General features: G+C 72.3%; 41 protein-coding genes and 1 rRNA gene (1 of these 42 running past the window's edge). 30 read left to right on the forward strand and 12 right to left on the reverse strand.

From position 1 onward, the window contains the following. Both rrf and ABD369_RS23645 read left to right on the forward strand, forming a co-directional pair. Nucleotides 1–95 (forward strand): 5S ribosomal RNA (gene rrf / locus ABD369_RS23640); the annotation flags it as partial. 71 nt (nucleotides 96–166) lie between these two features. Further along, nucleotides 167–1,039 (forward strand): phosphatase PAP2 family protein, encoded by an 873-nt coding sequence (locus ABD369_RS23645; protein WP_344638522.1) that lies wholly within the window; start codon nucleotides 167–169, stop codon nucleotides 1,037–1,039. A 129-nt stretch (nucleotides 1,040–1,168) separates the two neighbouring features. Here the strand turns inward: ABD369_RS23645 and ABD369_RS23650 are convergent, their stop codons facing one another. Beyond that, nucleotides 1,169–1,729, reverse strand: coding sequence for an acetate uptake transporter (locus tag ABD369_RS23650; RefSeq protein WP_344638523.1), 561 nt, complete (start codon nucleotides 1,727–1,729; stop codon nucleotides 1,169–1,171). Nucleotides 1,730–2,132: 403 nt separating this feature from the next. Continuing rightward, nucleotides 2,133–4,691, reverse strand: coding sequence for a SpoIIE family protein phosphatase (locus ABD369_RS23655; RefSeq protein WP_344638524.1), 2,559 nt, complete (start codon nucleotides 4,689–4,691; stop codon nucleotides 2,133–2,135). A gap of 603 nt (nucleotides 4,692–5,294) precedes the next feature. Between ABD369_RS23655 and ABD369_RS23660 the strand changes: the two genes are divergently transcribed. The 8 genes from ABD369_RS23660 to ABD369_RS23695 all read left to right on the forward strand — a co-directional run bounded on the left by ABD369_RS23660 (nucleotide 5,295) and on the right by ABD369_RS23695 (nucleotide 18,176). Beyond that, entirely contained in the window at nucleotides 5,295–9,788 is a 4,494-nt protein-coding gene (locus ABD369_RS23660) for a HAMP domain-containing protein (RefSeq protein WP_425557751.1), read from the forward strand. Between the two features lie 366 nt (nucleotides 9,789–10,154). Continuing rightward, complete coding sequence (locus ABD369_RS23665; RefSeq protein WP_344638613.1) at nucleotides 10,155–10,790, forward strand: response regulator; 636 nt, start codon at nucleotides 10,155–10,157, stop codon at nucleotides 10,788–10,790. 192 nt (nucleotides 10,791–10,982) lie between these two features. After that, the gene (locus tag ABD369_RS23670) at nucleotides 10,983–13,673 is read left to right on the forward strand and encodes a DNA translocase FtsK (protein ID WP_344638525.1); all 2,691 of its coding nucleotides are present in this window, start codon (nucleotides 10,983–10,985) and stop codon (nucleotides 13,671–13,673) included. 210 nt (nucleotides 13,674–13,883) lie between these two features. Then, nucleotides 13,884–14,804 carry a helix-turn-helix domain-containing protein gene (locus tag ABD369_RS23675; protein WP_344638526.1) on the forward strand — a complete coding sequence of 307 codons (921 nt, stop codon included), beginning with the start codon at nucleotides 13,884–13,886 and terminating at the stop codon, nucleotides 14,802–14,804. A 73-nt stretch (nucleotides 14,805–14,877) separates the two neighbouring features. Next, entirely contained in the window at nucleotides 14,878–16,362 is a 1,485-nt protein-coding gene (gene rimO, locus ABD369_RS23680; protein WP_344638527.1) for a 30S ribosomal protein S12 methylthiotransferase RimO, read from the forward strand. Then, nucleotides 16,359–16,997 (forward strand): CDP-diacylglycerol--glycerol-3-phosphate 3-phosphatidyltransferase, encoded by a 639-nt coding sequence (pgsA, locus tag ABD369_RS23685; RefSeq protein WP_344638528.1) that lies wholly within the window; start codon nucleotides 16,359–16,361, stop codon nucleotides 16,995–16,997. Before rimO ends, pgsA begins: the two co-directional genes overlap by 4 nt. Next, a complete protein-coding gene (locus ABD369_RS23690) occupies nucleotides 16,994–17,518 on the forward strand; it encodes a CinA family protein (protein ID WP_425557747.1) in 525 nt (174 codons plus the stop codon). Before pgsA ends, ABD369_RS23690 begins: the two co-directional genes overlap by 4 nt. A 286-nt stretch (nucleotides 17,519–17,804) precedes the next feature. Then, nucleotides 17,805–18,176 carry a helix-turn-helix domain-containing protein gene (locus ABD369_RS23695; protein WP_344638529.1) on the forward strand — a complete coding sequence of 124 codons (372 nt, stop codon included), beginning with the start codon at nucleotides 17,805–17,807 and terminating at the stop codon, nucleotides 18,174–18,176. Between the two features lie 375 nt (nucleotides 18,177–18,551). Here ABD369_RS23695 and ABD369_RS23700 read toward each other — a convergent pair whose 3' ends face one another. Next, nucleotides 18,552–23,279, reverse strand: a complete 4,728-nt coding sequence (locus tag ABD369_RS23700; RefSeq protein ID WP_344638530.1) for an ATP-dependent helicase — start codon at nucleotides 23,277–23,279, stop codon at nucleotides 18,552–18,554. Nucleotides 23,280–23,485: 206 nt separating this feature from the next. Here ABD369_RS23700 and ABD369_RS23705 point away from each other — a divergent pair, with 206 nt between their 5' ends. The 6 genes from ABD369_RS23705 (at nucleotide 23,486) to recX (ending at nucleotide 29,471) form a co-directional block, all read left to right on the forward strand. After that, nucleotides 23,486–25,123: a S8 family peptidase gene (locus ABD369_RS23705; RefSeq protein WP_344638531.1), complete on the forward strand. Its 1,638-nt coding sequence runs from the start codon at nucleotides 23,486–23,488 to the stop codon at nucleotides 25,121–25,123. Nucleotides 25,124–25,206: 83 nt separating this feature from the next. Further along, nucleotides 25,207–25,779 (forward strand): GNAT family N-acetyltransferase, encoded by a 573-nt coding sequence (locus ABD369_RS23710; protein WP_344638532.1) that lies wholly within the window; start codon nucleotides 25,207–25,209, stop codon nucleotides 25,777–25,779. A 19-nt stretch (nucleotides 25,780–25,798) separates the two neighbouring features. Continuing rightward, a complete protein-coding gene (locus tag ABD369_RS23715) occupies nucleotides 25,799–25,993 on the forward strand; it encodes a DUF3046 domain-containing protein (protein ID WP_344638533.1) in 195 nt (64 codons plus the stop codon). 180 nt (nucleotides 25,994–26,173) lie between these two features. Next, on the forward strand, nucleotides 26,174–27,349 hold the full coding sequence (locus ABD369_RS23720; RefSeq protein ID WP_425557748.1) for an AI-2E family transporter: 1,176 nt from the start codon (nucleotides 26,174–26,176) through the stop codon (nucleotides 27,347–27,349). 147 nt (nucleotides 27,350–27,496) lie between these two features. Continuing rightward, the gene (gene recA / locus ABD369_RS23725) at nucleotides 27,497–28,606 is read left to right on the forward strand and encodes a recombinase RecA (protein WP_344638535.1); all 1,110 of its coding nucleotides are present in this window, start codon (nucleotides 27,497–27,499) and stop codon (nucleotides 28,604–28,606) included. A gap of 16 nt (nucleotides 28,607–28,622) precedes the next feature. Beyond that, complete coding sequence (recX, locus tag ABD369_RS23730) at nucleotides 28,623–29,471, forward strand: recombination regulator RecX (protein ID WP_344638536.1); 849 nt, start codon at nucleotides 28,623–28,625, stop codon at nucleotides 29,469–29,471. Between the two features lie 348 nt (nucleotides 29,472–29,819). Here recX and ABD369_RS23735 read toward each other — a convergent pair whose 3' ends face one another. The 5 genes from ABD369_RS23735 to ABD369_RS23755 all read right to left on the reverse strand — a co-directional run bounded on the left by ABD369_RS23735 (nucleotide 29,820) and on the right by ABD369_RS23755 (nucleotide 35,025). Next, entirely contained in the window at nucleotides 29,820–31,496 is a 1,677-nt protein-coding gene (locus ABD369_RS23735) for an FAD-dependent monooxygenase (RefSeq protein ID WP_344638537.1), read from the reverse strand. Nucleotides 31,497–31,654: 158 nt separating this feature from the next. Then, the gene (locus ABD369_RS23740; RefSeq protein ID WP_344638538.1) at nucleotides 31,655–32,494 is read right to left on the reverse strand and encodes an amino acid ABC transporter permease; all 840 of its coding nucleotides are present in this window, start codon (nucleotides 32,492–32,494) and stop codon (nucleotides 31,655–31,657) included. Then, nucleotides 32,491–33,141 carry an amino acid ABC transporter permease gene (locus tag ABD369_RS23745; RefSeq protein ID WP_344638539.1) on the reverse strand — a complete coding sequence of 217 codons (651 nt, stop codon included), beginning with the start codon at nucleotides 33,139–33,141 and terminating at the stop codon, nucleotides 32,491–32,493. Before ABD369_RS23745 ends, ABD369_RS23740 begins: the two co-directional genes overlap by 4 nt. 70 nt (nucleotides 33,142–33,211) lie before the next feature. Next, nucleotides 33,212–34,138, reverse strand: a complete 927-nt coding sequence (locus tag ABD369_RS23750) for a glutamate ABC transporter substrate-binding protein (protein WP_344638540.1) — start codon at nucleotides 34,136–34,138, stop codon at nucleotides 33,212–33,214. 158 nt (nucleotides 34,139–34,296) lie between these two features. Beyond that, a complete protein-coding gene (locus ABD369_RS23755) occupies nucleotides 34,297–35,025 on the reverse strand; it encodes an amino acid ABC transporter ATP-binding protein (RefSeq protein ID WP_344638615.1) in 729 nt (242 codons plus the stop codon). Between the two features lie 413 nt (nucleotides 35,026–35,438). On the opposite strand from ABD369_RS23755, the gene ABD369_RS23760 reads away from it, so the two are divergent. Together ABD369_RS23760 and ABD369_RS23765 are read left to right on the forward strand one after the other, a co-directional pair. Continuing rightward, nucleotides 35,439–36,179 carry a response regulator transcription factor gene (locus ABD369_RS23760; protein ID WP_344638541.1) on the forward strand — a complete coding sequence of 247 codons (741 nt, stop codon included), beginning with the start codon at nucleotides 35,439–35,441 and terminating at the stop codon, nucleotides 36,177–36,179. Between the two features lie 6 nt (nucleotides 36,180–36,185). Continuing rightward, nucleotides 36,186–37,616, forward strand: a complete 1,431-nt coding sequence (locus tag ABD369_RS23765) for a HAMP domain-containing sensor histidine kinase (RefSeq protein WP_344638542.1) — start codon at nucleotides 36,186–36,188, stop codon at nucleotides 37,614–37,616. Nucleotides 37,617–37,687: 71 nt separating this feature from the next. On the opposite strand, the gene ABD369_RS23770 is transcribed toward ABD369_RS23765, so the two are convergent. Further along, nucleotides 37,688–38,698, reverse strand: a complete 1,011-nt coding sequence (locus ABD369_RS23770; protein WP_344638543.1) for a TAXI family TRAP transporter solute-binding subunit — start codon at nucleotides 38,696–38,698, stop codon at nucleotides 37,688–37,690. A 78-nt stretch (nucleotides 38,699–38,776) separates the two neighbouring features. Between ABD369_RS23770 and miaB the strand changes: the two genes are divergently transcribed. Beyond that, nucleotides 38,777–40,273, forward strand: coding sequence for a tRNA (N6-isopentenyl adenosine(37)-C2)-methylthiotransferase MiaB (gene miaB, locus ABD369_RS23775; protein ID WP_344638544.1), 1,497 nt, complete (start codon nucleotides 38,777–38,779; stop codon nucleotides 40,271–40,273). 83 nt (nucleotides 40,274–40,356) lie between these two features. Then, nucleotides 40,357–41,055 (forward strand): class III extradiol dioxygenase subunit B-like domain-containing protein, encoded by a 699-nt coding sequence (locus ABD369_RS23780; RefSeq protein WP_344638545.1) that lies wholly within the window; start codon nucleotides 40,357–40,359, stop codon nucleotides 41,053–41,055. A gap of 66 nt (nucleotides 41,056–41,121) precedes the next feature. Here the strand turns inward: ABD369_RS23780 and ABD369_RS23785 are convergent, their stop codons facing one another. Beyond that, the gene (locus ABD369_RS23785; protein WP_344638546.1) at nucleotides 41,122–41,421 is read right to left on the reverse strand and encodes an antitoxin; all 300 of its coding nucleotides are present in this window, start codon (nucleotides 41,419–41,421) and stop codon (nucleotides 41,122–41,124) included. An 83-nt stretch (nucleotides 41,422–41,504) separates the two neighbouring features. Between ABD369_RS23785 and miaA the strand changes: the two genes are divergently transcribed. From miaA to hflX, 5 genes are all read left to right on the forward strand, one after another. Continuing rightward, nucleotides 41,505–42,437, forward strand: coding sequence for a tRNA (adenosine(37)-N6)-dimethylallyltransferase MiaA (gene miaA / locus ABD369_RS23790; protein WP_344638547.1), 933 nt, complete (start codon nucleotides 41,505–41,507; stop codon nucleotides 42,435–42,437). Between the two features lie 257 nt (nucleotides 42,438–42,694). Further along, complete coding sequence (locus tag ABD369_RS23795; protein ID WP_344638548.1) at nucleotides 42,695–43,183, forward strand: hypothetical protein; 489 nt, start codon at nucleotides 42,695–42,697, stop codon at nucleotides 43,181–43,183. 58 nt (nucleotides 43,184–43,241) lie between these two features. Beyond that, nucleotides 43,242–44,153, forward strand: coding sequence for a diaminopimelate epimerase (dapF, locus tag ABD369_RS23800; protein WP_425557752.1), 912 nt, complete (start codon nucleotides 43,242–43,244; stop codon nucleotides 44,151–44,153). Nucleotides 44,154–44,467: 314 nt separating this feature from the next. Beyond that, nucleotides 44,468–46,741 (forward strand): RelA/SpoT family protein, encoded by a 2,274-nt coding sequence (locus tag ABD369_RS23805; RefSeq protein WP_344638550.1) that lies wholly within the window; start codon nucleotides 44,468–44,470, stop codon nucleotides 46,739–46,741. A gap of 239 nt (nucleotides 46,742–46,980) precedes the next feature. Beyond that, nucleotides 46,981–48,486 carry a GTPase HflX gene (gene hflX / locus ABD369_RS23810; RefSeq protein WP_344638551.1) on the forward strand — a complete coding sequence of 502 codons (1,506 nt, stop codon included), beginning with the start codon at nucleotides 46,981–46,983 and terminating at the stop codon, nucleotides 48,484–48,486. Nucleotides 48,487–48,556: 70 nt separating this feature from the next. Here the strand turns inward: hflX and ABD369_RS23815 are convergent, their stop codons facing one another. Both ABD369_RS23815 and ABD369_RS23820 read right to left on the reverse strand, forming a co-directional pair. Then, nucleotides 48,557–49,720 (reverse strand): trypsin-like serine peptidase, encoded by a 1,164-nt coding sequence (locus ABD369_RS23815; protein ID WP_344638552.1) that lies wholly within the window; start codon nucleotides 49,718–49,720, stop codon nucleotides 48,557–48,559. A 52-nt stretch (nucleotides 49,721–49,772) separates the two neighbouring features. After that, a complete protein-coding gene (locus ABD369_RS23820) occupies nucleotides 49,773–50,921 on the reverse strand; it encodes a trypsin-like serine peptidase (protein WP_344638553.1) in 1,149 nt (382 codons plus the stop codon). A gap of 361 nt (nucleotides 50,922–51,282) precedes the next feature. Between ABD369_RS23820 and ABD369_RS23825 the strand changes: the two genes are divergently transcribed. The 5 genes from ABD369_RS23825 to ABD369_RS23845 all read left to right on the forward strand — a co-directional run. After that, nucleotides 51,283–53,052, forward strand: coding sequence for an IucA/IucC family protein (locus ABD369_RS23825; RefSeq protein WP_344638554.1), 1,770 nt, complete (start codon nucleotides 51,283–51,285; stop codon nucleotides 53,050–53,052). Further along, nucleotides 52,944–53,624 (forward strand): GNAT family N-acetyltransferase, encoded by a 681-nt coding sequence (locus ABD369_RS23830; protein WP_344638616.1) that lies wholly within the window; start codon nucleotides 52,944–52,946, stop codon nucleotides 53,622–53,624. Before ABD369_RS23825 ends, ABD369_RS23830 begins: the two co-directional genes overlap by 109 nt. A gap of 16 nt (nucleotides 53,625–53,640) precedes the next feature. Beyond that, nucleotides 53,641–55,002 carry a lysine N(6)-hydroxylase/L-ornithine N(5)-oxygenase family protein gene (locus ABD369_RS23835; RefSeq protein WP_344638555.1) on the forward strand — a complete coding sequence of 454 codons (1,362 nt, stop codon included), beginning with the start codon at nucleotides 53,641–53,643 and terminating at the stop codon, nucleotides 55,000–55,002. A 235-nt stretch (nucleotides 55,003–55,237) separates the two neighbouring features. Then, nucleotides 55,238–56,950 carry an IucA/IucC family protein gene (locus ABD369_RS23840; RefSeq protein ID WP_344638617.1) on the forward strand — a complete coding sequence of 571 codons (1,713 nt, stop codon included), beginning with the start codon at nucleotides 55,238–55,240 and terminating at the stop codon, nucleotides 56,948–56,950. A 12-nt stretch (nucleotides 56,951–56,962) separates the two neighbouring features. Then, nucleotides 56,963–57,671, forward strand: the start of a protein-coding gene (locus ABD369_RS23845; RefSeq protein WP_344638556.1) for an ATP-dependent DNA helicase. The gene runs 1,391 nt beyond the window's last position; 709 of the gene's 2,100 nt are visible here — the first part of the coding sequence; its start codon is at nucleotides 56,963–56,965; its stop codon lies beyond the right edge, outside the window.

The following is a 57,671-nucleotide window of genomic DNA, read 5'->3' on the forward strand; positions in this document are numbered from 1 at the left end:
AAACGCCCGGTTACATTCCGAACCCGGAAGCTAAGCCTCACAGCGCCGATGGTACTGCAGGGGGGACCCTGTGGGAGAGTAGGACGCCGCCGAACAAATTTTGATGACAGAAAGCCCCTCCCGGAAACGGGAGGGGCTTTCTGCATTTCTGCGTTAATCTCTGCGAATGCAGAACCTGACCCTTACGTGGCAGACCGCCGGCGGTGCGTCGGTGGTCCTGCTCGGAGCGGCGTATGCGGTCAAGCGCGCCACTCGTTCCGGAGCGGCCACACGTGCCGGTGGTACGGCCGCGCTACTGCGGGAGGCCGGCATTCTGCTGGGGCTCTTCGCACTCTGGCAACTGGTCGGCCATCTCTCGGTGTTGAGCACGGATCATGCGCTGGACCGGGCGGAGTGGATCCACCGGACGGAGCTTGGGCTGGGGTTCCCGGACGAGGCGGCCTGGCAGCGTGCGGTCGAGCCGTATTCCTGGCTGGTCACAGGAGCCAACTACTACTACGCGACCATGCACTTCGGTGTGATGCTGGTGCTGCTGCTCTGGCTCTTTCTGCGGCACCGGGACCGCTACCACTGGGTGCGGACCACGGTGGTGCTGACCACGGCGGCCTGTCTGCTGATCCAGTTCATCCCGGTTGCCCCGCCCCGCATGCTGCCGGAGAGCGGGTTCGCGGACCTGGCGGCGCAGTACGGGCAGTCGGTGTACGGCGGCAGGGTGGGCGGGGTGGTGCCGGATCAGCTGTCCGCGATGCCCTCGGTCCATGTGGCGTGGTGCGTGATCGTGGCGGTGGCCGTCGTACGGGTCGCGCGTCGTCCGTGGCGGTGGCTGGTGGTGCTGCATCCGCTGGTCACGGTCTTCGTCGTGGTGGTGACGGCGAACCACTTCTGGGCGGACGGGCTGGTAGCGGTGGTGCTGCTGTTGGTGGTGTACCTGGTGCAGTACGCCGTCAGCGGCTGGCGGGCGGATTCCGAAGGGCCGACACCCGCCGCCGTGCAGCCGGAAGACCGGCCCGAGGAGCGGTCGTCCGTGAGCAGGTCCTGAGCACCAGCTCCAGAACGCCAGGCCCTGGGCTGCGGGAGTCGGAGCGCACGGCCGGGAGGGGTGGGCCGGTGCTCTCCGGAGAGCACCGGCCCACCCCTCCCGGCCGTCGGCGGCGCGGACGCCTGCCGGTTACTTCACCGGCAGGGCGGTGCGGCCCCAGAGGCTGTTGGTGAGGGTGGCGGTGGCCCAGTACCAGGCGACCACCCCGGCGAGGGCGGCGATCCAGCCGGCTGCCTTGGCGAGCCCGCTGCTGCCGCCGAGGGTGGCGATGGCGGTGAGTAGCAGGGCGACCGTCAGCAGGCCGTAGAGCAGGCGGCTGAAGCGCCCGGAGGCCCAGCCGGCGACCGTGAGGGTGAAGGCGAGCAGGGCCCACAGCAGCAGGAAGAGCCCGGCGGCGTGCTTGCCGGTCCCGGCGGCCACGGACCAGGTGGCCCAGAAGGCGCCGAGGCTGGTGAAGGCGGTGCCGGTGAAGGTCTCTGAGCTGCGGAGCTGCCAGAGTCCGGCGATGAAGAGCGTGACCCCACCGACCAGGTGGGCGAGGGCGACGGCGTCCTTGACCCCGGCGCCGCTGAGGACGCCGGTGGCGAGTAGGCCGTATCCGAGAAGGGTGAGTCCGAGGGCCAGGTATCCGAGGGGACCCGCGTCGGCGGCTGCGGGTCGGGCGTTCGCCCCGGTAGCTTCAGTGCTCACCGGAGGCTCCTTTCACTCTGTGCGCAAGGTGGCGGCATGAGGACGGACGGGGGTTGCTGGGCGCACACGTCAGGAGGGGGACGGCTGCGGATGCGGGGCGCGGGGCACCGGGACACGAGGTGTCGGGAACGTGGTACTGGGCGCGGACGCACCGGGCATACGGCTCGGGACGCGTGGAGAGGCGTGCGGCGGCTGCGGCTGAGTGGGGAACCGGCGCGTCCGGCCGGTGGAGCCGGAGGCGGTCTGGTGGTCGATGTCCGCTGCGGGGAATTCCCCGGCGTATCCGGTGTACCCGCCTCCGGACCGCTTGCACCCTTGTGAATGTTACGATTTGTGCACCGGTGCGCTTCGGACGGTAACGACTATCGGTCGCCCAGGGGGAGCGGGCGGATGCCGCGTCGGCTCAGTCGACCCGCGGGCCGGGCACCCGGAGGGTGAGGATCGCCATGTCGTCCGAGGGCGGCTCGGGCGCGAAGCGTTCCACCGCCCGCTGGACGCGTGCCGCGACGGCTCCGGCGGTGAGCCCGGTGCAGCCGCTGAGGACCTGGGCGAGCCCGTCGTCGCCCAACATCCGTGAGCCTTCGCGGCGTTCGGTGACACCGTCGGTGACGCAGAGCAGTACCTCGCCGGGATGAAGCACCAACTCCTCGGCCTCCAGCTCCAGTTCGTCCAGCACGCCGAGCAGTGGCTGCGGTGAGGCGGCCGGTTCGACCTGTCCGTCGGTGCGTAGGCGCAGCGGCAGCGGGTGGCCCGCGCAGACCAGGGACAGCGCGGTGCTGCCGTCCGGTCGGGGCGTCAACTCCCCGTACAGCAGGGTGAGGAAGCGGCTGCGGGTGCCTTCGTCGAGGATGGCCGCGTTGAGCCGGGCGAGGACCTGCGGTGCGTCCAGGCCTTCGCGGGCGAGGAGGCGCAGCGAGTGGCGGGCCAGGCCGGTGACCGAGGCGGCCTCGGGGCCGGTGCCGCAGACGTCGCCGATGGCGAAGCCGTAGGTGCCGGGGCGGATCTGGAAGATGTCGTAGAAGTCGCCGCCGACCTCGTTGCCCTCGCCGGCGGCCTGGTAGAAGACCTCCACCTCGACGCCTGGAACCTTGGGCAGGTCGGGCGGCAGCAGGGCGCGTTGGAAGGCCTGGCTGGTGGCGGTGCGCTCGGAGTAGAGGCGGGAGTTGTCGAGGGCGAGGGCGGCTCGGCGGGAGAGGTCCTCGGCGAGTTCGAGCATTTCCTGGCGGAACCGGACACCGGTGCCGACACCGAGGACCAGCAGGCCGATCACCCGGTTGCGGGCGGCGAGCGGCAGGACCACGGTCTCGCCGAGCAGTCCGGCCAGTTCGGGGCTGTCGGCCAGGCCGGCGGCGCGGGCGGTCTCCAACGGGCCCTTCCAGAACCGGGCGCCGGGTGCGGGCTCGGTCTCGGGGGCAGGGGTCTTGTCGAGCAGGGCGCGCAGCGGGTCGATCCGGTCCTCGTCCTCGTGCAGCACGAAGGCGAGGTCGGCGCCGCCGTTCTGGTCGGCGGTGGTGTAGACGGCGCACCAGGCGGCCAGGGTGGGGACGGACATCTGGGCCATCAGGGCGAGGGTCTGCTGGTGCTCAAGGGTGCCGGCGAGCAGGTCGGAGGCCTCGACCAGGAAGGAGAGCGAGCCCCTGCGCAGGCGTTCGAGCTCGGTGAGCCGGGCGCTCTCCAGCGCGAGGGCGATCCGGTCGGCGGCGAACTGGAGGCGCAGCGCGTCCTCGTTGTCGTAGCGCCCGGGGGTGGCGGCGGCCACGCCGAGCGAGCCGGTGAGGCGGCCCTCGACCTTGAGTGGGACGGTGATCAGCGAGCGCAGGCCGGTGCCGCTGAGCAGTGGTGCCGAGCCGGGCCGCACCGAGAGGTCCTCGTGCACGGCGGGCAGCCGGGCGGAGTCGAAGCCGCGGCCGGTGCCGGCCGCGACCGGGATCGGGCCGCTCTGGCGTCCCAGCGGGCTGAGCCCGGTGGCCGCGCGGACCTCGAACTCGGTCTCGTCGTCACTGGTGAGCATCAGGTACGCGGCGTCGGCGTCGAGCAGGTCGCGGGCGCGTTCGACGACGCGCTGGAGCAGGCCGCCGAGGTCGTGCTGGTCGATCGGGCCGACCAGCAGGTCCAGCGGTTCGATGGCCGACGGGGTCTCGACGGCGGTGCTGGGGGAGCGCAGCACACCGCGGTCGATCTCACGGACCAGCAGGCAGAGGGTGGACGGGGTGCCGTGGGTGTCGCGGACCCGGACCTGGAGGCCGTACACCTCGGTGACCCCGCCGTCCGCGTGGCGCAGCCCGAAGCCGCCCTCCCAGCGGGCCAGCCGGAGGGTCTCGGCGAGGCCGAGGCCGATCCCGGCGCTCTGCGGCCAGACGGCCAGCTCGCTCCAGGGGCGGCCGACGACCCGGTCCGCGGGGTGCTGGAAGAGCGCCTCGGCGTCCGGGTTCCAGGCGCGGACCAGGCCGTGGTCGTCCACCTGCACGACGGCGACCCGCACCGGGGCCTCGGCGTCGGGGAGTTCGCCGCCGGGGAGGCTGGGCAGGGCGTAGCGGGTGCCGGTGACGTGTTCGGGCAGCGGCAGCCGGAACCAGACGGTCTTCTGTCCGGCCGCGTACTCGACGCCCCAGCGGCTGGAGAGCGCGGAGCACATCAGCAGGCCGCGGCCGCCCTCGCCGTCCGGGTCGGCGTAGCGGTCGGAGGAGGTGGCGGGGACGTTGGCGAAGGACGGCAGGCCGCGTTCGGGGTGGCGGTCGGTCACCTCGATCCGTACCGAGTCCTCCTCGCGCAGGCAGGCGACCTCGGCGGCGGTACCGGCGTGCACCACGGCGTTGGTGACGAGTTCGCTGACCAGGACGACGGCGTCGTCGACGACCTCGGGGAGCCCCCAGCCGAGCAGGGCGTCGCGGACGAAGCCGCGCGCGGCGGCGGCCGAGCGGCCGACCGGTTCGAAGGTGGCGGATGCGCGCGCGGTGACCACGTGCCACTTCTCCCATCAGGTCGCTCGACGGCTCTGCTCCGGCCCGTTGGCACCGGCCGGGAGAGACTTCCCGTTGGTGCCGGCCGGGAACCCCCTCCCGGCCCGGCCGACCTGGCGGCGGGTGTCGGAGCGGCGGCGGGGAGCGCCCATGGCCAGGTGCAGCGCTCCACCCTACTTTCCGCTTGGTACCCCGTGGGCCCGGGGCACCGAAACAGCCACGAGAAGGTGATTCTGGCCACCAGTTTGTCCGGCACTGGTGGAGACCCTGTGCAACGGGCCGGACACGGAGCGCCGGTGCTGCCAGACTGGGGGGTCCGCCGCATGCGGCGACGCAGTACGGTCGGTGGGGTGTGCCGGCGGCTGTCCGCAGCGGCCGGGGCGATGTTCGGGGGCGGGCCGGTGCCCGTTCCCGATCGGACTTGAACAGTCACGACGTGGGAGGGCCCGTTGAGTTCGGCCACCAAGGACGTACCCGGTACGACTCCGGCGACCGCGCGCGGTGGCCGGGCCGCGCAGGCACGCGGCAGCCAGGGGCGGCGTCCGAGTCACAACCGGGGAGCCGAGCCCGCGGATCTGCGCAAGCTGCTGGCGGCGCTGACGGCGATGCGGGACGGCAACTTCCGCCGCCGGCTCACCGTTCCGGGGGACGGGCCGCTGGCCGAGATCGCGGCGGTGTTCAACGAGGTCGCCGAGCGCAACCAGCACCTGACCGGTGAACTGGCCCGGGTCCGCCGGGCGGTGGGCCGGGAGGGACGGCTGTCCGAGCGGCTGGAGAGCGGGGTCGGCGAGGGCGCCTGGATGGCGGCGGTCGACAACTGCAACGCGCTGATCGACGACCTGGCGCGGCCGATGGCCGAGGTGGGCCGGGTGCTCTCCTCGATCGCCGAGGGCGACCTGGACCAGCGGATGGAGTTGCGCTCGGTCCATATGAACGGGGTGAGCTACCCGCTGCGCGGGGAGTTCCTCAAGGTCGGCCGGACGGTCAACGGACTGGTGGACCAGCTCTCGGAGTTCACCGACGAGGTGACCAGGGTCGCCCTCGAGGTGGGTACCGAGGGCAAGCTCGGCGGCCAGGCCAGGGTGCGCGGTATGTCGGGCAGTTGGAAGGACCTGGCCGACTCGGTCAACACCATGGCCGGCCGGCTGACCGCGCAGGTGCGCAACATCGCCGAGGTGACCACGGCGGTGGCCAAGGGCGACCTCTCGCACAAGGTCACGGTGGACGTGGCCGGCGAGATGCTGGCGCTGAAGAACACCGTCAACACGATGGTGGACCAGCTCAACTCCTTCGCCGCTCAGGTCACCAGGGTGGCCAGGGACGTGGGCACCGAGGGCCGGCTCGGCGGGCAGGCGCAGGTGCCGGGCGTCGCCGGGGTGTGGCGTGATCTCACCGACTCGGTGAACTTCATGGCCAACAACCTGACCGCGCAGGTGCGCAACATCGCCGAGGTGACCACGGCGGTGGCCAAGGGCGACCTCTCGCGCAAGATCGAGGTCGATGCCCGGGGCGAGATCCTGGAGTTGAAGAACACCATCAACACCATGGTCGACCAGCTCTCCGGCTTCGCCGAGCAGGTGACCAGGGTGGCGCGCGCGGTGGGGACCGAGGGCATCCTCGGTGGCCAGGCGCAGGTGCCGGGCGTCGCGGGGGTCTGGAAGGACCTCACCGAGAACGTCAACTCGATGGCCAACAACCTGACCAACCAGGTGCGCAACATCGCGCAGGTGACCACGGCGGTGGCCAAGGGCGACCTGTCGCAGAAGATCCAGGTGGACGCCCGGGGTGAGATCCTGGAGTTGAAGAACACCATCAACACCATGGTCGACCAGCTCGGTGCGTTCGCCGACGAGGTGACCAGAGTCGCCAGGGACGTCGGCACCGAGGGCATCCTCGGCGGTCAGGCGAGTGTGCCGGGGGTGTCCGGTACCTGGAAGGACCTGACCAACAGCGTCAACTTCATGGCGTCCAACCTGACCAGTCAGGTGCGGAACATCGCAGAGGTGACCACAGCGGTGGCCCGCGGCGACGTCTCCAAGAAGATCACCGTCGACGCGCGCGGCGAGATCCGTGAGCTGGTGATGACCGTGAACACGATGGTGGACCAGCTGTCGGCGTTCGCGGACGAGGTCACCCGGGTGGCCCGCGAGGTCGGTACCGAGGGCATCCTCGGCGGTCAGGCCCGAGTGAGCGGGGTCTCCGGTATCTGGCGGGACCTGACCGACAACGTCAACTTCATGGCGTCCAACCTGACCAGTCAGGTCCGCAACATCGCCGAGGTCGCCTCGGCGGTCGCCCGGGGTGACCTCTCCAAGAAGATCACCATCGAGGCGCAGGGCGAAGTCGCGGCCCTGGCGGGCACCTTGAACACCATGGTGGACCAGCTGTCCTCGTTCGCGGTCGAGGTGACGCGGGTGGCGCGCGAGGTGGGCACCGACGGCATCCTGGGCGGCCAGGCCAGCGTCCCCGGCGTCGCCGGCATCTGGAAGGACCTGACCGACAACGTCAACCAGATGGCCAACAACCTGACCGGGCAGGTGCGGAACATCGCCCTGGTCATCACCGCGGTGGCCCGCGGCGACCTCTCGCAGAAGATCGACGTGGACGCCCGGGGCGAGATCCTGGGGCTCAAGACCAGCATCAACACGATGGTCGACCAGCTCGGCGCCTTCGCCGACGAGGTCACCCGGGTCGCCCGCGAGGTGGGTACCGACGGCCGGCTCGGCGGCCAGGCCCGGGTCCCCGGGGTGGACGGCACCTGGCAGGACCTCACCGAGTCGGTGAACGAGCTCGCCAACAACCTGACCCGCCAGGTGCGGGCGATCGCCCAGGTGGCCACCGCCGTGACCAGGGGCGACCTGAGCCTGAAGGTCGACGTCGACGCGTCCGGCGAGATCGAGGAGCTCAAGGACAACATCAACCAGATGATCGCCAACCTGCGCGACACCACCCGCACCAACCAGGAGCAGGACTGGCTCAAGACCAACCTCGCCCGGATCTCCGGCCTGCTGCAGGGCCGCCGGGACCTGGAGGCCGTGGCATCGCTGATCATGAACGAGTTGACCCCGGTGGTCTCCGCCCAGCACGGCGCCTTCTTCCTCGCCCAGCCGGCCGGGCGCACCGCCGAACTGATCACCGAGGACGACGACGAGAACGACACCGTGCTGCGCCTGATCGGCAGTTACGGCTACCAGCGCCGGGCGATGCCGACCACCTTCCGGCCCGGTGAGGGGCTGGTCGGCCAGGTGGCGGTGGAGAAGCGCTCGATCATCCTCAAGGAGACCCCGCCCGGCTACCTGAAGATCGCCTCCGGCCTCGGCGAGGCCAGCCCGGCCCATGTGGTGGTGCTCCCGGTGATGTTCGAGGGCCGGCTGCTCGGTGTGATCGAGCTGGCCACCTTCAGCTCCTTCACCACCGTCGCGCTGGACTTCCTCAACCAGATCGCCGACCTGATCGGCGTCACCGTCAACACCATCAGCGTCAACACCAAGACCGAGGGCCTGCTGCTGGAGTCCCAGCGGCTCACCGCCGAACTCTCGATGCGCTCCGCCGAGTTGGAAGCCCGCCAGGAGGAGCTGGAGCGCACCAACGAGGAGTTGCAGGAGAAGGCCGAGCAACTCGCCCAGCAGAACCGCGACATCGAGATCAAGAACGGCGAGATCGAGGAGGCCAGGCAGGTCCTGGAGGAGCGCGCCGAACAGCTCGCGCTCGCCTCGCGCTACAAGAGCGAGTTCCTCGCCAACATGTCGCACGAGCTGCGCACCCCGCTCAACTCGCTGCTGATCCTGGCCAAGCTGCTCTCCGACAACAACGAGGGCAACCTCTCCAGCAAGCAGGTCGAGTTCGCCGAGACCATCCACGGCGCGGGCTCCGACCTGCTCCAGCTGATCAATGACATCCTCGACCTCTCCAAGGTCGAGGCGGGCAAGATGGACGTCCGCCCGGCCAAGATCGCGCTGGTCCAGCTGGTCGACTACGTCGAGGCCGCCTTCCGCCCGCTCACCGTGGGCAAGAGCCTGGACTTCGCGGTGGTGGTCTCCCCGGACCTCCCGGTCACCCTGCACACCGACGAGCAGCGGCTCCAGCAGGTGCTGCGCAACCTGCTCTCCAACGCCTTCAAGTTCACCGAGTCCGGCGCGGTCGAACTGCGGATCCGCCGGGCGGGCGGCGCCCCGCAGCACATCCGGGAGCAGCTGCTGGAGAGCGGGTCGATCACCGACCCCGACGAGCCGCTGATCGCCTTCTCGGTCTCCGACACCGGTATCGGCATCCCGGACAACAAGCTGCGGGAGATCTTCGAGGCATTCAAGCAGGCCGACGGCGGCACCAGCCGCAAGTACGGCGGCACCGGCCTCGGACTCTCCATCAGCCGGGAGATCGCCAGGCTGCTCGGCGGTGAGATCCACGCCGAGAGCGAGCTGGGACAGGGCTCGACCTTCACCCTCTACATGCCGCTGCGCAGCGAGGCCCCCGGCTCGGCGGTCACACTGGAGCGCCTGCCGTCGCCGCAGGTCAGGGCCAGCATCGCGGTGACCCCGGCCGGGACTCCGGTGCCGGTGGGCGAGAACCCGGCGGAGCACTGGGCACAGGAGGTGCGCGAGCTGGCGCAGGAGCGCCGCCGGGGCGAGGCCGAGCGGCGGCGGGCGGCCGAGGAGCAGGCCGGCGGCCTCGGCGGAGAGCCGGTCGCGCGGCAGAACGGCGTAGAGCAGTTCCAGGGCCGCTTCGACGGCCAGCGGGTCCTGATCGTGGACGACGACGTCCGGAACGTCTTCGCGCTGACCAGCGTGCTGGAGCAGTACGGGCTGACGGTGCTGTACGCCGAGAACGGGCGGGCCGGCCTGGAGGTGCTGGAGCAGCACGAGGACGTGGCGCTGGTCCTGATGGACATCATGATGCCGGAGATGGACGGCTACGCGACCACCGAGGCGATCCGCCGGATGCCCCAGTTCTCCGGCCTGCCGATCATCGCGCTGACCGCCAAGGCGATGAAGGGGGACAAGGAGAAGAGCCTGGAGGCCGGGGCCAACGACCACGTCACCAAGCCGGTCGAGACCGATCACCTGTTGGCGGTCATGCGCCAGTGGCTGACCGGCAAGTAGTCGCCAACGGCGCTGGCAATCCGGAACGCGCGCCGGGCGCGTCTGACCATGCGTGTGAGGGAAGGGCGCGGCGCAGCGCTCCCGGAGGCGAGTGGAACCGAAAAATATGGGGAATCCGGGTTTCCGGCTGGGCTGGCGGGCCGAGCCGGGAACCGGGTAAGGTCACCCATCGTTGCGAACGGTGACCGGATGGTGACAAGGCGCGGTCTCGGGTCGGTCGCGGTTCGGAGTGTCTCCACGAAGTCTGCGGGCCGCATTTGCGCACAGCGATGTGGCGGGCGAGGGGGTGCGGCTAGCATGACCGGGGCAGTGGTGGGCGGCACGCGGGTGCCTTCCCTCGGAAAACAACCGGCAGGAGGGCGGGTCCTGGTGCAGAAGGCGAAGATCCTCCTGGTCGACGACCGGCCGGAGAACCTGCTCGCGCTGGAGGCGATCCTCTCCGCGCTGGACCAGACCCTGGTGCGCGCCGCGTCCGGCGAGGAGGCGCTGAAGGCGCTGCTCACCGACGACTTCGCGGTGATCCTGCTGGACGTGCAGATGCCCGGGATGGACGGCTTCGAGACGGCCGCCCACATCAAGCGCCGGGAGCGGACCAGGGACATCCCGATCATCTTCCTGACCGCGATCAACCACGGCCCGCACCACACCTTCCGGGGCTACGCGGCCGGTGCGGTGGACTACATCTCCAAGCCCTTCGACCCGTGGGTGCTGCGCGCCAAGGTCTCCGTCTTCGTGGATCTCTACACCAAGAACTGCCAGCTCAAGGAGCAGGCGGCGTTGCTGCGGCTGCAGTTGGAGGCGGAGGAGCAGCCGGCGATCGGCAGTGTGCTGCTCGGCGAGCTGTCCGCCCGGCTGGCCTCGGTGGAGGAGCAGGCGGAGGCGCTCACCAAGCAGCTGGCGGGGTCCAGCGAGGCGGGCGCGGCAGTCACGGCCGCGCATCTGGAGCGCAAGCTCTCCAGTCTGCGCCAGGCGCTCGAAGCCTTGCGACCGGGCGCGAACTGAGCTTCGCGCGCCCCGCGTGCGCCCCTCAAAGACGACAGTGGAGCGTGACCTCTCGGAGCCTGGCGAGTCGGCGCGCCGGCCGGGGCTGGTGCCCGGCCGGCTGTCACCGGATCCTCGCCTGACGGGGCGTCGGCGACACGTGGCGATCGGTCACATGTGCACCATGAGCGGCCCCCGGTAGGCTGCTGACTCATGGCCACACGTACGCCCGGCAGTGCCGCACGCAACTCGAAACCCGGGCCGGCCAAGCAGGCCTCCACCGCCAAGCCCGCCGCGAAGAAGGCTGTTGCGAAGAAGCCCACCGCCGCCAAGCCGGCGGCCAAGCGCGCCCCCGCGAAGCGGACCGCGGCCAAGCCCGCCGCCAGGGTCGCGGCATCGCCGCCGCCGCGGCCGATACTCTTCCGGGCCGTCCGGGCGGTCTGGCTGGGAATGGCGCACAGCATCGGCGCGGTCTTCCGGGGCTTCGGCGACGGCGCCAGGAACCTCCACCCCGACCACCGCAAGGACGGGATGGCGCTGCTACTGCTCGCGCTGTCCCTGGTCACGGCGGTGGGTACCTGGTTCAGCCCGCAGGGCTGGCTGGGCGAGGCGGCCACCGACGTGGTGTCGGGGCTGTTCGGCCGACTCGATGTACTGATGCCCCTGCTGCTCGCAGTCCTGGCGGTCCGTCTGATGCGCCACCCGGGGGTGCCGGAGGCCAACGGCCGGGTCGCGATCGGGCTGAGTGCGCTGATCGTGGGCGTCCTCGGCCTGGTGCACATCGGCTGCGGCGCACCCGGGATGTCCTCCGGTGCGACCCGGATACGGCTGGCCGGGGGCATCCTCGGCTGGGCGGTGTCGACGCCGATGATGGCCGCCGCCGGACCGCCGCTCGCGGTGCCGCTGCTGTTGCTGCTCGCCTTCTTCGGCCTGCTGGTGGTCACCGCCACCCCCGTCAACCGGATCCCCGAGCGGCTGCGCCTGTTCGGGGAGCGCCTGGGCATCGTCGAGTCGCCGTACGCCGAGTACGACCAGGAGTACGGGCACGAGTACTCCACCGAGCCGCCCGAGGACGCGGACCCGGACGCGCTGCCGTTCACCGTCGGGAACGAGGACGCCCCCGAGGACGAGGTGGCGGCCCGGCGGCGGCGCCGGCGCAAGAAGGCGGACGAGGCCGAACAGGCGGCCGCCGACGACGCGTTCACTCCGGACCCGTACGCGACCCGGGACATCGCTGCGGGGGTCGCCGCCGAGTTGGGCAGCGCCCTGGCGCACGGGGTGCCCGCCTCGCCCGCGGTGGCCGGAATCATGCACCAGGTCCAGGACCGCACCGCTCCGCCGGAGGAGCCCGCGGTCCCGGCCGCCCGCACCGCCGACCGGGTCGACCTGTCCAAGCACGGGGCGGACCCGGTCCGGATGGAACAGCTCCAACTGCCCGGCGGCGGCGCGTACCAGCTGCCACCGCCGGACCTGCTGGAGCACGGCGCGCCCGCCAAGGCCCGCAGCGCCCTCAACGACGAGGTGGTGGCCCAGCTCAGCGGCGTCTTCGCGGAGTTCAAGGTGGACGCCAGGGTGACCGGCTTCACCCGCGGCCCGACGGTGACCCGCTACGAGGTCGAGCTCGGCCCCGCCGTGAAGGTCGAGCGGATCACCGCGCTGGCCAAGAACATCGCCTACGCGGTGGCCAGTCCGGACGTGCGGATCATCAGCCCGATCCCCGGCAAGTCGGCGGTCGGGGTGGAGATCCCCAACCGGGACCGGGAGATGGTCAACCTCGGCGACCTGCTGCGCTCGCGCAGCGCCGTCGAGGACCCGCACCCGATGGTGGTCGGGATGGGCAAGGACGTCGAGGGTCAGACCGTGACGGCCAACCTCGCCAAGATGCCGCACATCCTGGTGGCCGGTGCGACCGGTGCGGGCAAGTCCTCCTGCATCAACTGCCTGATCACCTCCGTGCTGGTCCGCGCCACCCCGGACGAGGTCAAGATGGTGCTGGTCGACCCCAAGCGGGTCGAGCTGACGGCGTACGAGGGCATCCCGCACCTGATCACGCCGATCATCACCAACCCCAAGAAGGCCGCCGAGGCCCTCCAGTGGGTGGTGCGCGAGATGGACCAGCGCTACGACGATCTGGCGGCCTTCGGCTTCCGGCACGTGGACGACTTCAACGCGGCGATCCGGGCGGGCAAGGTCACCCCGCCGCTGGGCAGTGAGCGCGAGCTGAAGCCGTACCCGTACCTGCTGGTGATCGTGGACGAGCTGGCCGACCTGATGATGGTCGCCCCGCGCGACGTCGAGGACTCGGTGGTCCGGATCACCCAGCTGGCCCGGGCGGCCGGAATCCACCTGGTGCTGGCCACCCAGCGGCCCTCGGTGGACGTGGTCACCGGTCTGATCAAGGCCAACGTCCCGAGCCGGCTGGCCTTCGCCACCTCGGCGATGGCCGACTCCCGGGTCATCCTGGACCAGCCGGGCGCCGAGAAGCTGATCGGCAAGGGCGACGCGCTCTTCCTGCCGATGGGCGCCGGAAAGCCGGTCCGGATGCAGGGGGCCTTCGTCACCGAGGCCGAGATCGCCAAGGTGGTCCAGCACTGCAAGGACCAGCTGGCCGCGACCTACCGGGACGACGTCATGGTCGGCGGCGGGTCGAAGAAGGAGATCGACGAGGAGATCGGCGACGATCTGGAGCTGCTGATCCAGGCCGTCGAGCTGGTGGTCTCCACCCAGTTCGGCTCGACCTCGATGCTCCAGCGCAAGCTGCGGGTCGGCTTCGCCAAGGCCGGGCGGTTGATGGACCTCATGGAGTCGCGCGACATCGTCGGGCCGAGCGAGGGTTCCAAGGCCCGCGACGTGCTCGTCAAACCGGACGAACTGGACGCCGTCCTGCTCACCATCCGCGGCTGACGGCAGCGGGGCCTCACTCGTTCGGAGGAAGCGGGTGAGGCCCGGTAGACGTGGAACCACCGACTCGGCCCGGGACGTCCACCGGGAAGGGGAGCCGGTGTGCCCGCCCGGTTGACCGCGGGTCAGCGCCCACCAGCAACAGGGGGCGCGTCGGGGTCCGCTCCGCTTGAGAAAGGCTCCGCCCCCGCCCCTAAACTGTCTTCTCAGCAGATGGCCAACGTCGAAAGGCGCTCTCCAGTGACCATCGGCAAGTCCCTCCGCCGCGCCAGTCGCCGGTCCTCCGCCACCCCCTCGGGGGCCGTTCCGGAGCAGCTGCCGTCCGCCGGGCCCGCCGCCGAAGCGGGGAGCATCGGCCGGGTACTCGCTGCGGCCCGGCTGGCCGCCGGGATGACGGTCGATCAGGTGAGTTCCGGTACCCGGGTCCGGGTGCCGATCGTGCGCGCCATCGAGGACGACGACTTCAGCCGCTGCGGCGGAGACTTCTACGCCCGCGGCCACATCAGGTCGATCGCCCGGGCGGTCGGTGTCGACGCCGAGCCGCTGGTCGCCAGGTACGACGCCGCGCACGGCGGACCGCCGGGGCTGCAGCGCCCGCGCCAGCTGCTGGACACCGGGCCGATCAAGGTCGCCGACCACCGGCGCCCGAACTGGACGGCCGCGATGACGGTTGCGATCGTCGTGGTGGTCGCGCTGATCGGCTTCAACCTGTTCGCCGGCAAGCCGAGCCGTTCCACGGCCGGCTCGGCCGACACCCCGCGGTCCGCCGCCGCCTCGACCGCGCCACGGTCCGGCCGGCCGTCCGCCACCACGGGGAGCGCCGCGTCGAGCGCCGCGGCATCGAGCCCTGGCGCGATCGCTGCCGCCCCGGCCGACAAGGTCACCGTCAAACTGGTCGCGGAGAAGGACACCAGCTGGGTTTCGGCCACCGACAGCAACGGTAAGTCGCTCTTCCAGAACAACCTGGACCAGGGCACCGACCAGACCTTCACCGACCCCAAGCAGATCAAGCTGGTGATCGGCAACGCGGCCGCCGTACACGTGTACGTCAACGGCAAGGACCTCGGCCCGGCGGGCGCCGACGGCCAGGTGGTGCACCTCACGTACACCCCGGGAGACCCGCAGACGGGCTGAGCGGACCCGTACATTCCGGGCGCGCGGCCTCCGGGGCGAACGGCACCGGAAGTCGCGCGTTAATCTTGGCCCTATGCCTGAACGCCGTACAGTCGCCCTTGTCACGCTCGGATGCGCCCGCAACGAGGTGGACTCCGAGGAACTCGCCGGGCGACTGGAGGCCGACGGCTGGCAGCTCGTCGACGACGCCTCCGAAGCCGACGTCGCCGTCGTCAACACCTGCGGGTTCGTCGAGGCTGCCAAGAAGGACTCCGTGGACGCCCTGCTGGAGGCCAACGACCTCAAAAACCACGGTCGTACCCAGGCCGTCGTCGCGGTCGGCTGCATGGCCGAGCGATACGGCAAGGAGCTCGCCGACGCGCTGCCCGAGGCGGACGGCGTGCTGGGCTTCGACGACTACGCCGACATCTCCGACCGCCTGCAGACCATCCTCTCCGGCGGCCACCACGCCCCCCACATCCCGCGCGACCGCCGCAAGCTGCTCCCGCTGACCCCGGTCGAGCGCCAGGCGGCCGCCGCGGAGGTCGCGCTGCCGGGCCACGGCGCCCCCGAGGACCTCCCGGAGGGCGTCGCCCCCGCCTCCGGCCCGCGCACGCTGCGCAAGCGGCTGGACGACAGCCCGGTGGCCTCGATCAAGCTGGCCTCCGGCTGCGACCGCCGCTGCTCGTTCTGCGCCATCCCCGCCTTCCGCGGCTCCTTCATCTCCCGCCGCCCCTCCGACGTGCTGAACGAGGCCGCCTGGCTGGCCGGGCAGGGGGTGCGCGAGGTGGTACTGGTCAGCGAGAACAACACCTCGTACGGCAAGGACCTGGGCGACATCCGCCTGCTGGAGACGCTGCTGACCGAGATCGCCGCCATCGAGGGCATCGAGCGGGTCCGGGTCAGCTACCTGCAGCCCGCCGAGATGCGGCCCGGCCTGATCGACGCGATGACCTCGACCTCCGGCGTCGTCCCGTACTTCGACCTTTCCTTCCAGCACTCCGCCCCGGCGGTGCTGCGCCGGATGCGCCGCTTCGGGAACACCGACCAGTTCCTGGAGCTGCTGAAGACCATCAGGGACAAGGCCCCGCAGGCCGGCGCCCGCTCCAACTTCATCGTCGGCTTCCCCGGTGAGACCGAGGAGGACTTCGCCGAGCTGGAACGCTTCATCACGCACGCCGGGCTGGACGCGATCGGCGTCTTCGGCTACTCCGACGAGGACGGCACCGAGGCGGCGACCTACGACGGCAAGCTGCCCGAGGACGTGATCGCCGAGCGGCTGGCCAAGCTGTCCCGGCTCGCCGAGGAGATGACCGCGCAGCGCGCCGAGCAGCGGATCGGCACCGAGGTCACGGTGCTGGTCGAGTCGGTCGAGGACGGCGTGGTCGAGGGCCGGGCGGCCCACCAGGCTCCCGAGACGGACGGCCTGACCACCCTGCTGGGCGCCGAGCACGCCAAGGTCGGCGAGTTCCACCGCGCCGTCGTGGTTGGCACCGAGGGCGTCGACCTCGTCGCGGAGCTGATTCCGGCCAACACGGCCAGTGCGGACAGCGCGGACAACGCCGGGGCCGAGGCATGACCCAGGGGCCGGGCGCCCCAGCAGCGCCGCACCCGGGCCGCCCGGGGGCGGCGCTGCCGCCGCAGCCGGGCCTCTGGAACATCGCCAACGTCCTGACGATGGTCCGGCTGCTGCTGGTGCCGGTGTTCGTGGCGCTGCTCTTCGCGGCCGGCGGCCATGATCCCAAGTGGCGCTCGGTCGCCTGGGCCTCGTTCGCCATCGCGATGATCACCGACCTGTTCGACGGGGAACTGGCCCGCCGCAAGGGCCTGGTGACCGACTTCGGGAAGATCGCCGACCCGATCGCCGACAAGGCGATCATGGGCTCCGCGCTGGTCGGCCTCTCCGTCCTCGGCGACCTCGCCTGGTGGATCACCGTGGTCATCCTGGCCCGCGAGCTCGGCATCACCCTGCTGCGCTTCTGGGTGATCCGCTACGGCGTCATCCCGGCCAGCCGGGGCGGCAAGCTGAAGACCCTCACCCAGGGCATCGCGGTCGGCATGTACGTGCTGGTGCTCACCGGCTGGCTGGCCACCGGGCGGGCCGTGCTGATGGGCCTCGCCGTGGCGCTCACCGTCGGTACCGGGCTGGACTACATCGGACAGGCGATCCGGCTGCGCCGTGCCGGCATGGCCAAGGAGCGGGCCGAGCAGTGAACGACACCACCCCGGCGGACCGCGCGGCGGCACCGGACCACGGACTGGCCGAGCAGGTGCATGCCGCACTGCGCGGGCGCGGTGCCACACTGGCCGTCGCGGAGTCGCTGACCGGTGGCCTGCTGGCGGCGGCCCTGGTGGACGTCCCCGGCGCCTCCAGGACCTTCCGCGGCTCGGTCACCGCTTACGCCACCGACCTGAAGGCGTCCGTGCTCGGGGTGGACGAGGGCCTGCTGGCCGTCCACGGCCCGGTGCACCCCGTGGTGGCCCGGCAGATGGCCGACGGCGTCCGCAGACTGCTGGGCGCCACCTACGGACTGGCCACCACCGGAGTGGCCGGACCCGAGCCGCAGGACGGCCGGGAGGTCGGTACGGTACACGTGGCGCTGGCCGGGCCGGAGGGAACCTTCGTCGTCTCGCCCCGGCTGTCGGGAGCACGTGACAGAATCCGTGCCACTGCGGTGACCGCCGCGCTGGAGTTGCTCAGCGACCACATAGCGGCCGAATCCCCGTCGCGCTGAGATTGCCGGCAGTTTTCCTGAACCGGTACTGAACTGGCTGTCAGGGCTGGAGGATCGTGTTACACCAGATGGCCTGGTTGGGCAGAAACCAGGTAGCCGGGAAGTCGCGTGGCCTCGGCTGCGGGTCCAGAGCGGGCGCGTGGACGGTCCGGCCGGGGAACAAACAGGGGAGGGGACAGCCTTGCAGCCCACAGTGAACACGACCAGGGTCCCCGCACGCGATGCGGACAAGGCGGTACGGTGGGGGCGTGACATCTCGATCCGCAGTCCGAGGAGGGAGGCACCGATGATCCTGCTCCGTCGCCTACTGGGCGATGTGCTGCGTCGGCAGCGCCAGCGCCAGGGCCGCACACTCCGCGAGGTGTCGGCGGCCGCCAGGGTTTCGCTCGGGTACCTCTCCGAGGTCGAGCGGGGGCAGAAGGAGGCGTCCTCCGAACTGCTCTCCGCCATCTGCGACGCGCTTGATGTCCGGATGTCCGAGGTCATGCGCGAGGTCAGCGACGAGCTGTCGCTCGCCGAACTTGCGGCAATGGCCACCCTCTCGGATGGTGAACTGCTGAGGCCGGTACTCGAACCGGTTCCGCTGCCCGCTCCCGGCGTCGACCGGATGAGCGGTATCTCGCCCAAGGCTGCGGCCGTGGACGTGGTGGCGGCCTGACCGGACCTCGCCCTCCCCGCGTCAAGCGGGGGACGAGTGAAGGAGGCCGGCGATGCGGATGGTCCGGGCGGCCTGTGCCGCCGCACGACGATTCGTTCCCGCCCCTGGGCGAATAGAACTCGACCGGTGTTGGGGCCTGGCCGTGCCATCGACCGCGGCGGGCTTGGCAGTCCTGTCGGCCCACGGGCTGCCGAGCGGTGATGCGGTGCTCGGGGCACTGGCGCTGGGCGGGTGGGGCATCGGACTCGTACCGGTGCACAGCAACCGCCGTCCGCTGACCGGGTCACAACACCGTACGGGTGAACCGCCCGAGGCGGAACCGGCGCCGCCGTTCGACGGCTAGCGCGTCCGGTTCCCAGGGGAAGCCAGGACCGCTCAGGACCGCAGACGCAGGCCGCGCGGGGTGGGGTGGAAGCCGGTCTGCTCCAGGAGGCGGCCCAGGTCGGAGGTGAGCGCCGGCTCGCCGTTGGCACGCTCGATGGTGACGCTGCCGCCCAGGGCGCCCTGCCGGACCGCATCGGCCAGCGCCTCGACCGCCGCCGGCAGCGGCTGCCAGGCCAGCAGGGACTTCCCGCCGCGCTCGACGTACAGCACCAGCTCGCCGTCTATCAGCACCACCAGGGCACCCGCCTTGCGGCCGGGGCGGTGTGCGGCGGCGGTCGCCTTGCCACCCGACGGGGTCGGCGGCTCCGGCCAGGGCAGTGCGGCGCCGTAGGCGTTGGCCGGATCGGCCGCCGCCAGCACCAGGACCTGGGGCGGCTCGACTCCGGTGCCGCTGCCCGGCCACCCGGTGGCGGCGGCCCGCTCCAGCCGGCCGTTGACCGAGCGCAGCCGGTCGGCCGCGCCGTCCATGGCGAACTGGGCGCCGCCGAGGCCCTCCACGAAGTAGCCCCGCCGGGCCCGGCCGCGCTCCTCGAAGGCGGCGAGCACCCGGTACACCCCCGCGAAGCCGCCCGGAACGCGCTCGGCGGCGACCGTGCCCCGGGTGAGCACACCGTGCCGGTCGAGCAGGCTCTGGGCCTGTGCGGCGGCCCGGACCGTAGCGTCCTCGGTGAACACGGGCAGCAGCGACCAGCGCCCGGCCGCCGTCGGCGGGCCGGAGCGCAGTGCGCTCGTCGGGCGGCCGAAGCCGCGCCCGGCCCCGCCGTAGCGGCCGCGTGGGGTGGCGCGGGGCGTGCGGTGCGCGGTGGCGCCGGCGGTGCGGCCGGAGCCGAGCAGGGCCCGCAACGGGGCCAGGGTGTCGTTGGTGACGTACCCGGCCCAGACCAAGTCCCAGAGGGCTTCGGTGAGTTCCGCGGCGGGTGTGTCCGGCACCCGGTCGGCGAGCTGGCGGAAGAACAGGCCGTATCCGCCGGCCAGGGCGTCCAGCAGGGCGGTGTGCACGGGTGTCAGCGCGGGCGGCACCGGCTCGGGGCGGAGCAGGTGGGCGGACTCTGGCAGATGCAGGCTGATCCAGCCGTCCTTGCCGGCCAGCGCGCCCGCGCCGGACCAGCCGACCTCACCGGCCGCCATCAGCTCGTCCAGCATTCCCGGGGTGTAGCCGGACAGCCGGGCCGGCAGGATCAGCTTCTCCACGGCGGAGGCGGGCAGCGCGGAGCCCTGGAGCTGTTCGACCACGCGCAGCAGGCCGTCGAGACCGCGCAGCCGGTGGCCGGCCAGGTGCTGCCACTGGGGCAGGAAGGCGGCCAGCGTGCGCGGCGGGACCGGCTCGACCTCCTGGCGCAGCGCGGCCAGCGAGCGGCGGCGCAGCCTGCGCAGCACCTCGCTGTCGCACCACTCGGCGGTGGCGGTGTGGCCCTCACGGGGGGCGGCGTGAAGCGCCTCCCAGGACGGGTGGTGGGGGGCGACGGGCGGGCGGAACTCGCCCTGGACCAGGCGGCCGGCGGCAGTGAGCCGGTGCAGGGCGCCGGTGACCACGGCCGCGCCCAGGCCGAACCGTGAGGCAGCCTCAGCCGCCGTGAACGGCCCATGGGTACGGGCGTACCGCGCGAGCAGATCGCCCAGCGGGTCCTTCACCGGCTCGGTGAAGGCCTCCGGAACGCCGACCGGCAGCGGGGTGCCGAGGGCGTCGCGGAGCCGTCCGGCGTCCTCGACCGCCGCCCAGCGCGGTTCGCCGCCGATCCGGACCCGGATGGCGCGGCGGGCGGCCTCCAGCTCCAGTGCCCAGATCGGCTCGGCGCCGCGTGCCGTCAACTCGGCCTCACTGAGCGGGCCGAGCAGGCGGAGCGCGTCGGCGACGCCCTCCATGTCCTTGATCCGCCGGTCGGGGGTGAGGCGTTGGAGCTCGGCCTCCAACTCGGCGAGCACGTCCGGGTCCAGCAGTTCACGGAGCTCGGCCTGGCCGAGCAGCTCGGACAGCAGCCGGGAGTCCAGCGAGAGGGCGGCGGCGCGGCGCTCGGCGAGCGGGGAGTCGCCCTCGTACAGGAACTGGGCGACGTAGCCGAAGAGCAGGGAGCGGGCGAAGGGGGAGGGTTCAGGGGTGGTGACCTCCACCAGGCGTACGGCGCGCGACTCCAGATCGCGCATCAACTCGACCAGACCCGGGACGTCGAACACGTCCTGGAGACATTCGCGGACGGCCTCCAGCACGATCGGGAAGGAGCCGTACTCGGCAGCCACCTCAAGGAGTTGGGAGGCGCGCTGTCGCTGCTGCCACAGGGGCGTGCGCTTGCCGGGGCTGCGCCGGGGGAGCAGTAGCGCGCGCCCGGCGCACTCGCGGAAGCGCGAGGCGAACAGTGCGGAGCCGCCGACCTGGTCGGTGACCAGCTGTTCGATCTCCTCGGCCTCGAAGAGCGCGGCGTCGGCGCCGACCGGAGCCTCGTCCGAAACGGGCCCCTCGGACGGGAAGTCGAGCAGGTCGGCGTCCGGCAGGCGGAGCACGATGCCGTCGTCGGCGTGCATCACCTGCGGGTCCAGGCCGTGCTTCTCGCGCAGGCGGGCACCGAGGGCCAGCGCCCAGGGAGCGTGCACCTGAGCGCCGAAGGGGGAGTGGATGACGATCCGCCAGTCGCCGAGCTCGTCGCGGAATCGCTCGACCACGATGGTGCGGTCGTCCGGCAGGTGGCCGCAGGCGGCGCGCTGCTCGGCAAGGTAGGTGAGCAGATTGCCGGCCGCCCAGTCGTCGAGACCGGCCGCCTTGAGGCGGGTGGTGGCCTCCTCGGGTGTCAGCGAGCCCAGCTCGCGGACGAACGCGCCTACCGCGCGGCCGAGTTCGAGCGGACGACCGAGGGCGTCGCCCTTCCAGAACGGGAGCCGCCCGGGGATGCCGGGGGCCGGAGTGACCAGCACCTTGTCGTGGGTGATCTCCTCGATCCGCCAGGAGGTGGTGCCCAGGGTGAAGACATCGCCGACCCGGGATTCGTACACCATCTCCTCGTCCAGCTCGCCCACCCGTCGCCCGCCGCCACCCTTCTTCGGGTCGGTGCCGGCGATGAAGACGCCGAACAGGCCGCGGTCGGGGATGGTGCCGCCGGAGGTGACGGCGAGGCGCTGGGCACCGGGTCGGCCGGTGACCGTGCCGGCGACCCGGTCCCACACCAGACGGGGCCGCAACTCGGCGAAGGCGTCGGAGGGATAGCGGCCGGCGAGCATGTCCAGCACGCCGTCGAAGGCGGACTGCGGCAGGGTGGCGAAGGGCGCGGCCCGGCGGACCAGGGCGAGCAACTCGTCCACGTCCCAGGTGTCCAGGGCGGTGATGGCGACCAACTGCTGCGCCAGCACGTCCAGTGGGTTGCGCGGGATGCGCAGCGCCTCGATCCGCCCGGCGCGCATCCGCTCCGTCACCACCGCCGACTGCACCAAGTCGCCCCGGTACTTGGGGAAGACCACGCCGGTGGAGACGGCCCCGACCTGGTGGCCCGCCCGGCCGACCCGCTGCAGGCCGGAGGCGACCGAAGGCGGTGACTCGACCTGGACCACCAGCTCCACCGCGCCCATGTCGATGCCCAGCTCCAGGCTGGAGGTGGCCACCACCGCCGGCAGTCGACCGGCCTTCAGCTCCTCCTCGACCAGGGCGCGCTGCTCCTTGGAGACCGAGCCGTGGTGCGCCCTGGCCAGTACCGGGGGCGCGCCCTTGGCGACACCGGACTCGCCCATCAGCTGCGCCGGGGCGTGCGATTCGGTTGGCGCCCCGGCGCGGCCCCGCGAATCGGACTCGGTGCCGGCGGCGCGCTCGACGGCGATCTCGTTCAGCCGGTTGCAGAGCCGCTCGGCGAGGCGGCGCGAGTTGGCGAAGACGATGGTCGAGCGGTGGGCCTGGACCAGGTCGACGATCCGCTCCTCGACATGCGGCCAGATCGAGCTCTGCCGGGCCGGGTCGCCGTCCGCGCCGGCGGGCAGCTCGTCCAGATCGGCGACCGGAACGACCACCGAGAGGTCGAACCGCTTGGCGGCGGGCGGCTGGACGATCGCGGCGCCGCGCTGCGGGCTGAGGAACCTGGCCACCTCCTCGACCGGCCTGACGGTGGCGGAGAGGCCGATCCGGCGGGCCGGGCGCTCCAGCAGTTCGTCCAGCCGCTCCAGGCTGAGGGCGAGGTGGGCGCCGCGCTTGGTGCCGGCGACGGCGTGCACCTCGTCCAGGATCACGGTGTCGATGCCGCGCAGCGCCTCCCGGGAAGCGGAGGTGAGCAGCAGGAACAGCGACTCCGGGGTGGTGATCAGGATGTCCGGCGGATGGCTCGCGAACCGGCGGCGGTCGGCGGCGGGGGTGTCGCCGGAGCGGATGGCCACCTGGACCTCCGGCTCCGGCAGGCCCAGCCGGACCGCGGCCTGGTGCAGCCCCGTGAGCGGCGCGCGGAGGTTGCGCTCGACGTCCACCGCGAGGGCCTTGAGCGGCGAGATGTAGAGGACCCGGCAGCGGCGCTTGGGGTCGGCGGGCGGCGGGGCGCTGCTGAGCCGGTCGAGCGCGGAGAGGAAGGCCGCCAGCGTCTTCCCGGAACCGGTGGGGGCGACCACCAGGACGTCCGTCTCCCGCCGGATGGCCGCCCAGGCCTCGGACTGGGCGGTGGTGGGTGCGGTGAAGGCACCCGTGAACCAGGCCCTGGTCGCGGGGGCGAACCCCGCGAGCGGGTCGGGAGCCGAGTCCTCTCCGGTGCGTCGCGCCATGCCCCAATGGTGCAGCCCGGCACTGACAACCGGAGCGGCCCCGCCGGTGCGGGCCGCCGGAGCCGCGGTACGGGCCGTCGGCGGTGCTGCCGGGGGCGGAGCCGGGCGACCGTCTGACCTAGTCCAACGGGTCAATTGGGATAAACCGCTCATATTGTGATGATTCAGTCCGGTGATCGCTGGAGCCGAGGAGCGGAGGCGGCGCGATGGAACGGGTCGGTCCGGCCTGTGGCAAGCCCGCGAAGCGCTCCGGCGGCCCGGCACGCGTCCTGCTGGCCATGCTGCTGACCGCCCTGCTGCTCGGCGCCGTCCCCTACATCTCCGGGCCCGGCCGCTCCTACCTCAGCTACCTGGTGCTCGCCGACCGGCAGGACGCCGGGGGAGCCACCCGGGCCGCCGGGCTCACCCGGGCGGCGGGCGGGCAGGTGGTCCAGGAGTACCCGCAGATCGGCGTGGTGCTCGCGTACGCCGACGACGGGTTCGCCGGACGGCTCCGCGGGCAGCCCGGGGTGGCGGCGGTCGGGGCGACCAGGACGGAGGCGGTGCCCGGTCCGCCGGGCTCGTTGGCCGGCATCGGCGACTTCCAGCGCGGCGACGCACTGGGCCCGGGGGCGCGGGCGACCGGGCAGCTCCGCGGCGGGCCGGCCGCGCGGTTCCCCGAGCCAGGGGACGGTTGCCGTGACCGGGCCGGGTGCGACGGCCTCACGCCGGGACCCGCGTCCGACGGCACCATGGGGTCCGCCGAGGCCGCCGTGCCCGACCCGCGGGAGGCCGCCGAGTGGAACCTCGCCATGATCGGTGCGGTCGAGGGCCCCGAGAGCGCCACCACCCTGCTGCGCGGCCCGGCCCTCGACCGCGGCTCGGACCGGCCGCTGCCCTCCGCCCAGCAACTGCGCCGGGTGCTGGTGGCGGTGCTGGACTCGGGGGTCGACGACACCCACCCGGACCTGCGCAGCGCCGTGGACCCGCAGGCGTCGGCCTCCTGCGCCGACGGCCGCCCCGATCCCCGGTACGGCGCCTGGCGCCCGGACGAGGGCGTGACCGAGAGCGGCCACGGCACCCACGTCGCCGGGATCATCGGTGCGGCCCGGGACGGCAAGGGCGTCACCGGGGTCGCCCCGGGCGTCAGGATCGCCGCCGTCCGGCTGCTCGGGCCGCTCGGCCAGTACTACACCGAGAACATCGTCTGCGGCCTGCTCTGGGCGGCCGACCACGGGGCCAAAGCGATCAACGACAGCTACTTCGCCGACCCCTGGAAGTACAACTGCCCCGAGGACCCGGACCAGGCCGCGCTGATCACCGCGGTCGGCCGGGCCGTCGCGTACGCCCAGCGGCAGGGCGCCGTGGTGGTGGCATCCGCCGGCAACGACGGGCAGGACCTCGGCGCCGCCCGGGCCGACCAGCGCAGCCCGAACGACCGGACCTCCGGACCCGCGGAGGACCGGCGCCTGGGCACCGAGTGCATCCGCCTCCCCGGCGAGCTGCCCGGTGTGGTGGCGGTCGGCGCGGTGGACCGCAGCGGGATGCCGACCGGGTACTCCAACTACGGCCACGGCCGGATCACCCTGGCCGCACCGGGCGGCGATCCGGACGGCGGGGCGCTCGGCGGGATCGTCTCGGACTGGCCCGGCGGCCGGTACGCCGCGCTCGCCGGCACCTCGATGGCCGCCGCCCATGTGACCGGCGCGATCGCGGTGGCGGCCGCCGAGCACCCCGACTTCGGACCGGACCGGACCGTCGCGCTGCTCATCCTGGCGGCCGCGGCCAACTGCCCGCTCGGACAGGGCCGTTGCGCGGAGCGCGACTACTACGGCGCCGGGGTGCTCGCCCTGCCCAGGGGGTGAGGGCCGCAGCCGGCCCGGCGGCCGCGGCGGCGGACCGGGGAAAGGGCGTGCGGCCGGGTGGACGGTTCGGGCAGCATTGGCGGATGCACGTTCATCTGGAGACCGAGCGCCTGATCCTGCGCCGCTTCACCCCCGAGGACGTCGACCTCCTGATGGAACTCGACTCCGACCCGGAGGTGATGCGCTACCTGTCCGGAGGCCGGGCCACGCCCCGGGAGGAGGTCGAGGAGCGGATCCTGCCGCTGTACTTCTCCTACTACCGGCGCTTCCCGGCGCTCGGTTACTGGGCGGCGCTGGAGCGGGCCGGTGGCGGGTTCCTGGGCTGGTTCGAGTTCCGGCCGCCGGATCCGGACCGTCCGGACGAGGTCGAACTCGGCTACCGGCTGCGGCGCCCGGCCTGGGGCCGCGGCTACGCCACCGAAGGCGCGCGGGCGCTGATCCGCAAGGGATTCGGCGAACCCGGCGTGGAGCGGGTCTTCGCCCAGACCATGACGGTCAACCGGGGCTCCCGCCGAGTGATGGAGAAGGCCGGGCTGCGCTACGTGCGCACCTTCTTCGCCGACTGGCCCGAGGCGATCGACGGCTCCGAACACGGCGAGGTCGAGTACGCGCTGGAGCGGGCCGAGTGGCACCGGCTCCAGCCGGGTCCGCGCTGACGGAGGGGATACTGGGGCCATGAGGCTGACCGAGTTCTGGCGACGGATGTACGAGCACTTCGGCGAGGCGTACGCCGAGTCCTTCGCGAGCGACCACGTGATGAGCGAACTCGGCGGACGGACGGTCCGGCAGGCGCTGGAGGCCGGCTGGGAGGCCAAGGACGTCTGGCGGGTGGTCTGCGACAGCCAGGGGGTCTCGGCGCTGCTGCGCTGAGGCCACGGGCCGTCCGGTGCGGCGGAGTCCCGGCGCACCGGGGCGCAGGCCGGCCAGCACCGGCCGGCCATGGGTGAGACTGGGCTGGTGGTTAGTAGCGCAGAGCCCCAGAAGACCGACCGGACCGTCTCGGACCAAGACTCTCCGCCCGCCCGCCGCACCGCCCTGCGGGGTGAGGCGATGCCTCGTTGGCTACCCAGGGCGATGATGCTGGCGCTGCTCCTGGTGGGCGCGTTCAAGCTCGCCGACTGGGCGTTCCACCAGCTCATCGACCTCTTCGTGATGCTGCTGGTGGCCTTCTTCCTGTCACTGGCGATCGAACCGGCGGTGGACCGGATGGCCGCCCGCGGGGTGCGGCGCGGCCTCGGTACGTTCCTGGTCTTCATCGCCCTGGCGATCGCGGTCGCGGGCTTCCTCACCTCGCTCGGCACGCTGCTGGTGGACCAGGTGGCGAGGATCGCCGGCGATCTGCCCCACCTGGTCGACAACCTGATCGGCTGGATCAACCGGACGTTCCACCAGGACCTGTCGCCCGGGCAGCTCCAGCAGCGGGTGCTCCGGGACTCCGGGAGCATCGAGAAGTACGCCCAGCAGGCCGCCGACAATGTGTGGGGCCTGTCCAGCACACTGGTCGGCGGGCTGTTCCAGGCGTTCACGGTGGGCCTGTTCACCTTCTACCTGACCGCGGACGGGCCCCGGGTGCGGCGGACCGTCTGCTCGCTGCTGCCGCCCGCGAAGCAGGCGGAGGTGCTCCGGGCCTGGGAGATCGCGCTGGCCAAGACCGGCGGCTACCTCTACTCCCGGGCGCTGCTGGCGGTGGCCTCGGCCGTCGCGCACTGGGTCGTGTTCGCGCTGCTCGGACTCCCGTACGCGGGGGCGCTGGCGATCTGGGTCGGGGTGATGTCGCAGTTCGTCCCGACCATCGGCACCTACCTGGCCGGGGCGCTGCCGGTGATCGTCGCGCTCACCGTGAAGCCGGTGGACGCGCTCTGGGTGCTGACCTTCGTGATCGTCTACCAGCAGATCGAGAACTATCTGCTGCACCCGCGGATCACCGCGAAGACGGTGGACGTGCACCCGGCGGTGGCCTTCGGCTCGGTGATCGCCGGGGCGGCGCTGCTCGGCGCGGTCGGCGCGCTGATCGCGATCCCGGCGGCCGCCACCCTGCAGGGCTTCGTCGGGACGTACGTCCGCAGGTACGAGGTCGCCACCGACCCGCGGATCGACCGCGGCGAGGAGCGTAGGCGGCTGGCCAGGGAGCGTACGAGGGAGACCGCGAGCCGGTTGCGACGCCTGGTCGGTTCCGATGGACCGGAGGATTCCGCAGGTCAGAGTGGTGACGGCGAGGGAAGCTAGGCAGTTCGTTCTATTCGAACGCCTGTTCCCTATACTGTTCAGTGGCGAGTTATCCACAGGCTGAGCCCGATTCGGGTCGATTGTCGGTGGGACGCGCTAGCGTCGAGGACGATGAAGCGCACAGCACAGAACCCGAGGGTGGAAGCCATGGCAGGTACGGACCGCGAGAAGGCTCTTGAGACCGCACTCGCCCAGATTGAGCGGCAGTTCGGCAAGGGCTCGGTGATGCGCCTGGGCGAGAAGGCCAACGAGCCGGTCGACGTGATCCCCACCGGGTCCACGGCCCTCGACATCGCGCTCGGCGTCGGCGGTATCCCGCGCGGCCGGGTCATCGAGATCTACGGCCCCGAGTCCTCCGGTAAGACCACGCTCACCCTGCACCTGGCGGCCAACGCCCAGCGCGCGGGCGGCACGGTCGCGTTCGTGGACGCGGAGCACGCACTCGACCCGGAGTACGCCAAGAAGCTCGGCGTGGACACCGACGCCCTGCTGGTCAGCCAGCCGGACACCGGTGAGCAGGCCCTGGAGATCACCGACATGCTGATCCGCTCCGGCGCGATCGACCTGGTGATCATCGACTCCGTCGCGGCACTGGTGCCGCGCGCGGAGATCGAGGGCGAGATGGGCGACTCGCACGTCGGTCTGCAGGCCCGGCTGATGAGCCAGGCTCTGCGCAAGATCGCCGGCGCGCTGAACCAGTCGAACACCACCGCGATCTTCATCAACCAGCTGCGCGAGAAGATCGGTGTGATGTTCGGCTCCCCGGAGACCACGACCGGTGGCCGGGCGCTGAAGTTCTACGCCTCGGTCCGACTGGACATCCGCCGGATCGAGACCCTGAAGGACGGCACCGAGGCGGTCGGTAACCGTACCCGGGTCAAGGTCGTCAAGAACAAGGTGGCGGCCCCCTTCAAGCAGGCCGAGTTCGACATCCTCTACGGCATCGGCATCAGCCGCGAGGGCGGCCTGATCGACATGGGCGTCGAGCACGGCTTCATCCGCAAGTCGGGCGCCTGGTACACCTACGAGGGCGACCAGCTCGGGCAGGGCAAGGAGAACGCCCGCAACTTCCTGCGGGACAACCCGCAGCTGGCCGACGAGATCGAGAAGAAGATCAAGACGAAGCTGGGCATCGGTGTGAAGGGCGGCGCCGAGGACGACACCGCCCCGGCCGCCGAGGCCGATGGCGCCGCCAAGCCGATCACCGCCACGGCCACCAAGACCGCGGCGGCGAAGAAGGCGGCGGCCAAGGCCTGAGTCGGTCGAGGCACGAGTGAGGTACGAGGACGAGTGGTCGCCGGGGGCCGCCCCCGGCTCCGGTGACCACGGCCCACCGGACTGGTGGACGGGAAGCGCGGAGGAGGAGACTCCGGACGACTTCGCGGAGCTCGGGGTGGTCCGCGCTTCCGAGCTGCCCTCCGGGCGGCGGCGGCGGAGGACGGCCGTGGCCGCTGAGCAGCCGGCGGTCATCGACGAGCCCGCCTCCGAGGAGCCGGTCGGAGAGCGGCGGCGCAGCCCCCTGGGAGAGGGGCGGCGCGGTCGCGGGGAGGGGCACCCGGAGCGGTCCGGCCGGCCGGAGCGCTCGGGCGGGGCGGCTCGCGCGAAGAGGGCGGAGCGGTCGGCGCGCGAGGAAGCGGTCGACCCGGAGGCCAGGGCACGGGACATCTGTCTGCGCCTGCTCACCGGCGCGGCCAAGACCCGTAAGCAGTTGGCCGAGGCACTCCGCAGGCGGGAGATCCCGGACGAGGTCGCGGAGGAGGTGCTCTCGCGCTTCGAGGAGGTCGGGCTGATCGACGACGCCGCCTTCGCCGAGGCGTGGGTGGAGTCGCGGCACACCGTTCGGGGCCTGTCCCGGCGGGCGTTGGCGCAGGAGCTCCGGACCAAGGGGGTGGCCGGTGACCTGGTCGAACAGGCGGTCGCCCAACTGGGCGAGGACGACGAGACGGAGGCTGCCCGGGCGCTGGTCGACCGGAAGCTGCGGTCGACCCGGGGGCTGGAGCGGGACACCCGGATCCGCCGCCTGGTCGGCATGCTCGCCCGGCGCGGCTATTCGGAAGGCCTGGCCTTCCGAGTGGTGCGGGACGCGCTGGACGCGGAGGGCGACTCCGCGGGGGCTTGGTAGTGCCGACCGGGGGATCACGGCTGGTCGGGCTGCCCTCGGAGCGCGGGGGGATCGCGGAACGGAAGGGCGGGCCGGGTACTCCGGCGGGCAGGGGCGCCGCCCCACCAGGGGCCGTCGTGCAACCTGCTCCCGGAGCCCGGAGCCCGGAGCCCGGAGCCCGGAGCCCGGAGCCCGGAGCCCGGAGCCCGGAGCCCGGAGCCCGGAGCCCTGCCAGCCGTCGGTGTCTTCCGAACCGCGCCGTTCCCGCTGCCCGAAGAGTTGACCCACAGTCCGAACGGCTTCACCCCAGCGCCGACCGGAGGGGCTTCCCTGCTGCAAAGGGCCTTCCCCAGGCCTCCGCCCGGGGCGTCAGTTCCCGGCGCTGGCCAGCGAGGGCGGCCCGCCGCGGGCGCGGTCGGCGAGTGCCTGGAGGTCCTCGCCACGGCAGCCGTGGGTGGTGCCGACCAGATGGCCGTCGGGACGGATCAGCAGGACGGTGTGCGGATCGGCGCCCGGGTACTGCTCGGTGACCAGGACTTCGGCGGGCACCGGCAACGCTGCTGCCACCTCGGCGAGTTGGGGCATCATCCCGGCACCCAGCCAGTGCTGCGAGGCCCACACGGCGGTCCCGGGAGCGACCAGCAGCAGCAGGAAGCCGGCCCCGAGCCTGGCCCGCAGCGAGTCGGGCACCCCTTCCGTGGTGAGGACGGGAACGTCGGGGACGAGCACACCCGGTGCGGTTGCGGGCAGGTTCTCGCTGAGCGTGGTTCCGCGACCGCTCCCGCGCTGCACCGGCACCCGGCCGGGTACGCCGGACGGTGCCGCCGGGTAGGCGGGCGCGCCGCCGAAGCGTCCGGTGCCGAGCTGTCCGTCGGCGAGCAACGGGGCGTGCTTGCGGAAGGAGCCGGTGAACAGCGACCGCCTGGTGTGCTGCCAGCCGCGCAGCGGTCGCAGCAGCGGCATGGCCTGGTCGACCGCGCGCAGCCGGGCGCCGACCGCGCCGCGCCGCTCGGCTTCGTACCCGTCGAGCAGCGAGCCATCGGGCTGCGGCCCGCCGGAGTGCAGGTGCCAGGCGAGGGCGAGCCGCCAGGAGAGGTTGTCGGCGTCCCGCAGTCCGTCGACCAGGTTCTGCATGCCGAGCGCGCCGTGCAGGTGGGCGGCGTCCCCGGCGAGGAAGCAGCGGCCGACCCGGAAGCGGGCGGCGAGGCGCTGCTGGTAGGTGTGGTCGGCGGCGGCGAGCAGCTCGTACGGGGGCAGTTCGCCGCACCAGCCGGTGAGCGTGGACTTGACCCGGGCGAGCAGGGTGTCACCGGTGACGATGCCGGGCCAGGTGGCGTGCGGGTCGATCGGTGCGGTGGGTGCCGGGCGGCCGGGCGGCAGTCGCCAGTCGAGCCGCCAGAGGCCGTCGGGCAGTGGGCGGGCGGAGGCCTCGCGGTCGCCGCGCCACGGCGGCTCGCGGTGCAGCCGGGCCTCGCCGGGGAACGGCAGGTTGACGCGTACGGTGGCGACGGCGTGCCGGTCCACCGCCGGGCGGCCCGGGAAGCGGATCTTGAGCAGCTTGCGGACGGTGGAGCGGGCGCCGTCGCAGCCGACCAGGTGGCTGCCGCGCCACCAGGTGCTGGTGCCGTCCTGGGTGTGGTGGGTGCGTACGCTGACGCCGTCCCGGTCCTGTTCGAGTTCCAGGACCCGGCTGAGCGGGGTGAGCTGGATCAGTGGCGTGGCGGTGACCGCGTCGCGCAGGCCGCGCTGCAGACGGTGCTGCGGCAGGTGGAGCACCGGGTCGGCGCCCAGGTCCAGCCGCAGCACCTCGGAGCGGTGGCGCCAGATGCCGAACGCGTCCCAGCGGGCGGCGTCGGAGGCGGCCCTGGTGTAGCCGAGGCGGGTGAGCAGGGCGGTGCTGTCGCCGCCGAGGACGACGGTGCGCGGCCCCTCCGGGCAGACGCCCGCGCCCTCGTCCAGGACGATGCTGGGCACCTCGTGCCGGGCGAGGGCGAGTGCCAGGGCCAGTCCGACCGGTCCGGCGCCGACCACGATCACGGGGTCCACGCGCGGACCTCCGTCCGGCCTCGGATCCCCACGGGTGCCGCCGCGCGCGCCGGGACCTCCGGGTGTACGGGGCATACGGAGGACACGGCGTCGGCTGCGGTGCAGGAGGTCCCGGGTGCTGTCACGAAGAGCAATGCAACAGATCGCCTGGGTGTCCGTCAAGCAGCGGCAGTTGTACGCCGGTTCGCGCCGCGGCGCCCGCGCGCCTCGAGCCACTTGGCCAGCGCCGTGAGCGCCAGGCACATGCCGATGTAGATCACGCCGATCACGATGGTGACCGGAATGTAGGGGTAGCCGTTGGGGGTGGAGGTGTTGCTGGCGATCAGCTTCCCGGCGTAGAGCAGCTCGGTGTAGGTGATGAGGAAGCCGAGCGAGGTGTCCTTGAGGGTGACCACCAGCTGGCCGATGATCGTCGGGAGCATCGAGCGGACGGCCTGCGGCACCAGGATGGTGAACAGCACCTGGGTCTTGCGCATGCCGAGCGCGTAGGCGGCCTCGCCCTGGCCGCGCGGCACCGCGTTGACGCCGCTGCGGATGATCTCGGCCTGGACGGCGCCGTTGTACAGGGTCAGCCCGGTCACCAACGCCCAGAGCGGGGACGTGGCGAACACCGAGTGGTAGAACGCGAAGATCATGATCAGCAGCGGCATCGCGCGGAAGAACTGCACGATCGCCTTGGCCACCGCGCGCACCGGCCTGTGGTCGGAGAGCTGTCCGGCCGCCAGTAGCGAGCCCAGGGCCAGCGAGAGGACGGCGGCCAGGCCGAAGGCGGTCAGGGTGCTCTGCAGGCCGTCGAGGATCCGCTGCTGGATGGCGGTGTACTGGAACGGGTCCCACATCGCGGCGGCGAACTGCCCGGCGCCGGCCAGGCTGTCGTACGCGTACCAGAGCAGGGCGGCGATGCCGAGCAGCGAGAGCACCCCGAAGGCGCGGTAGCGCGCCCTGGCACGGGGACCGGGGGTGTCGTAGAGGACGGTCGAGGTCAGGGCGCTGCTCATCGGGCCACCGCCAGTCGGGTCTCCAGGAGACGGAAGATCACGGCGACCACGGCGCTCACCAGCAGGTAGGCGGCGGCCAGCCAGAAGAAGATCGAGAGGATGTTGTAGCCGCGCTCGGTGAGGGTTCCCTGCACGCTGAAGAGCTCGGAGACGCTGAACGCGCCGGCCACGGCGGAGTTCCTGGGCAGGGCGATGAAGACGCTGCTCATGGGACCCAGCACCGAGCGGGCCGCCTGCGGCAGCACTATCAGGCCGAGGGTCTGGCCGAAGTTCATGCCCAGGCTGCGGGCGGCCTCGGCCTGCCCGAGCGGCACGGTGTTGATGCCGGAGCGCAGCACCTCGCAGACGAAGCTGGCGGTGTAGGAGCCGAGTGCGATCACGGCGAACACGAAGCTGGAGAAGTGGACGTCCAGTCGGGGGAGCCCGAAGGCCACCGCGAAGAACAGCAGTGTCAGCGGGGTGTTGCGGAAGACGTTGACCCAGACGGTGCCGAAGACGCGCAGGGCCGGGACGGGGGAGACCCGGAAGGCCGCCAGCAGGGTGCCGAGCAGCAGTGCGAGCAGCGCGCTCAGTGCGCTGAGCTCGACCGTCTGCAGGAATCCGGCGCGGAAAAGCGCGAAGTTGCCGTCCTCGAAGAGTATGCCCATGCCGGCGGCCCTCCTCTCGATCAAAGGGGCTGTCAGGTGGTCAGAACTGTCGGCGTGTCAGGCCGGAGTCTCAGTAGCGTTCCAGGGCCGGGACGGCCGAGGCCGGGGCGCCGGAGAGGCCGAGGGTGGCGTCGTACGCCTTCTTCCAGTCGCCGTTGTCCTCGTGGGCCTTCAGCGCGTCGTTGATCGCGTTGCGCAGGACGGAGTCGTCCTTGGCCAGGCCGACGCCGTAGGGCTCCTTAGTGAAGGGCTTGCCGACCACCTTGAGCTTGTCGGGGTTCTTGGCGGCGTAGCCCTTGAGGATCGCGTCGTCGGTGGTGACCGCGTCGACCTCACCGGTCATCAGCTTGTCCACGCACTGCGAGTAGGTCTCGTACTTGGTGATCTTGGCGCCGTAGGGCGTGATGTTGTCGATCGAGGTGGAGCCGGTGACGGAGCAGACGGACTTGTCCTTGACCGACTCGGGGCCGGTGATCGTGGTGTTGTCCTTCGCGACCAGCAGGTCCTGGCCGGCCACCAGGTAGGGGCCGGCGAAGGAGACCTGCGCCTTGCGCTTCTCGTTGATGGTGTAGGTGCCGACGTAGAAGTCGATCTGGTGATCGCCATCGCCGGAGAGGGCGTTCTCGCGGTTGGCCGAGGCGATCGTCTTCCACTCGATCTGGTCCGGGCCGAAGCCGAGGTCGGCGGCGACCATTCTGGCGATCTCGATGTCGAAGCCCGAGCGGGCGCTGGCGCCGGAGCCGGCCGAGAGGTCCTCGAAGCCGAGGAAGGGCTGGTCGGACTTGGCGCCGATGACCAGGTGCCCGCGCTTCTTGGCGTTGTCGAAGGTCTTCGAGCCCGTCAGCTTGACGTCGGTCTTCACCTGGTACGTGGGGGGCTTCGGGGCGGCGCTGCCGCCGGCCGCGTTGTCGCTCGGGGATCCGCTCTTGCCGCAGGCCGCGACGGCGGTCAGCGCGAGTACCGACATGGCGGCGGCGATGGTGCGACGGGTCCTCATGAGGGTTGCTCTCCTCGGTCTTGGCCACGGTCAACCGGGCCGCTGGGCTTAGGGGTTCCTGGCGCGGTGCCCGCGCGCCAACCATTCCGGCGGAGTTCGGGCACGCCCTCGGGCCCGGTTCCAACGGAATCGGGTCAGACGCTAGATCAGTTGTGGCCTCAGTGGTGCAGGATCTTCGAAAGGAAGTCCTTGGCCCGGTCGGTGCGCGGCGCGGTGAAGAACGCCTCGGGGGTGTTCTGTTCGACGATCCGGCCGTCCGCCATGAACAGCACGCGGTTGGCGGCGGAGCGGGCGAAGCCCATCTCGTGCGTCACCACGACCATCGTCATGCCCTCGGCTGCGAGCGAACGCATCACCTCCAGCACCTCGTTGACCATCTCGGGGTCGAGGGCGGAGGTGGGCTCGTCGAACAGCATCACCTTGGGCTTCATGGCCAGTGCGCGGGCGATCGCCACCCGCTGCTGCTGGCCGCCGGAGAGCTGGGCGGGGAACTTCTCGGCCTGCGCGCCCACTCCGACCCGCTCCAGCAGCTCGCGCGCGGTCTGCTCGGCCTCGGCCTTCGGGATCCCGCGGACCTTGACCTGGGCGAGCACCACGTTCTCCAGCACGGTCTTGTGTGCGAAGAGGTTGAAACTCTGGAACACCATTCCGACTTCGGCCCGCAGCTTGGCCAGTTCCCGCCCCTCGGCGGGCAGCGGCCGGCCGTCCACGGTGATGGTGCCGGAGTCGATGGTCTCCAGCCGGTTGATCGTCCGGCACAGGGTCGACTTCCCGGAGCCGGACGGGCCGATCAGCACCACCACCTCGCCCCGGGCGATCTCCAGGTCGATGTCCTGGAGCACGTGCAGCGCCCCGTAGTGCTTGTTGACACCGCTCAGTGCGACCAGGGGGTCGGGACGGGAGTCGGTGCCGGTGGTCTCGGTCATCGCGCCTTGCTCCCTCGGGTCCGACCCGGGCGACCCCCGGGGCTGCGGTGCTCGTGCTGGTGTCGTCTGCGCCGGGGGCCGGTGAGCCGGCGGAGCCCGACGGCCCCCGGTTGGGCAGACCCTAGAAGCGTCGACGATGTCATGTCAGCCGATCTGAGGGGAACTTGAGCATCACGATCCGGCCACGTGGCGGGGTCGGAGCGGGGGCTGGGCCCGCTGTACGCCCGGCGGTTGCGGGTGGGAGTGGCCGTGCGCGAACGATCGGACGGCGGTGGCCTGATGACAGGACCCGGCGGACTCGACCATACTCCGCAAGGACCGGGCCAAATCCGGACCGATCCCTCACCGGACAGACCACGGAAAGGAGGCAGGAGGTGCGCCTGCTGCTCGTCGAGGACGACGAACGGGTCGCCGCCGCGCTGGTCGCCGTGCTCGGTAGGCACGGCTTCCAGGTCCGCCATGCCCGCAGCGGGCACGAGGCGCTGGACGCACTGGTGCCCGACGGCAACGAGCCGTACCGGGTGGTCCTGCTCGACCTCGGGCTGCCCGACCGGGACGGCTTCGAGGTGTGCAGCCGGATCCGTGCGCACAGCGGGGTCCCGGTGATCATGGTGACCGCGCGGGCCGACGTCCGCTCGCGGATCCACGGCCTCAACCTCGGTGCCGACGACTACGTCACCAAGCCCTACGACATGGGCGAACTGCTCGCCCGGATCCACGCGGTGGTACGGCGCTGGCCGGCCACGGGCGCCGGGACCGAGCCGGGCGACCAGCCCGCCCAGCCCGGCCCGCTGGAGTCCCGCGGCATCTCGATCGACCGGGAGCGCCGCCGGGTCAGTGTGGACGGCCGCGACGTACCGCTCACCCGCAAGGAGTTCGACCTGCTGGCGCTGCTCTCGCAGAGCCCCGGCGTGGTCTACCGGCGGGAGCAGATCTTCAGCGAGGTCTGGCGCAGCGGCTGGGAGGGCAACGGCCGCACCCTGGAGGTGCACATCGGATCGCTGCGCAACAAGCTAGGCCTGCCCGGACTGGTCGAGGCCGTCCGCGGCGTGGGCTACCGGCTGATCGCCGAGCAGCCCCGGACCGACCCCGCCAGCCCGGACTCGGGGCGCTGACCTCTCGTGCGCAACCGTCTGCTCGGCATCCTGCTCTCCCTGATGGCCTGCGTGCTGGCGGCCCTGGGGGTGCCGCTCGCGGTGTTCATCGCGGCCGCCGAGCAGAGCACGGTGGTGGTCGACCGGCTCGACGACGCGGCCCGCTTCGCCCAGGATCTGCCCACCCAGGGCTACCTCGGGGCGGACACCGCGATGAAGGGCGACTCGACGCCCGACCCGGGAGACCCCGGCCGCCGCAACGCACTGGCCGTCGAGGCGGAGCGCTACCACGGCCTGTACGGGATCCGGATCGGGATCTTCCAGCGCAGCGGCGCCACCGCGGCCAGCTCGCCGGAGGGCTGGCGGGTACCGGACGCCGGCCCGGGCCGGCAGGCCTTCCAGGAGGCCCTGGACGGGCGCCGCAGCCACAACCCGCCACAGGTCTGGCCGTGGACCCCGGAGCGGACCCTCACCGTGGCCACCCCCGTGGTCCGGGACGGCGACGTGGTCGCCGTGGTGCTCACCGACTCCCCGACCGGACCGCTGCGGGCCCGGATCCTGCACCACTGGCTGGTGCTCGGCGCGGGCGAGGCGCTGGCGATGATCGTGGCCGTACTGCTGGCGGTGCGCCTCACCAGCTGGGTGCTGCACCCGGTCCGCACCCTGGACCGGGCCACCCACGACATCGCCACCGGACGGATGAACGCACGGGTCGCGGCCAGTGCGGGCCCGCCCGAACTCCGGCGGTTGGCACGCTCGTTCAATCACATGGCGGACAACGTGGTGCTCGCCCTGGACCAGCAGCGGGCCTTCGTCGCGGACGCCTCGCACCAGCTGCGCAACCCGCTCGCCGCCCTGCTGTTGCGGGTCGAGCTGCTCGGCCTGGAACTGCCCGAGGGACACGAGGAGGAGCTCGGCCAGGTCCGTGAGGAGGGCGTCAGGCTGGCCCGGGTGCTCGATGACCTGCTTGGCCTGGCCACCGCCGAACACGCCCGCCCGGAGCCCGAGCAGGTCGACCTCACCGCCCTGGTGCTGGCCAGGATCGACGCCTGGCGTCCGGTCGCCGGTCAGCGCGGGCAGCGGCTGGAGTGGGAGGGGCCGCCGTCGGCGGTCGGGCTGGCCGATCCGATCGGGTTCGGCAGCGCGCTGGACGCGGTGCTGGACAACGCGCTCAAGTTCACCCCGGACGAGGGTCGGATCGGGTTGCGGATCGCGACGGGCAAGCGCGAGGTCGCGGTGACCGTCACCGACGCGGGCCCCGGGCTGACCGAGGAGGAGCTGGCCAGGGTGGGCGACCGCTTCTGGCGCAGTCCCCGGCACCAGAACATCGACGGCTCCGGGCTCGGCCTCTCGATCGCCCGGACCCTGCTGCTGGCGGGCGGAGGCTCACTCGACTTCGCCCCCGCCGAGCCGACGGGCCTGGCGGTGACGCTCGCGGTGCCCAAGGGCGACGGCTGAGCCGCCGGGCGAGCGGGGGAGCGGCCTCCTCGACGAGCGGGCCCTGGGAAGCAACGGCACAACCGGCAGCCTCAGGGTTTGACCGAGGTGTAGTAGCGGCGGGCGCCCTCGTGGAGGGGGAGCGGGGCGGTGTAGACGGCGGTGCGCAGATCGACCAGCTGGGCGGCGTGCACCTTGGCGCCGATCACGTCGCGGCTGTCGATCACCGCCCTGGTCAGGTCCTCCACCAGGCGGGGGGCGACGTCGTCCCTGGTCACCAGGAGGTTGGGCACCGCGAGCGTGGGCACCGCCGCGTCGCTGTTCTTCGCCTTGGGATAGGCGTCGGGCGGAATGGTCGCGGCTCGGTAGGCGTCGGTGCCGCCGCCCTCCTGCTGGTGCACCGACTCGGCCAGGTCGCCGAGCGGCACGATCCGGATCGGGAACTGCTCCGACAGGTCGGCGAGGGCGGAGGTCGGCAGCCCGCCGGACCAGAAGAAGGCGTCCAGCTTGCCCGCCTTCAGCTGGTCGGCGGCGTCACCGACGCCGAGCATGACCGGGTGGATGTCGTGGTCCGGATCCAGACCGGCTCCGGCCAGTAGCCGTCTGGTCACCAGGTTCACGCCGGACAGGCTCTGGCCGACGCTCACCCGCAGCCCGCGCAGGTCCGCCGCCCGGTGCACCGGTGAGTCGGCCGGGACGACCAGCTGCAGGTAGTCGTCGTACAGCCGGGCGATGGCCCGCAGCCGGGACTTCTGCGGTCCCTGGTACTCGGCGACCGCGTCGGCGGTCGCTATCGCGAACGCGTCCCGGCCGGAGAGCACCCGCTCCAGGTTGTCCACCGAGCCCTCGGAGTTGTCCAGCTGCAGCTTCAGCGCGGGCAGGTGCGTGCCCAGGTAGTCGTGCAGCAGCAGCCCGTACTTGTCGTAGACCCCGCGCGGCACACCGGTCGCGAGTCTGGGCGGGCCGCCCGGGTAGACGTCGCCGTCAGCCGAGGCCAGCCACCAGCCCGCCAGCGCGCCGACGACCAGCAGCAGCGCGGCGGCCGCCCGGCCGAGCCGGCTGCGGGCCACCACGCGCAGCACGGTGCCCGGCGCGAAAGTCATGCGGGGGATCCTGCCAGGACTGGGCCATGATCGGGAGAGGTTCACGCGGGTGGACTGCGGTCTCGTACCCTTGGGTCCGTGGGTACGAGCCAGGAACCGAAGAGCTACAAGGTCGTCACGTACGGCTGCCAGATGAACGTCCACGACTCCGAGCGCCTCGCCGGACTGCTGGAGGACGCCGGATACGTCAAGGCCGAGCAGGGCGGTGGCGACCCTGACCTGGTCGTCTTCAACACCTGCGCGGTGCGCGAGAACGCCGACAACAAGTTGTACGGCAACCTCGGCCAGCTGGCGCCCGTCAAGAACCGCCACAAGGGAATGCAGATCGCCGTCGGCGGCTGCCTGGCGCAGAAGGACCGCGACTCCATCGTGCAGAAGGCACCGTGGGTCGACGTGGTCTTCGGCACCCACAACATCGGCCACCTGCCCGCGCTGCTGGAGCGCGCGGCGGTGGAGAAGAAGGCCCAGGTCGAGATCCTGGAGTCGCTGGAGACCTTCCCCTCCACGCTGCCCACCCGCCGCGAGTCCGCCTACGCCGCCTGGGTCGCCATCTCGGTCGGCTGCAACAACACCTGCACCTTCTGCATCGTGCCCGCACTGCGCGGCAAGGAGGAGGACCGCCGTCCCGGCGACATCCTCGCCGAGATCGAGGCGCTGGTCGCCGAGGGCGTCGTCGAGGTCACCCTGCTCGGCCAGAACGTCAACGCGTACGGCTCCGACCTGGGCGACCGGGAGGCGTTCTCCAAGCTGTTGCGCGCCTGTGGGCAGATCGAGGGCCTGGAGCGGGTCCGCTTCACCTCGCCGCACCCGCGCGACTTCACCGACGACGTGATCGCCGCGATGGCCGAGACCCCGAACGTGATGCACCAACTGCACATGCCGCTGCAGTCCGGCTCGGACACCGTGCTGCGGGCGATGCGCCGTTCCTACCGGCAGGAGCGCTTCCTCGGGATCATCAGATCGGTCCGCGAGGCGATGCCGGACGCCGCGATCTCGACCGACATCATCGTGGGCTTCCCCGGTGAGACCGAGGAGGACTTCGAGCAGACCCTGCACGTGGTCCGCGAGGCCAGGTTCACCAACGCCTTCACCTTCCAGTACTCCAAGCGGCCCGGCACCCCCGCCGCCGAGATGGAGGACCAGATCCCCAAGGCCGTGGTGCAGGCGCGCTACGACCGGCTGATCGCGCTCCAGGAGGAGATCTCCTGGGAGGAGAACAAGAAGCAGGTCGGCCGCACCCTGGAGATCCTGGTCGCCGAGGGCGAGGGCAAGAAGGACGACAAGACCGACCGGCTCTCCGGCCGCGCCCCCGACAACCGGCTGGTGCACTTCACCCGGCCGGCGGAGCCGGTACGGCCCGGTGACATGGTCACGGTCGAGATCAGCTACGCGGCCCCGCACCACCTGCTCGCCGAGGGGCCGGTGCTCTCCGTGCGCCGCACCCGTGCGGGGGACGCGTGGGAGAAGCGGCAGGCCGCGCCGGCGGCGAAGCCGGCCGGGGTGATGCTCGGTCTGCCGACGATCGGTGTGCCGGCCGCACCGGCCGCGCCCAGCGGCGGGTGCAGCACCTGCTGAGGCGTCCGTAGGACGGCTGTCGAGGGGCGCGGTCCGCCGACCGCGCCCCTCGGTGCATGCGGTCGCGGTCTAGAGTGATCGACATGCTGGTTGCCGCCGCCGTCTGCCCCTGCCCCCCGATGCTCGTACCGGAAGTGGCCGCCGGTGCCGCGCCCGAACTGGAGGTGCTGCGCACCGCCTGCGCGGAGGCGGTGCGGGAACTGCTCGACTCCGGGGCCGAGCTGCTGGTGGTGGTCGGGACCGGCCCGCGGGCCCAGGTCTGGACCGAGGGCGGCGCGGGCTCGTTCCACCGGTACGGCGTGGACCTGGCCGTCCGGCTGCCCTCCGGCGGCGTCGACGGACCGCCGCTCGCCCCCTCGCTGACGCTCGGCGCCTGGCTGCTGACCGAGGCCGGTGCCGCGCTGCCCACACACGCCTGCGCGGTGCCCGCCGACGCCCCGCCCACCCGGATGCTGAGCCTGGGCAAGGGGCTGGCCGACCTCGCGGACCGGGTGGGCCTGCTGGTGCTGGGCGACGGCAGCGCCTGCCGTTCGGTCAAGGCACCCGGCTATCTGGACGAGCGCGCCGAGGGCTTCGACGCGGACGCCGCCCGCGCCCTGGGTGCCGCCGACACCGAGGCGCTGGCCGCCCTCGACCCGAAGCTCGCTGCCGAGCTGCTGGCGGACGGCCGCGCGCCCTGGCAGGTCCTGGCGGGAGCAGCCGAGGACGCCGGGCTCGGCGGGCGGCTGCGGTACGCCGAAGCGCCGTACGGGGTCGGCTACTTCGTGGCGTCCTGGTGCTGACCGCCGCGCCCGGGGCCGTACCGCACCGGGGCTGACCGCACGGCGCCGGTCCACGACCGGAACCGGTCAGCCGGCCGGCGGCCGGTCCTCCTCCGCGGAGGACTCGTCCCTGGGCTTGGCGGCGAAGCTGTCCACGACCTCCTTGGTCTTGGCCGTGCCGTGCTCGATCTTGTCGGTGTACCTGTGCTTGGTCGCCTTGTCGACGGCCTCGCCGGCCTTCTCCACCATGTGGTCGATCGTCTCGTTGTGCTTACCCGCGAGCTCGCTGGCCTTCTCCTTGAGCTCGTCGGCCCTGCTCTTGAGGGTGTCCATCAGGCCCATGGCAGTCTCGCTCTCCTGGTGGGTCGGCTGTTCCGAAAGGTTCAACGTCGGGGACACCCTCGTTGTTCTCCGGAACGATCTCCAGTACCGGCGCACGGTGTCCCGGCCGACTTTGCGAGACTTGGACCGTGAGCAGCTCCCGTGTCAATCCTCCCCGCGTCGTCTCCGTGGTCGGCGCGACCGCCGCCGGAAAGTCGGACCTGGCGGTCGCCATCGCCCGCAGCCTCGACGGCGAGGTGATCAACACCGACTCCATGCAGCTGTACCGGGGGATGGACATCGGGACGGCCAAACTCACCGAGGCCGAGCGCGGCGGCGTTCCGCACCACCTGCTGGACATCTGGGAGGTCACCGAGGGCGCCAGCGTCGCCGAGTACCAGCGCCTCGCCCGAGCCGAGATCGACCGGCTGCTCGCGGCCGGACGGACCCCGGTGCTGGTCGGCGGCTCGGGGCTGTACGTCCGGGCGGCGATCGACGAGATGGAGTTCCCGGGCACCGACGCCGGGGTGCGGGCCGGGCTGGAGCAGGAGCTGGACGAGCACGGATCCGGCCTGCTGCACCGTCGGCTCGCCGAGCTCGACCCGGTCGCCGCCGAGGCGATCCTGCCGAGCAACGGCCGCCGGATCGTCCGGGCGCTGGAGGTCATCGAGATCACCGGCCGCCCGTTCACGGCCAGTCTGCCGGGCCACCGGTCGGTGTACGAGACGGTGCAGATCGGGGTCCGGGTGCCGCGTCCCGAGTTGGACGAACGGATCGCGCTGCGGGTTGACCGGATGTGGGCGGCCGGACTCCTTGACGAAGTGCGGGAGCTGGAGAAGCTCGGGCTGCGCGAGGGCCGTACGGCCAGCCGGGCGCTCGGGTACCAGCAGGTGCTGGACCACTTCGCCGGCGAGTGCACCGAGGACGAGGCGCGTGCCGAGACCGTCCGGGCCACCAGGCGGTTCGCCCGCCGCCAGGAGTCCTGGTTCCGCCGGGACGAGCGGATCCACTGGCTGGACCGTCCCGCCGGTGCCGATCCGGTCGAGCTGCTCGGACGGTCGCTGGAACTGATCGCCGGCTGAGGCCGGTGTCACCGGTGGTCTGATCCGGCCTCAGGACCGCCGGATTCCGGCCACCGGGGGATGCACCTGCATGTGCATGGCGAACTCGGGGTTACGGCCTCATCACGTCCTGGCCACGGATCACCCGCCGACCCCTCGGGACGCCCTGTGCCCACCTCTGGACATGCCATCATCGAGGGCATATGGGGTCAGTCGCGTGGGCCGACCTCACCGTTCACGAGTCCGTGAGCTCGTGTCGAACCGTCAGGGGAGGCGGCGTGTCGCCGGGTACCGGCCCCGAGATCGAGCAGCTGCCGAACGACGCCGAAGACAGCGCCGAGATCACGCTGCCCGAGCTCGCCGTACCCACCACCTCGTACGCAGTCGCCGTGCCCGCGATCGGGGACCTGGCGGTGCCCGGTGTGGTGCACGAGCGGGAGATCCGGCCGCGGCGCAGGCTGCGCTGGTGGCAGATCCTGCCGATCGCCCTGGTCGCCACCCTCGGCTCGCTGATGTTCGCCTTCCCGCTCGCCTTCGGTTCGAGTGACAACGCCTCGGCCATGATCGGGATGCTCGGGCTGCTGCTCACCGCCGCCTCGGTCGGTTGGGGCGCGATGGCGGCCAGGGTCGCCGGGTACAAGTGGCCGGGGCTGCCGCGCCGGGGAACCGGGCAGCGGGCCAGCCGCCGGGCCATCGCGGTCTACACCCTGATCGCGATCGTCTCCGTGGTGCTGGCGGTCTGGCGGGTCGTCCGCCTCAGCGGCTGAGCCGAGGGCCGGCCCACCGGCCGGACACGGTGACCGGGCCGCGTGGGCGGTCAGTACCATCGGCACTGTGAGTGCTACCGCGACGGGCCTGCCCTTCCTCAAGGGCCACGGCACCCAGAACGACTTCGTGATCGTCCCCGACCCGGACGGCCTGCTGGACCTGGGCCCGGACGTCGTCGCCCGGCTGTGCGACCGCCGGGCCGGCATCGGCGGCGACGGGCTGCTGCGCGTGGTGCGCTCCGCCGCCGACCCGGCGGCCGCCGGGCAGGCGGACCAGGCCGAGTGGTTCATGGACTACCGCAACTCCGACGGCTCGATCGCCGAGATGTGCGGCAACGGCGTCCGGGTCTTCGCGCGCTACCTGGTGCACGCGGGGCTGGTCGAGCCGGGCCCGATCGCGGTCGCGACCCGGGCCGGGGTGCGGCGGGCGGTCATCGCCGAGGACGGCGTCGACGGGACGCCGGGCGCGGTCACCGTGGACATGGGCCGCGCGCTGCTGCCGGGGCCGGACGGGATCGAGGTCTCGGTCGGCGACCGCAGCTGGCCCGCGCGGAACGTGAACATGGGCAATCCGCACGCCGTCGCCTTCGTCGACGACCTCGCGCAGGCGGGCGAACTGCGGACGGCGCCGCGCACCACACCCGGGAGCGCGTACCCCGAGGGCGTCAACGTCGAGTTCGTGGTGGACCGGGGGCCGCGGCACGTCGCGATGCGGGTGCACGAGCGGGGGTCGGGGGAGACGCTCTCCTGCGGCACCGGAGCCTGCGCCGTCGCGGTCGCAGCGGCACGGCGGGACGGGCTCGACCCGGCGGTCACCGGCGAGGCGGTCTCCTACACCGTGGACCTCCCGGGCGGCAGCCTGGTCATCACCGAGCACCCGGACGGCCGGGTCGAGATGACCGGCCCCGCGGAGATCGTCGCCGCCGGCACCATCGACCCGGCCTGGCTCGGCGTGCTTCCGCTCCGCTGAGGGCTCGCGGGGGCGGCGGTGAGTTCCTTGCGGGTGGGTCCTCCGGCTCGGAGGGCTGCCCGGGTGCCCCGGCACCTCCGCAGCTCACCACGGGCCGGAACGCACCGCCGCAGGGGAACCGAGCGGGACGCCGGGCGGCGGTGCGCCGTGTTCCTGCGGGCGCTTCGCTTTGCCCCGTAGCGGGGTAGCCGAATCCGCCCGATCGGGTGATCTCGGTGACGGGTGGGAAGCAGGGCATCGCGGAACGTGTTGTGCTCGGTAGCATGGACCACCGGGGTCGGGAGCCGCTCCGGTGATCGCTGCCGGAGGTGCAGATGACCATCGACGCAGGCCGACCCCTGACCGGTCAACCAGCAGTCGGCCCATCCCCGCTCGGCCAACCCGTCATCGACAGCCACGGCGCGCCCGCGGGCCCGCCCGCCCGGGCCGGCCGGGCCTCGTTCGGCCGCGCCGCGCTGGGCCGGGCCGGCCGGGCCGCCCTGCTGGCCACCGGCCGCACGCCGGTCCCCGACGCGATCGAGCCGATCGTGGAGGCGCACCGCCGTCACCACCCGCACGCCGACCTGACCCTGCTCAGCCGCGCCTACCGCACGGCCGAGGCCAGCCATCGGGGCCAACTCCGCAAGAGCGGTGAGCCGTTCATCACGCATCCGCTCGCGGTGACGATGATCCTCGCCCAACTCGGCGCCGGTACCACCACCTTGGTGGCCTCGCTGCTCCACGACACCGTGGAGGACACCGAGATGACACTCGCCCAGGTCAGTGCCGAGTTCGGCCCCGAGGTGGCGTATCTGGTCGACGGCGTCACCAAGTTGGAGAAGGTGGACTTCGGTGCCGCGGCCGAGGCCGAGACCTTCCGCAAGATGCTGGTGGCCACCGGGGACGACGTCCGGGTCATGGTGATCAAGCTGGCCGACCGGCTGCACAACATGCGGACGATCCGCCACATGAAGCCCGCCAGCCGGATCAGGATCGCCAAGGTCACCAGGGACGTGTTGATCCCGCTGGCCGAGCGGCTCGGAATCCAGGTGCTGAAGGTCGAGTTGGAGGACATCGTCTTCGCCACCCTGCACCCGGAGGAGCACGCCCGCACCCGTGCCCTGGTGGCCGCGCACGAAGCGGAGCCGGACACCGTGCTCCAGCCCTTCGCCCAGGCGCTCACCCGGCAGCTGGCCGAGTCGGGGGTGGCGGCGAGCGTCACCGTCCGGGCCAGGCACTGCGTCTCGGTGCACCGGTTCCTGCTCAAGCGCGCCGCCGCCGCGGGGCCGGACGGCCGGCCGCAGGGCCTGCGGCCGGCCGACTTCGGGCGGCTGCTGGTGACGGTCGAGGAGAACGCCGACTGCTACGCCGTCCTCGGCGAGCTGCACACCTGCTGGACGCCGCTGCCGGGCGAGTTCAAGGACTTCGTCGCGGCGCCGAAGTTCAACCTCTACCAGTCCCTGCACACCGCCGTGACGCTGGCCGGCGGCGAGGTGGCGGAGGTGCTGGTGCGGACGCGGCAGATGCACCGGGTGGCCGAGTTCGGCGTGGTCGCGCTGGGGGACCCGCTGGTCCCCGGCGGCCAGCCCGGCGAGCCCGAGCGGGCGGACGGGGCGGATCCGGCCCGCCCGGGCTGGCTGAGAAGACTGCTTGAGTGGCAGCAGGAGACCCCGGACCCGGACACCTTCTGGTCAGCCCTCACCGCCGACCTCTCCGACGACCGTGAGATCACCGCCGTCACCGAGGACGGTCTGACCCTCCAGCTGCCCGCCGGGGCCAGCTGCGTGGACGCGGCGTACCTGCTCGGTGAGGAGACCGGCCACCGCTGTCTCGGTGCCCGGGTGAACGGGCGGCTGGTCGCCCTCTCCACGGTGCTCGGGGACGGCGACGTGGTCGCGGTCCTCACCGAGCAGGCCGGTCCCGGCCCCGGCGCCGAGCCTTCGGGGCCGGCTCCCGGGTGGCTGGAGTGCACCAGAACGCCGGCCGCCAGGCTCGCCATCGAGCGCTGGCTGGCCGAGCATCCGGCCGGCGCCCGCGAGCCCGCTCCGGAGCCCGCCCCGGCGGCCGGTCCGCCCCCGGGGCGCCCGCCGGGGTTCCCGCCCGCCCCGGTCACCGCCCGCGGCGAGCGGTCCCCGGTGGCGGTGCCCGGCCGTCCGGGCGCACCGGTCCGGCTCGCCCGGTGCTGCACGCCGGTGCCGCCGGACGTCGTGGTCGGGTACGAGATCAGGGGCGGCGCGTTCGCGGTGCACCGGGTCGGCTGCCCGGCGGGGGAGCGGTTGCGGGAGGCCGGCCGCAGCCCGGTCGTGCCCGACTGGGTGCCGGGGGTCTGTCCGCCCTGCGGCTTCCGGGTCACCCTGGAGGCCCAGGCGCTGAACCGGCCCCGGCTGCTCGCCGACCTGACGGCGGTGATGTCGGCGGAGGGCATCGGCATCGTCTCGGCCGCCGTGGAGCCCCCGCAGGACCTCCAGGTGCGGCACACCTACACCATCGAGCTGCCGACCCCCGGGACACTGCCGCTGGTGATGCGGGCGATGCTGCGGGTCTCCGGGGTCTACGACGTCTACCGGGCGGGGCTGCCGAGGCTCCCCCCGGCCGGCCGGGGGGAATGAAGCGGGCGGGGGCGGGCGCCGCCGGGTGAAATGAGGATGACCCACCCAGGTCGGGCATGCGACCATTCAGGGGAATTCACGGCCGGTCCACGGCGTTCACCGGTACGCAGTAGTGCCGGTGCGGACCGTGGCCCGCAGGGGTAGCTCATCATCTTCGTCCGGTAGCAGGGGCGGGTTTCTGGGCAGGCTCCGGGGTGCGCAGGGCTGCGCACCGGCCCTCCCGACACGCAAAGGATGAGATGACCTCCACGTTCGACAGCCGCAACCATTCCGACAAGTCCGCGAGCCGTCTGTACGGCCTGCGGGCGGGAGCCCTCATGGACGAGGACCTCGCGGCGATCGACGAGGACCTCGACCAGCACTTCGACGGCGAGCAGTACGACCGCACCGAGCGTGCCGCACTCCGCCGTGTCGCCGGTCTCTCCACCGAGCTCCAGGACGTCACCGAGGTCGAGTACCGGCAGCTCCGCCTGGAGCGGGTCGTTCTCGTCGGCGTCTGGACGGACGGCACGGCGGACGAGGCCGAGAACTCCCTGGCCGAACTCGCGGCGCTGGCCGAGACGGCCGGCTCCGTGGTTCTCGACGGCGTGATCCAGCGCCGTGACAAGCCGGACGCCGCGACCTACATCGGCTCCGGCAAGGCACAGGAGCTGCGCGACATCGTCGCCGCCACCGGCGCCGACACCGTCGTCTGCGACGGTGAGCTCACCCCGGGCCAGCTGATCCACCTCGAGGACGTCGTCAAGGTCAAGGTCGTCGACCGGACGGCCCTGATCCTGGACATCTTCGCCCAGCACGCCAAGTCCCGGGAGGGCAAGGCGCAGGTCTCGCTCGCGCAGATGCAGTACATGCTGCCGCGACTGCGCGGCTGGGGTCAGTCGCTCTCCCGGCAGATGGGTGGTGGTGGCTCCGGCTCCGCCGGCGGTGGTATGGCCACCCGTGGTCCCGGTGAGACCAAGATCGAGACGGACCGCCGCCGGATCCGCGAGAAGATGGCGAAGCTCCGCAAGGAGATTGCCGAGATGAAGAAGGGCCGGGACACCAAGCGTCAGGAGCGCAAGCGTCACCAGGTCCCCTCGGTGGCCATCGCGGGCTACACCAACGCGGGCAAGTCCTCGCTGCTCAACCGGCTCACCGGCGCGGGCGTGCTGGTGGAGAACGCGCTGTTCGCCACCCTGGACCCGACCGTGCGCCGGGCGCAGACCCCGAGCGGCCGGATCTACACCCTGGCCGACACCGTCGGCTTCGTCCGGCACCTGCCGCACCACCTGGTCGAGGCCTTCCGCTCGACCATGGAAGAGGTCGCCGACGCGGACCTCATCCTGCACGTGGTGGACGGCTCGCACCCCGAGCCGGAGACCCAGCTGGCCGCCGTCCGAGAGGTGATCGTATCGGTCGAGGCACAGGACGTGCCGGAGATCGTGGTGATCAACAAGGCCGACGCCGCCGATCCGCTCGTGCTGCAGCGGCTGCTGCGCCGCGAGCCGCACGCCATCGTGGTCTCGGCCCGTACCGGGCAGGGCATGGCGGAGCTGTTGCAGCTGATCGACGACGAGCTGCCGCGCCCCGCGATCGAGGTTCAGGCCCTGGTGCCGTACACCAGGGGCGATCTGGTCTCCCGGGTGCACGCCGAGGGCGAGCTGCTCGACACCGAGCACACCGGTGACGGGACGCTGCTGCGCGCCAAGGTCTCCGCCGAGCTGGCGGCCGAGCTGGAGCGCTTCGCGGTCGTCGCCCAGGGCTGACAGCGGCGGGCAGAGACGACGAGGGCCCGGGCCCGTCCGCACTTGGACGGGCCCGGGCCCTCGGTGTCTGTCAGCCCTGCCGCTTGCTGATGAAGTCGAACACCGACTTCGCCTCATCACCCAGCGAGGGACCGGCCATCCAGGCCGCCGGGCGCGGGCCGATCGAGTTGTTGCTGATCAGCGCGGGCTTGCCGTCCTTCACGACGAACCAGCCACCGCCGCTGGCACCGCCGGTCATGGTGCAGCCGATGTTGTACATGGTCGGGCGGCTGGCGTCGAAGGAGAGCCGGGCCGGCGGGACGCTGGAGTCGCAGTGCTCCAGCTCGCGGCCGTCGAACGGCGCGGCCTGCGGGTAGCCGTACGAGGAGACCGTGCTGACCTGGTTGCGCGGGGCGTTGAACCAGACCGGTATCGAGCCGCCCACGGTCTCCTCCAGCGACTTGCCGCCGCCCTCCTCGTTGTGCACCCGGATGACCCCGAAGTCGTACTGGCTCACCGGGCCGCCGCGCTCGCCGCCCTCCTCGGTCCACTGCGGCGAGACGACGGCGTAGTCGGCGTCCCACACGCCGTACGGGACGACCTGCTGCTGGGAGCCGGTCTTGCCGTTGCTGGCGGCGCCGCTGCGGTTGAAGGACGGCATGAAGCTGATCTTCTTGAACCAGTCCTTGCCCTTGCCGCCGTGCAGGCAGTGGGCCGCCGTCCAGACGAGGTTGCTCTTGCCCGGGTGGGCCGGGTCGCTGACCACGGTGCCGGAGCAGACCGCGGCCTCCTGGTCGTCGACCTGCATGTAGATCTTGCCGAGCACGGCGGTGTTGGTGGAGTACGGGTGCGGCTGCGGCTTGGCCTGGATCGGGGCCGGCGCGGGGTCGTTGTCGGACGCCGTCCGGCTGGACTGGACACCGGCCTCCTGGTTCTCCATGCCCTTGGCGGCCTGCATCTTGGCCTGGTCCCAGAAGCCCTTGATCACCTCGGGCTTGAAGCCGTGCTGCTCGGCCCACTTGGTCCAGTCGTCCGCGCTCCAGTTCTTGATGTTCTGCAGAACCTTGGACAGGTCGATGCCGCCCTTGCTCGCGGTTGCCGTCGCGGTCACCGACGGCGAGGCGACGGCCTGCGAGGAGCTGTCCTTCTTGTCCGGACCGCAGGCGCTCGCGGTCAGCACCAGGACGGTGGCGACGGCGGCGGTCAGCCCGGCGCGGCGGCGCGGGCTTGTGCTGTGCGTAGAGGTGGTGTTCATGAGGTTCCCCGTTTGCCGATACTGATCCGAGCGGTCAAGTCCCGCTCGTCGGTTACTTCTTGCTGATGTAGTCGAGCGCCTGGCTGGCCACGCTCTCCAGGTAGGGGCCACTGAGCGAGGTGTGGTCCGAGGCGCCGAGCGAGGTGTTGCTGACCAGGGCCTGGCGGCCGTCCGGCATCGTGGCGAACCAGCCGCCGCCGCTGGAACCGGCGGTCATGGTGCAGCCGATGGTCAGCATCGGCGGCCGCTGCGGGTCGAAGGAGAGCCGGACCGGCTTCCCGCCGTCGCACCGGTCCAGCTCCTGACCGTCGAAGGGCTTCACGGCCGGGTACCCCCAGGCGGAGACGGACAGTTGGTCACGCGGCGCGTCGAACCAGACCGGAAGCGCGGTGCCCACCGTCTCCTCCAGCGACCTGCCGTCGCCGTCGGGGTTGTGCACCTTCAGCACCGCGAAGTCGTACTGGTTGGCCGCGCTTCCGCCGTGACCGCCCTCGGCCGTCCACTGCGGCGAGGTGATCACGTTGTCCGCCCACCACATGCCGAGCGGCGCCACGTCCTGCGGAGCGGGCTTGTGGCCGGCACTGGCCGCCCCCGAACTGTTGTAGGCCGGGACGAAGACGATGTTCTTGAACCAGTCGCCGCCCTTGCCCTCGTGGACGCAGTGCCCGGCCGTCCAGACCAGGTTGCTCCTGCCCGGGTGGGCCGGGTCCTGGACGACGGTGGCCGAACACTGGCCGGTTCCTCCGCCCGGCGCGGTCGAGAAGACCTTCCCGGAGGCCGCATACCTGGTGTAGGGGCGGGGCACCGCCACCGCCTGGACCGGAGCCGGCTCGGGGTCGGTCACCTCGGAGTCGGCCGGGGGCTTGGTGGCGACCGGCTCAGGCTGCTGGGGCTGGGCGTTCTTCATCCGGTCCGGGTTCCACAGGTCCCGGATGACCGGATTGTTGAAGACGTGCTTGGAGGCCCAGCGGTCCCAGTCGTCGTACTTCCACTTCTTGAGCTCGTCCCAGCTCTTCGGCAGCCCGTCCAGCAGACCCGAGGGCAGGTCGGACGGCAGGTGCAGCTTGGCGCCGGGGCCCGCGCTCGCCGTGTCGCCCGGTGTGGGCGAGGTGTTCGTGGGCCCGTCGCCGCCGCACCCGGCGACCGTGAACAGGGCCGCCGCGGCGAACAGCGCACAGGCCGCACGACGTTTCGATGACATAGCCATTCCCCCCGTGGCTTCTGGACCAGCGGCCCCGGACGCGCCTCGGGCCCTGTGGATTTTCCCACCCCGGAGCATGACGGACGCGACCGCCCCCTGGTTGCCAGTGCTGACGGATGGTCATTGATCCGTGACCCGACCGGTCTGTCGGCCAGTCAAGCCCGGCGAGTCACCCCCAGGAATGAGGGATCCGACGGTATTCACCGGAACGAGTGAGTGGATCTTGTGATCACCCGTCGGGGATAGGTACCCCTTGCCTGTCGCCTGCCGGAAGCGCGCCGCACCACCCCCGCGCACCCCCATGACCCCCTGCGCCCCCGATCGCTCGCGTCCGCAGCCCCATGCGCCCCAAGGAGCAACCTTGAGCACCGCCCTCACCGGAGCCCCACCCGCCGACGCCCCCCACCGGGTCACCGACAGCGACCCGCTGCTCCACCCCGATCCGGCGGCCGCCGCCGAGCACGCCGCGGTGGAGAGCCTGCTGCGCTGCTGGGCCCGGGAGACCGGGGCGGCGCCCGGGGCCGACGGGCTGCTGCGGATCCCGGTGCTGGGCGGGGCGGCCAGGCTGGCCGCGCCCGTACGGTACTGGTCGGCCTGCGGCTGGCACCGCTTCGACCCGGCCACCCTGGAGGGCGAGGCCACCCCCGTCGACGCGGTCACCCTCGCGGCACTGGTCGCCGGCGCCGCCGCCACCCGCCCCGACTCCGGACAGATCGCCGACCTGGCCGCCCGGGTCGCCGACTCCGTGGTCCGCACCGCCGACGTGCTCGCCCACCGCCGCCGGGTCGCCGAGGCCGTCGACTGGCCGTTCCTGCAGGCCGAACAGGCGCTGCTGCTCGGCCACCCCCTGCACCCGACCCCGAAGAGCCGCGACGGCCTGGGCCCGGCCCAGAGCGCGGCGTACTCGCCCGAACTGCACGGCGCCTTCCGGCTGCACTGGTACGCCGTGGACCGCGACCTGCTGGCGGCGGACTCGGCCACCGGGCGGCCCGCCGAGGAGCTCACCGCCGAACTGCTCGGCGACGAGCGCCTGTTGCCGCCCGGCACCGCCGCGCTGCCGCTGCACCCCTGGCAGGCGAGGGAGTTGGCGCTGCGCCCCGAAGTGGCCGGGTTGCTGGCCGACGGACTGCTCCACGACCTCGGCGCACACGGCGGGTTGTGGCACCCCACCTCCTCCGTCCGCACCGTCTGCCGCCCGGGCGCACCCTGGATGCTCAAGCTCTCGCTCGGCCTGCGGATCACCAACTCCCGCCGGGAGAACCTGCGCAAGGAACTGCACCGGGGCGTCGAGGTGCACCGGCTGCTGGAGAGCGGCCTCGGCGCCGAATGGCGCGCCGCGCACCCCGGCTTCGACATCGTCCGCGACCCCGCGTGGATCGGCGTCGACCTCCCCGCGCTCGGCGATCCCAACGGCCTGGACACGGTGCTGCGCAGCCAGCCCTTCGGCCCCGCCGAACGGGTGCTCTGCGTGGCCGGACTGGTCGCCGAGCGCCCGCTCGGCCCGGGCGGAACGCTGCCGTCCCGGCTGGGCGACGTGCTGCGCGGCCTGGCCGCCTGCAGCGGGCGGCCGGTGCAGGCGGTGGCCGCCGAGTGGTTCCTGCGCTACCTGGACACCGTGGTGCTGCCGGTGCTCTGGCTGGACGGCCGAGCGGGCATCGCCCTGGAAGCACACCAGCAGAACAGCCTGGTCCTGCTGGACGAGGACGGCTGGCCGGCCGGCGGCCGCTACCGCGACAACCAGGGCTACTACTACCGCGCCTCGCACGCCGGGAAGCTGGCCGCCCGGCTGCCCGGCATCGGCACGCACAGCGACACCTTCGTCGACGACGGGGTGGTCGACCAGCGTTTCGCCTACTACCTCGGCATCAACCACGTGCTGGGACTGATCGGCGCCATGGGCTCCCAGGGCCTGGCCGAGGAGGACGTCCTGCTGGCCGCCCTGCGCCGCTTCCTCGCCGGAGAGCGGGCCGCGGCCACCGGTTCGGGCCTGCCGCGACTGCTGCTGGACGAGCCCGTCCTGCGCTGCAAGGCCAACCTGCTCACCCGGCTGAACGGCATGGACGAACTGGTCGGCCCGGTGGCCACCCAGTCCGTGTACGTGGGCATCCGCAACCCGGTCGCCAGCCGATGAGGCCCCCGAGTGCGGCCCGTGGCGGGCTTGAGGGGATCCCCTTCCGGGGGCCGGTGGCGACCGGCGCCGGGGAGTTCCGGCTCCGCCCGGTCCGGCTCCCGCAGGACCTGCCGCTGCTGACCGCCTGGATGAACGACCCGGAGGTGGCCGACTTCTGGGAACTGGACGGGCCGGCCGAGGTCACCGCGCGGCACCTGCGCGCCCAGCTCGACGGCGACGGCCGCAGCCTCCCCTGCCTGGGCCTGCTGGACGGCCTCCCGATGAGCTACTGGGAGATCTACCGCGCCGACCTCGACCCGCTCGCCGAGCACTACCCCGCCCGGCACCACGACATCGGCATCCACCTGCTGCTCGCCGGCACCGCACGCGGCCGCGGCCTCGGCAGCGTGTTGCTGGCCGCGCTCGCCGCCCGCATCCTCGACGCCGAGCCCGCCTGCCGGCGGGTCGTGGCCGAACCGGACGTCCGCAATGCCAGGTCCGTCCGGGCCTTCACCGGCGCCGGGTTCGAGCTCACCGCCGAACTCGACCTGCCCACCAAACGCGCGGCTCTGATGATCCGCGCCCGCTCCTGACACCCCCTTGGACACCATGGACAACCTGCAGCCCGAGCCGTACGACCTGCTCGGTGTCGGCCTCGGCCCGTTCAACCTGTCCCTGGCCGCGCTGGCCGACCAGGTCAGCGGCCTCAGCTCGCTGTTCTGCGAGGCCAGAGCGGAGTTCAGCTGGCACCCCGGGATGCTGGTGGACGGGGCGCGGATGCAGGTCCCGTTCCTGGCCGACCTGGTCTCGCTGGTCGACCCCACCAACCCCTGGTCCTTCCTCAACTACCTGCGCCAGCAGCAGCGGCTCTTCCCCTTCTACTTCGCCGAACGCTTCCAGCTGACCCGCCGCGAGTACGACCACTACTGCCGGTGGGCCGCCGAACGCCTGCTCAACTGCCGCTTCGACACCGCCGTCACCGCCCTGCACTGGTCCGCCGAGGAGGAGCTGTTCCGGGTCGAGACCTCGGCCGGCCCCTTCCGGGCCCGCAACGTCGTCCTCGGCGTCGGCACCCGGCCCGCGTACCCCGAGCCGTTCGCCCCGCTGCGCGGCAACCCCCGGATCTGGCACTCCGCCGACTACCTGGCCAAGCGCCACTCACTCGCCGGAGCGCGGGACATCACCGTCGTCGGCTCCGGCCAGTCCGGCGCCGAGGTCTTCCTCGACCTGCTGCGCACCCGGGGAACCGACGGCACCCGACTGCGCTGGCTCACCAGGACCAGGGCGCTCGCCCCCATGGAGTACTCCAAGCTGGGCCTGGAGCACTTCACCCCCGACTACACCCGCTACTTCCACACCCTCGCGCCCGCCGTCCGCGACCGCCTGGTCCAGTCCCAGTGGCAGTTGCACAAGGCCGCCAGCGCCGAGACCCTGGCCGAGATCCACGACCACCTCTACGAGCGCACCATCGGCCGCCCGATCGACGCCGACCCGGTCGAGATCATCCCCGGCACCGCCGTCACCGAGACCCTGGCCGGCCCCTGCGGCGGCTTCGAGCTGCTCTGCCGCCACCCGGACTCCGGCACCGAGCACACCGTCCGCACCGACGCCGTGGTGCTCGCCACCGGCTACCGCGCCGAACGCCCCGCGGCCCTCGACCCGATCGCCGAACTGATCGACTGGGACGAGCAGGGCCGGTACCGGGTCGACCTCGACCACCGGATCGCCACCGGCCCCCGGCTGAGCGGCGGCCTCTACGTCCAGAACGCCGAGCTCCACACCCACGGCGTCGGCACCCCCGACCTCGGCCTCGGTGCGCACCGCGCCGCCGTCATCCTCAACGCCGTGGCCGGCAAGACCGTGCACCAGCTGCCAGAGCGCGCCGCCTGGACCAGCTTCGCGCCGCCCACCGCCACCACCGTCCTTCCCCGACCCCAGGAGCGGAACCGTGCCGCAACACCAACCCGCTGACCATCCCTCCTCGCCGGACATCGGCCGGGTGCCCCCGTCCCCCGGCCTCCGGCCGGACGGACCCATCCCCCAGCCTCCGGCCGGGGGGACCCCCAGCCAGCCTCCGGCCGAGGGGACTCCCAGCCAGCCTCCGGCCGGGGGCACCCCCAAGGCCCGGAGGGCGGGGGGCGAGGGGTCCTTGCTCCACCGGCCGGCCGAGCTCACCGAGGAGCACTGGCAGCGGGCCTGCCGGGCGATGCTGGCCAAGATGCTCGGCGAGTTCGCGTACGAGGAACTGATCACTCCGGCGCCGGAGGCGGACGGCTACCGCCTGGAACTCCCCACCGCCGACTACCGCTACACCGCCCGGCGCGGCGCCTACGGCAGCTGGCAGGTCGACCCGGAATCGATCACCTCCACCGCCGGGGTGGACCCGCTGCGCTTCGTCCAGCACGCCCGGCACACCCTCGGGCTCACCGGCGACACCCTCGGCCACCTGCTGCGCGAGCTCACCGCCACACTGCTCGCCGATACCCGCCAGCTCGCCACCGAACTGACCGCCGCGGAACTCGCCGACCTCGGCCACGCGGAGCTGGAGGGCCGGCAGACCGGCCACCCCTGGATCGTTCCCAACAAGGGCCGCATCGGCCTCTCCGCCGGCGACGTCGCCGAGTGGGCCCCCGAGGCGCGCACCCCCAAGCGGCTGCCCTGGCTGGCCGTCCACCGCAGCCTCGCCCAGTACCGGGGCCCCGCCGACCTGTACCGCAGCGAGCTGGACAACCTGGCGGAGCTCCGGGCGCCGCTCGGCGAGCGGGCCGAGGAGTACCACCTGCTGCCCGTCCACCCCTGGCAGTGGGACGAGGTGATCCTTCCGCTGTTCGCTCCGCAGATCGCCGCCGGGCTGATCGTCCCGCTGCCCGGCGACGGCGACCTGCGGCTGCCCCAGCAGTCCATCCGCAGCTTCTTCAACCTCAGCCACCCCGAGCGCTGTACCGTCAAGCTGCCGCTCTCCATCCTCAACACCCTGGTCTGGCGCGGACTGCCGACCGAGCGCACCCTCGCCGCCCCCGCGGTCACCGCCTGGATCCACCGTCTGCGCGACAACGACCCGTTCCTGCGCGACGAATGCCGGGTGATCCTGCTCGGCGAGATCGCCTCGGTCACCGTGGACCACCCGATCTACCGCGAACTGCCCGAAGTCCCCTACCAGTACAAGGAACTGCTCGGCGCGATCTGGCGCGAACCGCTGGGGCCGGGGCTGCGACCCGGCGAGCGGGCCCGCACCCTGGCCGCGCTGCTCTCGACCGGCTCCGACGGCCGCGCCCTGGCCGCCGAACTGGTCGCCCGCTCCGGCCTGCCCGCCCGGGACTGGCTGCGCCGGCTGTTCGCCGTGATGGTGCCGCCGCTGCTGCACTTCCTCTATCAGTACGGCACCGTCTTCTCCCCGCACGGCGAGAACGCCATCGTGGTCTTCGACGAGTACGACCGCCCGGCGCGCCTGGCCGTCAAGGACTTCGTCGACGACGTCAACATCAGCGACCAGGACCTGCCCGAGTTCGCCGACCTCCCGGCCGAGGTGGAGGCCGTACTGCTCCGCCAACCCCCGGAGTACCTCTGCCAGTTCCTGCACTCCGGCCTGTTCATCGGGGTCTACCGCTACCTCGCCCCGATCGCCGAGCGCCAGCTGGGCGTCGCGGAGGACGAGTTCTGGACCCTGCTGAGTGAACGGATCCTGGCCCACCAGCGCCGCTTCCCCGAGCTGGCCGACCGCTTCAAGCTCTTCGACCTCTTCACCCCGCGGATCGACCGGCTCTGCCTCAACCGCAACCGTCTGCTGCTGGACGGTTACCGGGACCGCCCCCAGCGCCCGCACGCCGCCGTGTACGGCCAGGTCGACAACGCGCTGAACCCCGGCGGCCCGAGCGCTCCCGTCTGCCAGCGAGACCGGACTGTCACTCCCGCGCCGTAGGGTTGGAGTGCCATGACCAACGACTCCGCACCCCAGCCCCTGCCCGGCGCATCCGAGGCCCCGGAGCCCGTCTCCCGCGCCCTCGTCCCGCAGCTGCTGCACGCCGCCGTCACCGCCGTCGGCGGTGTCGAGCGCCCCGGCCAGGTCCAGATGGCCGAGGCCGTCGCCGACGCCGTCGAGCACGGCGAGCACCTGCTCGTCCAGGCCGGCACCGGCACCGGTAAGTCCCTCGCCTATCTGGTGCCCGCCCTCGCCCACGGCGACCGGGTGGTGGTCGCCACCGCCACCCTGGCGCTGCAACGCCAGCTGGTGGAGCGGGACTTGCCCCGGACGGTGGAGGCGCTGCACCCGGTGCTGCGCCGCCGGCCGCTGTTCGCGATGCTCAAGGGCCGCTCCAACTACCTCTGCCTGCACCGGGCCAACGAGGGCACCCCGAGCGACGAGGGTGAGGGCCTGTTCGACCCGGTGGAGGCCCTCGGCGGCCCCACCGGCAAGCTCGGCCAGGACGTGCTGCGGCTGCGCGAGTGGGCCGAGGAGACCGAGACGGGGGACCGCGACGACCTCTCGCCCGGTGTCTCGGACAAGGCCTGGGCCCAGCTCTCGGTCACCTCCAAGGAGTGCCTGGGCGCGACCAAGTGCGCCTACGGGCAGGAGTGCTTCGCGGAGAAGGCGCGCGAGCGGGCCAAGCTGGCCGACGTCGTGGTCACCAACCACGCGATGC

It is taken from the genome of Kitasatospora cystarginea (assembly GCF_039533515.1).
Classification (GTDB): Bacteria; Actinomycetota; Actinomycetes; order Streptomycetales; family Streptomycetaceae; genus Kitasatospora; species Kitasatospora cystarginea.

Coding starts and splice junctions, on each gene's coding strand:
- ABD369_RS23660 (WP_425557751.1), top strand. CDS start 5,295: ATGCGGGACGGCAACTTCCGCCGCCGGCTCACCGTTCCGGGGGACGGG.
- rimO (WP_344638527.1), top strand. CDS start 14,878: ATGCCTGAACGCCGTACAGTCGCCCTTGTCACGCTCGGATGCGCCCGC.
- ABD369_RS23645 (WP_344638522.1), top strand. CDS start 167: ATGCAGAACCTGACCCTTACGTGGCAGACCGCCGGCGGTGCGTCGGTG.
- ABD369_RS23715 (WP_344638533.1), top strand. CDS start 25,799: ATGAGGCTGACCGAGTTCTGGCGACGGATGTACGAGCACTTCGGCGAG.
- ABD369_RS23705 (WP_344638531.1), top strand. CDS start 23,486: ATGGAACGGGTCGGTCCGGCCTGTGGCAAGCCCGCGAAGCGCTCCGGC.
- hflX (WP_344638551.1), top strand. CDS start 46,981: ATGACCTCCACGTTCGACAGCCGCAACCATTCCGACAAGTCCGCGAGC.
- ABD369_RS23805 (WP_344638550.1), top strand. CDS start 44,468: ATGACCATCGACGCAGGCCGACCCCTGACCGGTCAACCAGCAGTCGGC.
- ABD369_RS23670 (WP_344638525.1), top strand. CDS start 10,983: ATGGCCACACGTACGCCCGGCAGTGCCGCACGCAACTCGAAACCCGGG.
- ABD369_RS23700 (WP_344638530.1), bottom strand. CDS start 23,279: ATGGCGCGACGCACCGGAGAGGACTCGGCTCCCGACCCGCTCGCGGGG.
- ABD369_RS23770 (WP_344638543.1), bottom strand. CDS start 38,698: ATGACTTTCGCGCCGGGCACCGTGCTGCGCGTGGTGGCCCGCAGCCGG.
- ABD369_RS23720 (WP_425557748.1), top strand. CDS start 26,174: ATGCCTCGTTGGCTACCCAGGGCGATGATGCTGGCGCTGCTCCTGGTG.
- ABD369_RS23815 (WP_344638552.1), bottom strand. CDS start 49,720: ATGAACACCACCTCTACGCACAGCACAAGCCCGCGCCGCCGCGCCGGG.
- ABD369_RS23780 (WP_344638545.1), top strand. CDS start 40,357: ATGCTGGTTGCCGCCGCCGTCTGCCCCTGCCCCCCGATGCTCGTACCG.
- ABD369_RS23835 (WP_344638555.1), top strand. CDS start 53,641: ATGGACAACCTGCAGCCCGAGCCGTACGACCTGCTCGGTGTCGGCCTC.
- ABD369_RS23820 (WP_344638553.1), bottom strand. CDS start 50,921: ATGTCATCGAAACGTCGTGCGGCCTGTGCGCTGTTCGCCGCGGCGGCC.
- ABD369_RS23695 (WP_344638529.1), top strand. CDS start 17,805: ATGATCCTGCTCCGTCGCCTACTGGGCGATGTGCTGCGTCGGCAGCGC.
- recA (WP_344638535.1), top strand. CDS start 27,497: ATGGCAGGTACGGACCGCGAGAAGGCTCTTGAGACCGCACTCGCCCAG.
- ABD369_RS23840 (WP_344638617.1), top strand. CDS start 55,238: ATGCTGGCCAAGATGCTCGGCGAGTTCGCGTACGAGGAACTGATCACT.
- pgsA (WP_344638528.1), top strand. CDS start 16,359: ATGACCCAGGGGCCGGGCGCCCCAGCAGCGCCGCACCCGGGCCGCCCG.
- ABD369_RS23710 (WP_344638532.1), top strand. CDS start 25,207: ATGCACGTTCATCTGGAGACCGAGCGCCTGATCCTGCGCCGCTTCACC.
- ABD369_RS23750 (WP_344638540.1), bottom strand. CDS start 34,138: ATGAGGACCCGTCGCACCATCGCCGCCGCCATGTCGGTACTCGCGCTG.
- ABD369_RS23675 (WP_344638526.1), top strand. CDS start 13,884: ATGGCCAACGTCGAAAGGCGCTCTCCAGTGACCATCGGCAAGTCCCTC.
- ABD369_RS23745 (WP_344638539.1), bottom strand. CDS start 33,141: ATGGGCATACTCTTCGAGGACGGCAACTTCGCGCTTTTCCGCGCCGGA.
- ABD369_RS23740 (WP_344638538.1), bottom strand. CDS start 32,494: ATGAGCAGCGCCCTGACCTCGACCGTCCTCTACGACACCCCCGGTCCC.